This is a genomic window from Serratia sp. EWG9, from assembly GCF_019913725.1.
Lineage (GTDB): Bacteria > Pseudomonadota > Gammaproteobacteria > Enterobacterales > Enterobacteriaceae > Serratia > Serratia ureilytica.
The window spans coordinates 1-54,325 of record NZ_JADNRO010000003.1 but is presented as its reverse complement, the minus strand read 5'-3'; the positions used below and the strand labels follow the sequence as shown (position 1 = coordinate 54,325).

Here is a 54,325-nt window from a genome sequence, read left to right as displayed (position 1 = left end):
CCGATAACGAACAGCATCGGGTGGCGGGCGATCAGCCTTCTGGCGCGCGCGATGCGTTTTTCCTGTCCCTTGAGCCGCGAGATGACGCGGCCTTCAAACCGGCGGCCGGCGAAGTACAGCAGCTGGTCTCCCATCATGCCGCCCAGCGCCACCACTGCGATCACCCACGGCCAGTGCAACAGCCCTTCATGAGCGGCGATGCCGCCCAGCAGCGTGATGGTTTCCCCTTCCGCCAGGCAGCCGATAAACAACGCCCAGTAACCGTAGTCCGTAATATAGTGGGCTAAATCGGTCATTCCTTACTCCTTATGTGGCTGACGCATAAGGGCAAGTATACGCCCGATTGCTAACCTTGGGCGATCTGGGCCACCAACGCTCTGCGCCGCTGCAGGCTCTCCGCCATCTGCGCCTGTACCCTGGCGTAAATGTGCGGCGGGGCCAATTCCGGCGTGCCGCCCTCGAACGGCGGCGCCGGGGCGTATTCCAGATAGAGCTGGATCATTTGGGCGGTCTCTTCGCCGTGCAGTTCGGCGATCAGCGCCAGTGCGAAATCGATGCCGGCGGTGACGCCGCCGCCGCTGATCACATTGCCGTCGCGCTCCACGCGCGCTGAGCTCGGCACGGCGCCGAACAGCTTCAGGCTGTCGCGCATCGACCAGTGGCAGGCGGCGCGTTTGCCTTGCAGCAGACCGGCGGCGGCCAGGATCAGCGAACCGGTGCACACCGAGGTCAGGTAGCGGGCATCGGCGCCCAGCCGACGGATCTGCTGCATGAAGGCCTCATCTTGCAGCGCCTGGGTGCAGCCGCTGCCGCCCGGTACGCACAGCACGTCGCAGCGCGCGATCTCCGGCAGCGGGCGCAGCTGGGTGAAGTGCAAGCCTTCCGACTCGACATCCGCGCCGTCTACCGAGGCGACGACGATTTCCGCGCCCGGCATGCGGCGCAGGAACTGCAAGGGGCCCGTGAAGTCGAGCTGGGTGACGCCTTGATAGATGGGAAATACAATCACGAGTGATTCAGACATGATATTCGCCTCATTTTTATCGTTGGACCTGGGTCATAATAGCCGCCCTGTTTTTGGCTGATATGACAGATAACCCTCAAAAAGCGCCATCATGAAAACGATCGGTTTTGTGGTTTTTCCCGGTTTTAACCTGCTGGACTTTGCCGGGCCGCTGGCGGCGTTCGATAACGTCAGCCAGTTCACCGACCCGCCGGCCTACCGTTGTGTGGCGATCTCGCCGCAGGGCGGCATGGTCGCCAGCTCGGCCGGGGTGGAAATCGCCACGCAGCCGTGCGGCGACGAGCGTTTCGATACGTTGGTGGTGGCCGGCGGCAGCGGCAACGTGATGGCGGCGCAATCACCGGCGCTGGCGGCGTTCCTGGCCAACCAAAGCCGACGAGCGCGGCGCATCGCCAGCGTATGTACCGGCGCGTTTATTCTGGCGGCCTGCGGGCTGCTGGACGGCAAGCGCGCCACCACTCACTGGTATCACGCGGCGCGGCTGCAGCAGAACTACCCGCGCATTCGCGTCGACAGCAACCGCATCTTCATTCGCGACGGGGATATCTGGACCTCGGCCGGCATCAGCGCCGGCATCGATCTGGCGTTGGCGCTGATCGAAGACGATCTGGGCGCCACCCTGGCGGCGGCCGTGGCGCGGCAGCTGGTGGTCTATCACCGCCGCCCCGGCGGGCAGTCGCAGTACTCGCTGCTGCTGGCGCTGAATCCGTCGTCGGATCGCATGCGCACCGCGCTGTCGTACGCGCGCGAGCATTTGCATCTGCCGCTGTCGGTGGCGGATCTGGCCGACGCCGCCTGCCTGAGCGAGCGGCAATTCGGCCGGCTGTTCCGCGCCGAAACCGGGCAGACGCCGGCCAAGGTGATCGAGCAGCTGCGGGTAGAGGCGGCCAGAGGGCGTATTGAAGAGAGCGCCGAACCGCTGGAGGCGATCGCCCGCTCGGTGGGGTTCAGCGATCCGGAGCGTATGAGGCGGGCGTTTATCCGCGTATTTGGCCTGTCTCCGCAGGCGATCCGCCGGCTTGGCCGCGCGGGATAACTTTTTTGCCACGCCTGGCGGCGGGGCGCATCAGAGGAGCAACGGATGTATCAGGATTTTGAGAGCGAATTGAGCTGGGCGATGCGTCATATGCCGCGCACCCGGGCGGCGGTGGCGGCGTTGCCGGACCTGCACGGGGTGCGGTTGGCGTGCAATATGCACCTGGATCTGAAAATGGCGCCGCTGGTGGCCGGCCTGCTGGACAAGGGCGCGGCGATCTTTCTGACCACCTGCAATCCCACCACGGTACAGAACGACGTGGTGGCCTGGTTGGAACGGCGGGGCGCGCAGGCTTACGCCTGGCGCGATATGAACGCCGGCGAATGGTCGGAATCTTTCGATCGCGCGCTGGCCTGGCGGCCGACTCACCTGTGCGAAATGGGAGCGGATCTGACCACCCGTCTGCACCAATCGCCGAACGGCCCGCAGATCGTCGCCGGGCTGGAGGCCACCGGATCAGGCATCAGCCGGTTGAACGGCGTGGCGCCGCGCTACCCGATCTTCAACTGGGACGATCTGCCGGTGAAAGAAGGGCTGCATAACCGGCACATGGTTGGGCTGACCGCCTGGCATACCTTCTTCCAGACCACCCATTTGACGCTGCACGAGAAGCGCGTGCTGGTGATCGGTTACGGCCTGGTCGGGCAGGGCACGGCGGCCGCGGCCAGAGCCTACGGCGGCCAGGTGATGGTGGCGGAAATCGATCCGGCGCGCGCGCTGCAGGCGCGTTATGACGGCTGGCAGGTGGTGGATCTGGCGAGCGCGGTCGCGCAGGCGGACGTTATCGCCACCGCGACCGGCGCGAAAAACGTGCTCTCGGCGCAGCATCTGCAACAGGCGCAGGACGGCGTATTTATCCTCAACGTCGGCCACGTGGCCGAAGAGATCGACGTCGGCTTCCTCAAGAGCCTGCCGCACCACGAGCCGATGCCTTATGTGAATGCTTACCAACTGAATGAAAAGACGGTCTATTTGCTGGCCAACGGCTCGATGTTCAACCTGACCGCCGGCTATGGCGACAGCCTTAACGCCTTCGACGTCACGCTGGCGGTGATGGCGGCCGGCATCGGCCATATCGTTGGCGCGGGAGCGCGGCAAACGCCGGGGCTGTACCTGTTGCCGCAGTCGGCGTGGCAGCCGGCACTGTAACTTTTTCCCCGCGGGCGTTCATCCCAGAGCGCCCGCGGGCTGTACCGATTTTCGGCCGACAGAATTTGTCACAAATCCGCCATACAATCCCAGTGCCAAGCGCTGAACCCTCACATATAATTCGCTGAGTTCAAGCCCCCATTTCAGAGTAATGCCTGTGAAAATACGTGTTTTGGTTCTGACTCTGCTCGCTTTACAGACGGGCGCGGGCTTTGCGCCGCGCGCGCTGGCCAGCGATAACGCCGCCGCCCTGCACGCCGCCCAGCCGGAGCTGGCTTCCGGCAGCGCGATGGTCGTCGATATGCAAACCCATAAGGTGATGTACGCGCGCAACCCGGATGAGGTGGTGCCGATCGCCTCGATCACCAAGCTGATGACCGCCATGGTCACGCTGGACGCGCACCTGCCGCTCGACGAGATGCTGTCGGTGGACATCCACCAGACGCCGGAGATGAAAGGGGTGTATTCGCGGGTGCGGCTGAACAGCGAAATCAGCCGCAAGGATATGCTGCTGCTCGCGCTGATGTCGTCGGAAAACCGCGCGGCCGCCAGCCTGGCGCACCACTATCCGGGCGGCTACAGCGCCTTCATTAAAGCGATGAACGCCAAGGCCAGGGCGCTCGGCATGACCAATACCCATTATGTGGAACCGACCGGGCTCTCTATTCATAACGTGTCGACGGCGCGCGATTTGACCAAACTGCTGATCGCCACCAAGCAATATCCGTTGATCGGCCAGCTCAGCACCACCACCGAACGCATGGCCAGCTTCAAGGATCCCAACTACACGTTGCCGTTCCGCAACACCAACCACCTGGTGTACAACCCGAAATGGAACATTCAGCTGACCAAGACCGGCTTCACCAACCAGGCGGGGCACTGCCTGGCGATGCGCACCGTGATCGGCAACCGCTCGGTGTCGCTGGTGGTGCTGGACGCCTTCGGCAAATACACCCACTTTGCCGACGCCAACCGTCTGCGCAGCTGGATTGAAACCGGCAAGGTGACGCCGATCCCGGCTGCCGCGCGTGACTATCGCCGCCAAAAAGACGCCCGTCTGGCGAAGAACGACAGCGAATAACCCGCCTGGCGGTCCGCCCGTTTGCGGCGGGCCGCTATCGGCCCTCGGGCCGTCTGATGACAAATCCCCGCTCGCGATCGCCGTCGAAGCCCGCTTTCAGGTAGAGCTGGTGCGCGCCGGTGCGTTGCTGCCCCGACAACAGCATCACCTTGTAACAGCCTTTGCGCCAGGCCAGCTGCAGCGCGTATTCGATCATGGCGAGCGCCACGCCGTGGCCGCGGTAGGGCTCCGCCGTCACCACGTGTTCGATGACGCCGAACGGCTGCGCCTGATGCGCCAGCCCCGGGATCAGCGCCAGCATGCAGGTGGCGATCGGGTGATCTTCTTTCGCCGCCACCACCAGACGGATCGCCGGATCGTCCAACAGGCGTTGCAGGGTACGGCGCGCATCGTCGGCGCGCAGCGGCGCGTCCTGCGGGCGCAGCTCGCGATACAAGGCTAACAGGCCGTTGAGATCGTCCGGCTGCGCCAGGCGATGAATGATGCTCATGGTTGCTCCTTTCCGCCGCTTCAACGGTAATCCGCTATCCTCCATTAATACCACAACGTTTGCCGGAGGGGATGTTATGAGTCAGGTTTCGACCTTTGTCATGTTCCAGGGAGAGGCGCAGCGGGCGATCGATCTCTACAGCCAGGTGTTCGAGCGTTTTCGGCTCATGCAGGTGCAGCATTACGATCCGACGCCGGACGGCCGGCGGTTGATCAAGCATGCGTCCATCGATTTTGATCGGCAGAACCTGGTGTTTACCGATAGCCCGATCAGCCATGACTTCAGCTTTACCCCGGCGGTGTCGCTGTTTATCAACCTGCCTAATGAAGAAGCGTTGGAGCGGGCGTTCCACCGGCTGGCGGAGGGTGGCAAGGTGCTGATGCCGCTCGATGACTACGGCTTCAGCGCCCGTTTCGGCTGGCTCAACGATCGTTTCGGCCTTTCCTGGCAGCTCAATGTGCCGGCGGGCGATCTGCCCTGAGCTCAGCGCGCGGCGTGCAAAAGGGATGGTAGTGCCTACTGTTGTTTCATATGCTTATCGGCATGGCGGCAGGGCTCTCTGCCGTAGGAAATACCGACAACATCATGGAAAGGTGCGCTTTGATTGATTTTGACCGCTATGTTGAGCAAGCGAAGTCTTACGGCGAGTGGCCGGGCGGGCATGTGGACATGTCGTCCGGTTGCGTCGAGGGGTTGAGCTATCGCCTGTATCGGCACGCTGCCGAGAGTGAAGACGCGATCGTGGTTTATCACGGCGGCAGGGTGAACAGCGCCGCCGGGTATGACGTTCTTGCGCGCCAGCTGGTCGCCGAGCCAACGCTCGCGGTGTGTCTGGTGGATATCCGCGGACATGGCGATTCCACGGGAGAGCGGGGGACGGTTGAGCGGCCTGAGCGTATTTGGCGCGATGTCGATGTCATCCTGGCGGAAATGCGCCGCCGGTTTCCGTTGGCGCGCAGGCACCTGCTGGGCCATTCGAGCGGCGCCGGCATGTTGCTCAACTACCTGACCCGTTACCCTGGCGAACAGCAGGCGGACAGCCTGATCATGCTGGCGCCCGAGCTGGGGCCATTTTCCGGGATGGCCCGCGATCTGGCGGCGACGGCCCGTTTTGCGCAGGTGCGACAATGGCCGTTTGTCGCCAATGCGCTCAGCGGCGGGCGCTGGTTTGGGCACGTTCGGGCGGTCAGCCTGAATTTTCCCCCGGCTGTGCTGGCCGCCGCCCCCGATTTTGTCTGCCAATACAGCGTCAATATGGCTAACGCGTTGACGCCTCGCACCCCGACCAGGCAACTGGCGGCGCTGCGATTACCGACCTTGCTGCTGGCGGCAGCGCAGGATGAGTTGTTCAATGCGCAAGCGATGCAGCGCTTCGTCGAGCAACATGGCAACGCCCAAACCGCCTTTGGTTTGCTTGAAGGCAGCACGCATTTATCGTGCGTATTTGATGCCCATCGCCTTGTCCTTCAACATATCTCGCGTGCGGCCGCTACCGGATCCGATGAGGGGCCGGCGGGCGAGGGGGCTTAACGTCGGCGCGGGGCGGCCATTGCTGGCCTGGCGTTTTCCTCTCTCATCCTATATCCCTGCATGGCGCTTAACCGCTATGCTAAACAAATAATAAATGTGAATGTAAAAGGATGAATCATTTTGGCAGGAAGTAGCTTACTCACTCTCATCGACGACATCGCCTCATTGCTGGACGATGTCTCTTTAATGAGCAAGATGGCGGCGAAAAAAACCGCCGGGGTGCTGGGGGACGATCTGGCGCTCAACGCGCAGCAGGTCACCGGCGTTAAAGCCGACCGCGAGCTGCCGGTGGTGTGGAGCGTCGCCAAAGGCTCGCTGATCAACAAGGCGATCCTGGTGCCGTTGGCGCTGCTGATCAGCGCCTTCGCGCCCTGGGCGATTACGCCGCTGCTGATGGTGGGCGGCGCCTACCTGTGTTACGAAGGGTTCGAAAAGGTGTTCCATAGCCTGAGCCCCGGCAAGGCGGCGCAGGAGGAGACATCCGACGGGCCCGGCGCCAATGAGGACGCCGCGGCCTATGAAAAACGCAAGGTCAAGGGGGCGATACGCACCGATTTTGTGCTGTCCGCCGAGATTATCGCCATCACCTTGGGCACGGTCGCCGGCGCCACCTTCAGCCAGCAGGTGATCGTCTTGTGCGGCATCGCCGTCGTGATGACGCTCGGTGTGTACGGCATTGTCGCCGGCATCGTCCGCCTGGACGATCTGGGGCTGTATCTGAGCCGCAAACGCAGCGCGGTGGCGCGCTCCCTCGGCGGCGGCATCGTGCGCGCCGCGCCTTATTTGATGAAAACGCTGTCGATCGTCGGCACTGTCGCCATGTTTATGGTCGGTGGCGGTATTCTGACCCACGGTTTGCCGCCGGTGCATCATCTGTTCGAAGACTGGGCCTCGTACACCACTGTGGTGCCGACGTTTGGCCATCTTTTGCAGGGGGTGATCCCGGCGCTGTTGAACGTGGCGTTCGGGCTGGTGGCCGGCGGTGTCGTGCTGGCGGTGGTGTCGGCGCTGGGCGCCGTGCGCGCGCGTTTCAAGGCTTGATGAAAAGTCTCGCCCCGGGAGGGGCGGGACGTATCAGACGAATTAAAAGATCAGTTTGAGAACGCCGGTAATCGTCAACAAACCCACGATGAAGATGATGGCGACAATCCACAGAATAATTTTCATTGGCTTCTTCCTTACCGGTTAAAGGTGGGGCGCGATTGGCGCTAACTTAATGAAATCATTCTTCACTATAGACGCTATCTCTCTATCGTGCGTCGTCATGCCTTCACGGGCGCCGCTTGTCGCCCGCGCCCAGCGCGCGCTGCATAATCTGCGTGTCGCGCCATTCCCCCAGCTTGAACCCCACCGCTTTTAACGTTCCTGCACTGGTGAAGCCGAGTGACTGATGCAAGGCCAATGAGCCACGGTTGGCGGCGGAATCGCCGACGATCGCCAGCATCTGGCGCCAGGGGCCTTGTTCGCAGCGGGCGATCAAGGCGCTCAGAAGCGCTCTGCCGATGCCTTTACCCTGTTGCCCTTCGGCGATGTACACCGAGTCTTCCACGGTAAAGCGGTAAGCCGGCCGGGGGCGATAAGGCGTGGCATAACAGTAACCCACAATGACGCCTGCGCTTTTCGCCACCAGCCAGGGCAGGCCGGCCTCCCGCACCTTGCTCAGGCGCAACTGCATTTCCGCCAGCGTCGGCGGCTGCTCTTCAAATGAGGCCGCGCCGTACAGCACGTGCTGGGTGTAAATACGCAGCACGGCGGCCATATCGTCCGGTGTGGCGTCAAGAAGGCTGAGTACGGGGGCGGAGAGCGTTGTCACGTGTCTGTTTACCTTGAAAATCAGCGGATAAACGCCATTATGCGCGCTGCTCGTCGCCGGGATAAATCGGGTTTTCTTATGGTGAGATAAGAAAACCCTATGGGGTCGTCAGCCGCGCATCAGCCGGGTGAGAAAGGCAGGGTTGCCGGCGATATCGCGTTCCCTTATCCAGCGGCTAACCAGTTAGCAAACTTGTAATAATGTACGTAACTTCTACCGTGTGTGTACGGGGATTCTAAAGCCCGATGCCATGTGAGGGGTAGAGCGGAAGTAGGCTCATTTCCATATGTTTGCCATCTGCATATGATCAACATATATGTAGACTCCGCATCTACCCAGTCTGTATTTTACCGATGGTCTATGCCTGCTCCCTTGCCAGCAAGAAGAGCAAAAAACGTAAGTCAGCGGGCAAAAGTTCCTTCGGGATCTTTGATCGTAATAGTGTAGGTTTTATCAAAGCGGCCACCTGTTGCTACATTAGTACCAAATAATCTGCCTGATACTCGTATGTTAACAACGGTAGGTTTAACCGGTATGCCCTTAATCCTGACGCAATTGTGAGCCGGAGAGTCATTGCAATATTCTAAACTTAATCCCGTATCGGAAGGAATAATTTCACCCACAAATTTCTCTTTTCCATTATTATCCAAAGAAAACACGGCTCCGCCGTTTATATTTATCTCACTGGAATACGGCGCTCCGACTAATGCATCGCTCAGAGAGTTACCATCAGGGGTCACATCGGCATGTAAAGTGCATCCCGATAATATAAATGAAAAAGCAGCAACTGAGAATCTCTTCATGGTCATTTCAATGGTTTAAAAACCATCCCCCCGAAGAACCTATTGATAAAAAATTGTAAGTCTTTTTTCTGTTTAATCCAGTTGGTTGAACGCCCCCAAGAGAATAACTTTAAATTAACATGTCCATTGGCATCCTGTGTTACGGGACTATCCCAAACAACCCAGTGTGTAGGTAGGGTTGTGTTGTCTTTACTACCTTCAAGAAGTCCATCATTTATTAATGCTATGACTTTATATCCTTGAGCAATATAATTATTAAACTCTCTAATTCCCTGGACACCAGCCTGAGTAATTCCTGCATTGCTGAATGTTTTTTCATATCCTGCTTTTTCAAACCATTCCGTTAGTGTTTGCCACATAGTGACTCCGGCGGTAGGGGAATCAAGGGTATCAAAACTAAATATCGCATTTTCTGAATCCCTTAGCCCTGCCAGAGTCATCCAGTCAAGGCCAGAGATGTCATCATAAAAATGGCCCGCAGGATGTTTACATCCTTCTCCTGGAGATATCTTAAGCTCACCGACTTTAGTTTTCCATATCGCCAAAGCTCCCTTGCAGCCTGAGCATACACATCAGGACGATCTTTTTGCAGGCAATAAAAAAATGCAGCGGGACCGCATACGCTGGCACTTGCCTGAGATGGATAAGACTGGTGATAAAATCGATCGTTGATATCAGAATCAACTTTATTCTTTTCAAACGGATCGTGTGGAGTTCCAATAGGATATTCTTTCGCAATAAATGGACGCTCCGGGATAGTGATTCTAATATGTCTTGTTTCGACCCCTTGGCCCTCAGACTTCGCTGTGCCTTTTGACTCAAAATAACATGGATTCTCTCTCTTAACCGGAGACCAAGCTTTGCCCGATGAAAACTCTTCAAGCGTGTACATTTTAGTGAAAGGAACCGGTGTCATACGGTGCGTATGTAGCAGGGTTTTCCGGTAGAGTATGACTTCCATAATATAAATGGTGGAGAGATAGTCATTTATATCTCCTGTCATGTGACTCTGCGTTTCATAGTTATCCTGAAAAGGCTGTTTTTTTACATCAATCAGGGGGTGTTTATTCCTGTCTGCGTCCATGCGATAAATACACAGATCATACAGCAAAAAATCAGCTGGGACATTAGAGTTAATACGAGTACTGAGGTGGTAAACAGTCATAATTAATCCATTAATATATGTAGGTTAACATTTTCAGCGGATTCAACATAATGCTATGCCGCTATCCCTTAGTTATCGGTGCTCCGTGAGAGTGTTCGGGAACAGCAAAGGCTATCATCGGCGCGCTGAAAATGGAGGGGCTGTCTGTCCCTATGGGCTGGTCTATTGGAGAACGCCGGAAATAAATATACCATACCGAACATATTTTGGGCAAAGTGGTGTTTTATCACCCACATGGCGCTTTAGCGCCATTCATTGATGAGTATTGGAGCAATACGCGTAACGAACGCGATTCCTTCACGGCTGAATGGAGACGGCATTGGCCATCGGTGGTTGATGAGTAGAAGTGGCAACTATCATCGTTTATCTGAAAAACGCATTTGAAAGGTTCCCCTAATGCTGAAATTTTCCTCGATCACGTAACAACAGCGCCATCCGTAGCCCGCTGGTATTGCGGGCACCGGATGAGCCTGAGGTGGCCGAATTTACCAGCCTTTCACCGCGCCGCCGTTGAAGATTTTTTCGGCGGCTTTGGCCACTTCGTCCGACTCATAGGCCTTGATGAAGTTCTGCACGTTCGGCGCGTCCTTGTTGTCTTCGCGAGTGACGATGATGTTGGTGTACGGCGAGTCTTTATCTTCGATGAAGATGCCGTCTTTGGTCGGCGACAGGCCGGTTTGGTTGATGTAGGTGGTGCTGATGACGGCGACGGTGACCTTCGGATCGTCCAGCACATGCGGCAACTGCGCGCCTTCCAGCTCCATGATCTGGTAATGATGCGGGTTGGCGCTGATATCCAGCGCGGTAGGCAGCAACCCTTTGCCAGGCTTCAGGCTAATCAGCCCGGTTTTTTCCAGCAGCAGCAGGGCGCGTCCCAGGTTGGTCGGATCGAGCGGAATGGCGATCACCGCCCCGTCCGGCAACTCTCTCAGCGATTTTATCTTTTTGGAGTAGCCGGCCATCGGGAAGACGAAGGTATTGCCGACCGCCACCAGCTTATAGCCGTGATCTTTGTTTTGCTGTTCGAGGAACGGGCGGTGCTGGAACACATTGGCGTCCAGTTCGCCTTTGTCGGTGGCGTCGTTCGGCAGCAGCGAGCCGCTGAAACCGACCAGTTCGACGTCCAGCCCGTATTTCTCTTTCGCCACCTGCCTGGCGACTTCCGCCACGTCCTGTTCCGCGCCGTTGATGACGCCGACTTTGATATGGTTTTGGTCGGTTTTTTGATCGCAGCCCTGAAGCGCCAAGACGGCGGCGAAGGCCGCCGCCAGAGGGGTGATACGCCAGCGTAAGGTCATCGAACTCTCCCTGAAAAGAACAATAAAATCAGTTGGTTTTTGTTCTTACAGCTAAGCCTGAACCGCCGATGAAGTCAAACGCTCGTTCAGCATAAACGGCTATAGCTTATAGCCGTTATGCGATGGGGGATTATCGGCTGAGCGAACGCAGCACCACGATGCCCGGCGTGGCCATCACATAATCCATAAAGGGCGAATCGACGACCTGCATGTTGGCCTTGCGCGATGAGGCGTTGCGCAGCACCGGGCCGTTGTCGGTCATGACGAAGATGCCGGTATGGGTCACGTCCAGCCCGGCGAGGTTGGTGTAAATGCCGATGTAGTCGCCGGTGCGCAGCTGGGCCAGCACCTTGTCGTCGACGCGGTCGCTGGGAATGTAGGTCACGCTGCGCTGCACGACGGGCAAGCCGGGCAGGTAACTGCCGCCGTCGGCTTTCTGATTGAGGTTTTTCACGAGGCTGACGGCGTGCGGGCTGAGCTGGGCGGTGATGTCTTCGGCCACTTTTTTCGGCCGCTGCGCCCAGTCGGTGAAGAAGTGTTTGCGCTGCGGGAAGGCGATTTTGCCGTCGACATAGCGGATGTCCACCAGGCGCTGAACGAACTCGGCTTCGCTGCGGGCGGTGCTGAGCGCTTCGACATAATCGATGTAGGTGAAGCAATCCAGCCCGCGGAAGTCGATCACCAACTGCTCGGGCGTGCTCTGCGAACCGATCAGGCGGTTGGCGAGATAGGGCGTGCCGAGGAATTCGCGCGAAATCAAATCGACGGTGCGGCCATGCGGCTGCGCGGCGGGCCAACCGGCGCGCAGCGCGAGGATCTCACGCAGCTTGCTGCGGGTGCTGTCATCCATCTGCGGTTGCAGGTTCGGCGGCGAAACGGCGGCGTCGGTCGGCGGCGTTGCGGGGGTGACGGCGGTGGGGCGATCGGCGCATCCGCTCATGGCGATAGCTAACATCAGTAAAACAGCCTTGTTCTTGTTCATACGGCCCTCCATGGGTGTCGCTGGCTTATCAGAGTAAGTGATAACAGTTCTCATCCGATGGTAGGGGTTAAAAAGTAAACATAACCTCAATGGCAATCGATAAATCAGTAACCGATTTCGCTATTGAACGGCAAATACCAGAACAGCGCGATTTCGTGATCGGCGATCTCCGGTTCGGCGCGGTACAGCAAGCGGTCGATGCCGCCGAGGATAAACCCATAGTGCTGGTAGCAGCGGCAGGCCGCCAGATTGTTGTTCTGCGTTTCGAGCATCATACCTGAGGTTTCCTGCTGCCGCGCCCACTGTTTGGCGCAGTCCAGCAGCGCCCCGGCGATGCCTTGGCGGCGCGCGTCAGCGCTGACGGCGATCTCGTCGATCAGGGTGTAGCCGTTCCAGTTTTTGCTCAGCGTGATGTGGCCAACGGCATCGTTCTGGCGATAAGCCAGGAAGGTCACGCTGTCTTCGTTGGCGAACGGCGCCAGGGGATAGCGTTTGCGAAACGGCGCCACCGGGCGGGTTGGCCAGCTGTCCACCGGGCTGTCGAACTGCGGCAGGGCGTAACAGGCGATGGTGAAGCTGAAATCGCCGCGGGCCAGATAATCGTCGGGCAACGTCTCAATGGCAGCGATGCGGATGGCCGGGTTCATTACGGCAGCTCCCGCAGCAGACGCGCCGGGTTGCCGGCGTAGATCCCCTTGCGGGTGATGTCGCGGGTCACGACCGCCCCGGCGCCGATCACCGTGTCGCTGCAGATCGTCACCGCCAGGATCGTGGCGCCGGAACCGATGGACACCCGATCGCCGATGCAGGTGCGCCCCCAGCTGGCCGGATCGGCGTTGGGCGCGCCGTCTTTGAACAGATCGTTGGCGAAGGTGACGCCGTGGCCGACAAAGCACGCTTCGCCGAGGGTAACGTATTCGCAGATAAAGCTGTGCGACTGAATTTTACTGCGCGCGCCGATGCTGACGTGGCGCTGGATCTCGACGAACGGGCCGACGAAGACATCGTCGCCGAGCCGGCAGCCGTAAAGATTGCAGGGTTCTACCACGGTGACGTTGCGCCCGGCGTCGACGTCGACGATCCCCGCCTGGCGGGTGATGATAGCGGATGACATAACCTTCCTCACAGCCTGGGTTTAATGGGGGGAGTATAAGACAAAGCGCCGCGCCTTTCGCTTTCCGCACGTTTTTTCGCCAAAAGACTATAATTAGTACAGGGGAGAGAGCCCCGTGGCCGCAATCCTCGCACGGGTAGCTGTCCGTCAGAGGTGTGAAATTCGTTCGCCGATCGCGGCCTACGGCGAGATAGGAGGTGTCTCATGGTCAGTCATGTTTGGGGACTTCTGGCGCATCCCAGCGCCGAGTTCGAACAGATCAAAAGCGAGAATGAAAGCGTCTCGCACCTATACACCCATCACGTGTTGCTCTTGGCAGCAATCCCGGTGGTCTGCGCCTTTATCGGCACCACCCAGTTGGGCTGGCTCTCCGGCGAGGGACATGCCATCAGGCTCGACATGTTTACCGCGTTTTATACCGCCGTGGCGTTCTACCTGCTGATGCTGGCAGGCGTAGCAGCCATGGGGAAAGTCATTCACTGGATGGCGCGGCGTTATGAATCGCGCCCAAGCCTGCACCGCTGCATGGTGTTCGCCGGCTACGTGGCGACCCCGATGTTCCTCAGCGGGGTAGTGGCGCTTTATCCGGTCGTCTGGCTGTGTCTGTTTGTCGGCATTATCGGCCTGTGCTATTCGGGCTATCTGCTGAATCTGGGGATCCCGCACTTCCTGAATATCGACAGTAAGGAAGGGTTCATCTTCTCCAGCTCGACCTTCGCCATCGGCATTCTGTTGCTCGAGCTGCTGCTTGGGGTGACGGTGCTGCTGTGGGGGTACGGTTCCTGGTTGTTCTGAGTTAACGGTTGTTGTTATCGCCCCCGCGCCGGTGGAACGGCGCGGGGGCTTTTGTTTTTAGGCTATGCGCGGCGGAAAACCAGCATCACGCCGAGCACGATGCCCGCCATGCCCAGCAGGCTCAGCGCGGCCAGCGCGTGGCCGAGCAGCAGATAATCCAGCAGGGCGGTGACCGCCGGGATCAGGTAGAACAGGCTGGTCACCTGCACCAGGTTGCCGCGCTGGATCAGCCGATACAGCAAGAACGTCGCCAGCACCGAGATCACCACCGCCATCCACAGCAGCGGCAGCACGAACTCAGGCCGCCATTCGACCCGCAGCGGCTCAAACGGCAGCGCCAACGCACACATCAACAGCCCGACGGCATACTGCAGCGGCAACACCGCCAGCGGCGGCTGCGTCATGCCCTTTTGCAGCAGGGTGCCGGCGGTCATGCAGCCCAAGGCGATAAAGGCGAACAGCATGCCGCTCAGCGAGAAATGGGCCACCATCAGGCTTTGGTACACCACCAGCGTCAGCCCCGCCAACGCCAGCGCCAACCCGAGCGCGCGCAGCCCGGCGCAGCGCCGTTCGGTAATGAACTGGGTCAGGATCGGCTGTACGCCAAGCAGCGTGGCCAGCACACCGGGGGTAATGCCCCGTTCGAGGGCCAGCAGATAGCAGATCTGATAGCTGCCGATCATCAGCACGCCGATCAACGCGACGCGCCGGCGGGTGCCGGCGGCGGGCAGGCACTGGCGCTGCCACAGGCCGATGGCCAACAGCACCGCCAGCGCGATGGCGCAGCGGAAAAACAGAAAAGCGAAGGCGGAGGCGTGCTCCAACCCCCAACGGGAGAAGATCGCGCCGCTGCTCCAAAGCAGGACGAACAACGCAGCCAGGCCGGCATTGGCCCAGAGAGAAGGTAATCGCATATCAATTTCACCTGTCGTGAAAATTACAGGCTCCGGCGCGCGCGGCGGTCTACGCCTGAACGCAACAAATCAACATAAGCCGGAGGTAAAAAGTCGGTGTGGCTTAGCGCACGACCACAATGCGTGGCGGGTAAGCGGCAACCGCGGAAACGACAGAGAAAACGGCGGGTGGAGCGGAGGAAGCACACAGCAAAACGACGGCCGGAACGGTCGCATTTGTCGGATCTGTGCTGTGCGCCAGGTAGGTCATGTGAGTTCCAGAAAACCGTGAATGAAACCAATCGCTTCAAACATAGCCAAGTTCAGCGTGGCGTGCAACCGAAAATCACAGAATCATAAATGATAATGAAAATCATTATCATTAAATTAAAGGTGTGCTATGTTGCTGCAAAAACGCAGTTTTAGCGCCAGCGCGAGGTGCAAGGGGGTAGGCTCCCCGCCGCCGTTTCCCGTCATGCGTGCGGCAAGAGACTTTACGATTCGTTTTTGCAGAGGGCGCGCAATCGTGATAAAAATATTGATATGTTATAATATAACAATTAACGCATGATGAATTCAGCTCACGACATCCTCCATGTTGATGGGGTTAGCCTGACCGGCCACGGCGGGGCCTCGATACTCGACAACATCCATTTCACGCTGCGCGCCGGTGAGAAGCTGGCGGTGATCGGCCCTAACGGCAGCGGCAAATCCAGCCTGTTGCGCACGCTGATCGGCGAAACGCGGCCGGACAGCGGCGAGATTTACTGGCGAGGGCGCGCTTTGTCCGGCTTGTCGGCGGCGGAACGCGCCAGAAGCATCGCCTTTCTGGCGCAAAACGATCTGCCGGATTTGCGGCTGTCGCTGGAGGACTATGTGGCGTTAGGGCGTTTGCCGCATGGCGAACGGCCCGCGGCGGGAAAACGCATCGTTGACGAGATCATCGGGGAAACCGGCCTGGCGCCGCTCAGGCACCACCCGTTGGGGCGGCTCTCGGGCGGCCAGCGTCAACGCGCTGCGTTGGCCCGGGCGTTGGCGCAGTCTCCCGACCTGTTGTTGTTGGATGAGCCGACCAATCACCTCGATCCCCCCGGGCGTTCGGCGCTGCTGTCGTTAGTAAAACATAAAGCCATCGCCGTGATTGCGGTGCTGCATGACCTGCCCGTGGCGGAGGCGTTCGCCGATCGGATCCTAGTGCTCAACGAAAGCCGCCAGGTGGCCTGCGGCTCGCCCGCGGCGGTGTTGCAAACCCCGGTAATTCTGCCGGTGTTCGGCATGCACAGTTTCAGCGTGGCGCATCCCGTCAGCGGGAAAACGCTGCGTATTTTTGAAGTTCCCCATTGCGCTTGATAAACCAGAGAGAAACATGAACATACGCGTATTCCCCTTGCTCCTGCTGTTGGCCGGCGGAGCGGCAGCGGCCGAAAAATTTCCCGTCACCGTAGAAAGCTGCGGGAAGCCGATCACCTTCAATCAGGCGCCGCAGCGCGCCGTCATCAACGACATCAATATGGCCGAGATGGCCTTTGCGCTTCATCTGCAGGATCGGATCGTCGGGCTGACCGGCATCACCGGCTGGTACAAATTGACGCCTGATTTCAAGGCGGCGATGGGCGCCATTCCCGAACTGGCGCCGAAGTATCCCGCTCTGGAAACGTTGCTGGCGGCGCAGCCGGACTTTTTCTTCGCCGGCTGGAATTACGGCATGAAGATCGGCGGCGACGTCACGCCGGAGACGCTCGCGCCGTTCGGCATCAAAACGCTGGTGCTGAGCGAGAGCTGCGTACAGGCCGGCGGCCGGCCGCAGAAGGCCGATATGAACCTGCTGTATGACGATGAGCTGAAGCTCGGCAAGATTTTCGGCAAGCAGCGAGAGGCCGCCGCGCTGGTTGAGGGCTGGCGCCGCCGGTTAGCCGCGCTGCCCGCCAGACCGGCGGGTCAGGCGCCGCTCAAGGTGTTCGTGTATGACTCGGGAGAAGAGAAGCCTTTTACCAGCGGTAAATACGCCATGCCGACGGCGATTGTCGAAGCGGCGGGCGGCCGCAACGTGATGGACGGTTTGGCGGCGAGCTGGACGACGGCATCCTGGGAGGCGGTGGCGGCGGCGGAACCCGACTTCATCATTCTGCTGGATTACCAGACCGGGTCAGGCGCCGAGGCGCTGCGGCGTTTCCTCGAGTCTCATCCGTTGATGAAGTTGACGCCTGCGGTACGGCACCATCGTTATCTGAAACTGCAGTATGCGGAGCTGACGCCGGGGCCGGCCAACATCGGCGCGGTGGAAAAGCTGGCGCGGGCGCTGTACGCGCCGGAGGCTGAATGAACTCGCCGACACGGCGGTTTATGGTGCTCGCGCCGCTGGCGCTGTTGACGTTGTGCGGATTAATGGTCTGGAGCCTGCAATTGGGCAGCGTCGCGCTGTCATGGCGGCAGGCGTTGGCGGCGTTAGGGATAGGTTCGGCGCCGCTTTCCGGCATGTTGGACACTATCGTCGTGCAACTGCGCGTGCCTCGGGCCTTGTTGGCGGCGTTGACCGGCGCCGGGCTGGCGATGACCGGCGCGCTGCTGCAGACCACCACCCGCAATGAGCTGGCCGATCCTTTTTTGTTTGGGCTCTCCTCCGGCGCCGCCGCCGGCGCGGTGCTGGTCATCACGCGCTTCGGCGATGCGCTGGGGGCGCTGACGTTGCCGCTGTCCGCTTTCGTCGGCGGCATTCTGTCCGCGTTGGCGGTGATGATCCTGTTTCGCGTCAGCCGGGTCAGGCGCGCCGAGCAGCTTATCGTCTGCGGCCTGGCGGTCTCATTTTTGTTCAGCGCGCTCACCAGCTATCTGGTCTTTTCCGGCGATCAGCGGGCGGCCGGTTCAGTGTTGTTCTGGTCGCTGGGCGGCTTGGGGTTGGCGCGTTGGGATAATCTGTTCATTCCGCTGGTGAGTTTCGCGCTGCTGGTCGGGTTTACGGCGCTGCGTTGGCGGGCGCTGGATGCGCTGCTGGCGGGCGAGCAAACCGCCCATTCGATGGGCGTCAACGTGGCGCGCCTGCGCACCGAGACCTTTCTGTGCTGCGCATTGTCTACGGCGTTTCTCGTTTCGCTGACGGGCGTGATCGGTTTTGTCGGGCTGATGGTGCCTTATCTGGCCCGGCGCCTGGTAGGTGTGCGCCACCGCTTGTCCGTGCCGATGTGCGGCCTGCTGGGGGCGATGCTGCTGACCGGCGGCGACATGCTCAGCCGCAGCCTGATCCCCAATCAGGAGCTGCCCATCGGCATCATTACGGCGGGGCTGGGGGGCGCGTTCATCGTCTCCTTGCTGTTGCGCGCGGAGCGGTGAACGCCGCCCTGTCTCAATAGAGTTCCAGGTGCAGCCGCTGCTGCTCAATCAGCGTCTGCCACAGGTTTTCCGCCCCGCAGGCTTGCTCCAGCGCCGTCGCCACGGCATGTTCCAGATACTGACGATTGCCGCACAGGTAGACATGCGCGCCCCGTTGCAGCAGGCCGCTGACGGCATCGGCGTGATCGTCGATGGCGTGTTGCACGTAATACTTGTCGGCGGCGTCGCGCGAGAATGCCGTGATGAGCCGTGTGAGTACGCCCGTCGCGTTCAGCGTGACCAACTCCTCGCCATACAGGAAGTCTTCATCGCGCCTTTTCTCACCGAAGATCAGGACGGTTTCACGCCGTTCGCCTTGGGCGGCCATTTCGCGCAGTAAGCCAATCAACGGTGCGATGCCGGTACCGGTACCGATAAGCAGCACCGGCAAGGCGGTGTCGCGCGGCAGGTAAAAGCCGGGGTTGGCGCGGCAGAAGAGGCGGAAAGGGCCGGGGTGCTTGAGCAGCCAGCCGGTCGCCGTGCCGCGCCGCGTGCGGCCGCCGCGTTCATAACGCACGTCGCGCACGCACAGATCAAGGCTCTCTTCCCGCGTTGCCGAAGCGATGGAGTAGGCGCGCGGCAGGCAAATGGGCAGCAGCGCCAACAGGTTCTCCAGCGTGATCGCGTGCGGCGGGCAAAAATCGTGCAGCACGTCCAGCAGATCGGCGCCGTACAGATAACTCTCCAGGGATTTGCGCTGACGGATCTTGAGCAGGCTTTTGAGCTCTTCGCTGTCGGCCAACTGCGCCAGTTCGCGCAGCGTCGTTTTGCTGATCTGGCGCAGCTCCCGGCGCCGCAGCGCGTCGATGGCCTCCGGCCTGCCGAGCCACTCTGCCAGCCGGATCAATAATCCTTCGTCGTTCTCCGGCAACAGATAGACGGTATCCCCTGCCCGGTAAACGATGCCGCTGCCGGCGATATTCAGCCGCAGATGCCAGGCTTGCGGCGTGCGTGCGCTAAGCGGCCGCCGTTCGAGGAGGGCGGCGTTGAACGCATGGTCTTCACCGTAGGCGGTCACGCGCAGATGCAAATCGCGGCCCGCCTGGGCATCGCCGGCCAGCACCTTATCCAGCGTCGTTAGCCAAGTGGTGAAGAACCGTTCGACGTTAACGTCGGCGTCAACGCGATTGATGATGGCACGGGCGCCGTATTGCGTCAGGCGCGCATCCAGCGCCTGGGTAAACCCGCAGAAATGCGGGTAAGCGGTGTCGCCGAGACCGAAGATGGCATAGCGCAACCGGTGGCGATCCGGCCATTGCGCCAGCGCGTCGGGAAAACGTTCGGCGTTGGCGGGCGGTTCGCCGTCGCCAAATGAGCTCGAGACAATCAACAGGGCGTCGCGTTCGCCCACATCGGCGGGCTGGATGGCGTTGAGTTCTTTAACGACGGGGCGGTAGGGTTGCAGGCTGCTTTGCTCGCCCAGGCGCATCGCCAGCGCCCGGGCGTTGCCCGACTCCGAACCGTAACCAATCAGGATGCGTTCGATGATGTCGGCCATGGCGGTTACTTGTCGTAGTGGTTGTCGAACTGTTCTTTGGCGAATTCCACCGATTCGAAGTCGGTCATCAGATCGTTAATTACGCGGCGGATGCTGATATAAGCCTCGATATTGCCTTGGGCGTCATACAGCGGTTGCACCGTGGTGTCGACCACGTACAGCACGCCGCCCTTGCCGACGTTCGGGATGATGCCGGTCCAGATGCCGCCCGCCTTGATGGTGTCCCACATTGCTTTGTAAACGGCTTTCGGCACGGAAGGGTGACGCACGATGCTGTGGGGCTGGCCCACCAGCTCTTCCCGGGAAAAGCCGGTCAGTTGGCAGAACAGGTCGTTGACGTAGGTGATGGTGCCCTGCAGATCGGTGGTGGAGATCACCATCACTTTATCGAGCGCGGCCAACAGCTGGGCGGAATCGAGGGTCTGACTCATGGTAGGTTCCTTCTCATTAAGTTCGCGGTGAATGCCACGGCGGATGTCATGTATCCGTCACGACAGCTTTGTAATTAATTCTCATTTGCGATGAATGGTAATCGGGAATTTTATAAGTTGCAATAAAAATGCATCTTTATGGGCGCAAAGATCTCGACGAGGCGGGCAGGGGCGGTGAGGCCCGCGCCGGGTGGGCGGCGGGCCGATCGTGCGGCGTTTAGCGGGGGGCTTCGGCCCAGCCTTTGCGTTTGCTGGTTTTGCCGATGCCGGGGTTGAAGCTGTTGGTCGGATCGGCGGTGCGGTAGAACGCTTGCAGATCCGGTTTGGCGTGGTACAGGTGGCCGACGTTATGCTCCGCCGGGTACTCGGCGCCGCGCCGGTTGAGGATCTCGAGCATCTTTTCTTTCAGTGCATGGCTGTCCACGCCTTTTTTCACCACGTAGTCCTGGTGGAAGACGTGGCACATAAAGTGGCCGTAGTACAGCTTATGCACCAACTGACTGTCGATTTCCGGCGGCAGCGTTTCGAACCAGTCGGTGTCGTTGCGGCGCAGGGCGATGTCTAGCGCCAGAATATCCTCCACCTTGTCGGCGTGCACCGCGTGGTAGCGCACGGCGGCGCCGGCGGCGGCGAAGCGGTGCAGGAAAGCCTTTTTGCCCTCGTCAGGCGTGCAGGCGAAGAAGGCACCTTCGGCCTGGGCGAAATAGTCGGTCAGGTAGCGCTGGGCCTCTTCCACGCCGGGGCCGGCCATCTTCAGCAGCAGATGGTGTTCGAAACGTTCGCGGTATTCCTTCATGCGTTTCGGCAGGTGGCTCGGCGCCAGATGGCTCAGGCCCTGCATCAGCCGATCGGTCAGGTTGTGCGGCAGCAGCGGCAGCTTGTTGAGGCTGGCGTCCATGCGGCCCTTCAGGGTGAAGAAGCGCGGCATCTGATCGGTGCCGAGCTTGTCGATCATCATGAAGGTGTCTTTGCCGTACACCTCGGCGATGTCGAAGATATCGCGGTGCATGTATTCACCGGCCACCGGCAGGTTTTCGAACTGGCTCAGCATGTGGCGGCGCAGTTCGGTCAGCACCGCGGTGTCGTTGGTGCCGATATAGAACACCTGCTCTTTGCCCTCTTTCTCGAAGGTGTCGAGCCGCACCGCGAACACCGCCAGTTTGCCGGCGCAGCCGGAGGCTTCGTACAGGCGGCGTTTGTCGGCGTTGAAGCGGGAAGGGGTGTCGGCGTCGACGTCGCGCACCCGGCTGGCGTACTCGTTATCCGAGGCGCGCAGCTCGCCGTATTCGACGTCGCTCGGGCGATAGTCGCCTTTTTCCAGCCGGGTGAGGATCTCTTCCGGCGTGTCGCCAAGCCGGATGCCCAGATGGTTCACCAGGCGCAGCTGGCCGTCTTCCCCTAACTGGGCGTACAGCGCCATTTCGGTATAGGCCGGGCCGCGTTTCACCAGCGAGCCGCCGGAGTTGTTGCACACGCCGCCGATAACAGAGGCGCCGATGCAGGAAGAGCCGATCACCGAATGCGGTTCACGGCCGTAGGGCTTGAGCAATTTCTCGAGGTGGTGCAGGGTGCTGCCGGGGAAGCCGACCACCTGCTTGCCGTTGTCCAGCACCTGAATATGGTCGAGGCGCAGGGTGCTGACGATGACGATATCGCGATCATAGTCGTTGCCGCTGGGGGTTGAGCCCTCGGTCAGGCCGGTGTTGGCGGCCTGCATGATGACGATTTTATCGGCGGCCACGCAGGCCTGCAGAATGCGCCACAGCTGCAGCAGGCTAGTGGGAAACACCACCGCCAGCGCCTGGCCTTCGCCGGAGCGGAACCCTTTGCGATACCGTTCGGTGTTGCGATCGCCGGTCAACAACTGCGGGCCGCCGACGATGTCCTTAAGCTGGTTGAGAAACGCCTGATTGCCTGACTGCATGCTGCCTGTCTCCCTGTCATCCCCGTCGCTTTAACCGCGGCGCCGGAGTGCCGCGTAGTCAGCTAAGAGGCTATCAATTAAATAACTTATCAAGCCATTAGCTTATTAAGCTAATGGCTTGCGGATTTAGTAGCGTTCGGCGTAACCGGCCCGACGCTCTTCGTCGCGCAGCGTCAGGATTTCCACGCCGTCGGCGGTGACCGCTACGGTGTGTTCCCACTGCGCCGACAGTTTTTTGTCGCGCGTCACCACCGTCCAGCCGTCCTTCTTCTGCTTGATGCGGCGGTCGCCCTGGTTAATCATCGGCTCGATGGTGAACACCATGCCTTCCTGCAGCGCCATGCCGCTGCCGGGTTGGCCGTAGTGCAGTACCGCCGGCTCTTCGTGCATGTCGCGGCCGATGCCGTGGCCGCAATACTCCCTCACAATGCTGTAGCCGGCCTGCTCGGCGTGCCGCTGGATGGCGTGGCCGATATCGCCCAGGGTCGCGCCCGGTTTCACCGCGCGAATGCCCTGCCACATCGATTCATAGACGTTGTTCACCAGCCGTTTAGCCAGCGGCGTCACCTGGCCGATGCAGTACATCTTGCTGGAGTCGGCGATGTAGCCGCCGTTTTCCAGCGTGATGTCTACGTTGACAATCATGCCGGAACGCAGAATTTTGCTGGCCGACGGCACCCCGTGGCATACCACGTCGTCTACGGAGGTGTTGAGCACATAGGGGAAATCATACTGCCCCTTGCTGGCCGGGCGCGACTTCAGTTCTTCGACGATAAACGCCTCGGCGCGGTCGTTGATCTCCATGGTGGAGATACCTTCGACGATGACCTCATCGAGCATAGCAAACACTTTAGCCAGCAGAGCGCCGGAATGGCGCATTTTGGCAATCTCTTCCGGCGTTTTAATCACAATCTGTTTCACCCGACAATCTCCTTCAGCGTCAGCGCATTATCTTTCATCATTTTTTTTACCAGCTGCGGGTAGGTCAGTTCCGGATGGAACTCCGCCAGCATGCCGATCTTGATCCAATACTCGGCCTGCGCGTTGATCGAACGCGTCATGGTCAGGCTGGCGAGGCGCAGATCGTCATGCAGCGCGTCCGAAATTTTTACGATGCCCATCGGCGTCTCCATAAATGAACGATGTACGAAGTGTATACGTTTTGGATGGTCGCGATGTGGCATTCTGTGGCGTAAGAAGATTCTGGTAACAATGATTGCCGCCGCCAGGCAATGCGTTTATTGTGATGAACGACTTTTTTGCCATGATTTTTCAGAAGGATTTAAGGCGTGACTAAACTACGTGTTGGGGTGATTTTTGGCGGTAAATCGGCAGAGCATGAGGTGTCGCTGCAGTCGGCCAAAAACATTGTGGATGCAATCGACAAAGAGAAGTTTGACGTCACGCTGCTGGGGATCGACAAACAGGGGCAGTGGCACATCAACGACGCCTCCAACTACCTGCTCAACGCCGAGAACCCGGCGCTGATCGCGCTGAACCGCTCGAACAAGAACGTGGCGCTGATCCCGGGCCAGGAAAAACAGCAGCTGATCGAAGCGGGCAGCGCCGGCGCGCTGGGCCAGCTCGACGTCATCTTCCCGATCGTGCACGGCACGCTGGGGGAAGACGGCTCGCTGCAGGGGCTGCTGCGCATGGCCAATATGCCGTTCGTCGGCGCCGGCGTGCTCGGCTCGGCGGTCAGCATGGATAAAGACGTGACCAAGCGCCTGCTGCGCGACGCCGGGCTGGCGGTGGCGCCGTTCGTCACCCTGACGCGCGCCAACCGCGCCGGGTTCACGTTTGAGCAACTGAGCGAGCGCCTCGGCCTGCCGCTGTTCGTCAAGCCGGCCAACCAGGGCTCGTCGGTCGGGGTCAGCAAGGTGGAGAACCGCGCCGAGTTTGACGCGGCGGTGGCACTGGCCTTCAGTTTCGATCATAAAGTGCTGGTGGAGTCGGCGATCGTCGGCCGCGAGATCGAGTGCGCGGTGCTGGGGAACGACGATCCGCAGGCCAGCGTGTGCGGCGAGATCGTGCTGAGCGACGCTTTCTACTCCTACGACACCAAATACATCAATGAGCAGGGCGCTCAGGTGGTGGTGCCGGCGGCGATCGCGCCGGAAGTGAGCGACCACATCCGTGAGGTGGCGCTGAAGGCGTTCCGCTCGCTGGAGTGCTTCGGGTTGGCGCGGGTGGATGTGTTCCTGACGCCGGATAACCAGGTGGTGATCAACGAGATCAACACGCTGCCGGGCTTCACCAACATCAGCATGTATCCCAAGCTGTGGGCCGCCAGCGGCGTCAGCTACCAGGCGCTGATCACGCGCCTGATCGAATTGGCGCTGGAGCGCCACCAGCAGGATCGCGCGCTGAACAGTTCGGTGTTCGATCGCTAAACGCGGCAGGGGGCGGCGGTGCCGCCCCCGTCCATCACTTCACCGTCACGTCGATATCGCCGAAATACTTCTTCGACAGCGCCGTCACCGTGCCTTGTTGTTTCACTTTGGCGATGGCGGCATCCAGTTTCTTCTTCAGCGCCTCATCCCCTTTGCGCAGGCCGAAGGCGATGCCTTCACCGAGGATCTTGTCGTCGCGCACCGCCTCGCCGACGAAGGCGAAGCCTTTGCCGTCCGGCTGTGACAGGAAGCCGCTTTGCCCCGAGGGCGCCATCACCAGCGTGGCGTCGAGCCGACCGGCCGCCAGATCGAGATACACCTGATTCTGATCCTGGTAAGACACCACATCCACGCCCGCCGGCGCCCAATGGGTTTTGGCGTAAATCTCCTGAATTGAGCCTTGCAGCACGCCCACGTGTTTGCCCGCCAGCGCTTTGGCGTCCGGCAGCAGGCCGCTGTCGGCCTTGGCGATCAGGCGGTTCGGCACCTGATAGATGGCGTCGGTAAAGGCGATCGCCTGGCGCCGCTGTTCGGTCACGTTCATCGCCGAGTTGATGGCGTCGAACTTGCGCGCCTGCAGCGCCGGGATCAGGCTGTCGAACGAGGTTTCCACCCAGCTGCATTGCAACTGCGCGGCGGCGCACACCGCGTCGCCCAGTTCAATGTCGAACCCTTCCAGTTTGCCGCTGGCGGATTTGGATTCGAACGGCGGATACAGCGCTTCCAGACCGAAGCGCAGGCTGTTTTCCGCCGCCAAAGAAGAGCCGGCGGCCAGCAGGCATCCGGCGGCGAACAGCGTTTTCAAAGCTTTCATAGGCAGTGCCCCTTTCCCATGGTCGGACAAAAAATTACACCTGGCTCAGGCGGCGCGCGCCTTCCAGCAGGGTCTCGTTATCTTTGGAAAAACTCAGCCGAATAAGGCCGGTATCGGTGCCGTCGCTGTAGAACGCCGACAGCGGGATCGTCGCCACCTTCGCTTCGCGGATCAAGCGCACGGCGAAATCATTGTCGCTTTCGTGACTGAAGCCGCTAAAACGGGCCAGCATGAAGAAGCTGCCGCGGCTGGGCAGCAGCTCAAAGCGCGAATCCTGCAGGGCGCTGGCCAGCAGATCGCGCTTTTGTTGGTAAAACGCCGCCAGCCCCAGGTAACTCTGCGGGTTGGCGAGCGCGGCGGCGAAGGCGTGCTGCATTGGCGTATCGGCGGAGAACACCATGAACTGGTGCACCTTGCGGATCTCGTCCATCAACGCCGCCGGCGCCAGGCAGTAACCGACGCGCCAGCCGGTGACGTGGTAGGTTTTACCGAACGACGACACGATCACGCTGCGTTCCGCCAACTGCGGGTAGCGCGCCATGCTGTGGTGAATATCGCCGTCGAACACCACGTGCTCGTAGACCTCGTCGGACAGGATCACGATGTCGGTGTCGCGGGTCAGGGCGGCCAGGCGGTCGATATCCTGCGCGTCGAACACCGCGCCGGTCGGGTTGTGCGGCGTGTTGACGATGATCATGCGCGTTTTGCCGTTGATGGCGGCGGCCACTTCGTCCCAGTCGACGCGAAAGTCCTGCAGCGACAGTTTGATCGCCACCGGCGTGGCGCCCTGCAGGCGCACGATCGGCGCATAGCTGTCGAACGCCGGTTCGAAATAGATCACCTCGTCGCCGGGATGCACCAGTGCGCTGATCGCCGAGTACAGCCCTTCGCTGGCGCTGGCGATCACCGTGATTTCTTCGTCGGCGTCATAGTGCGCGCCATACAATCGTTCAGCTTTTTCCGCCAGAGCAGCACGTAACGCCGCCACGCCGCTCATCGGCGCGTATTGGTTATGACCTGCGCGCATGGCTTGCGCCGTTGCCTCGATCAGCTGCGGGTCACCTGCGAAGTTGGGCGCGCCCTGCGACAGGTTGAGGGCCTGATGTTCGGCGCTGAGTTGGCCAATAACGGTGAAGATGGTGGTGCCGACGTCCGGCAGCTTCGAGCGGGATGAGCAGGCGCTCTGCATGATGGGCTCCAGGCAAACAGGGAAGTGTTGAGCGATTAAGCATCAGGCGGCGTAGGCGGACAAGGGAAAGTTTGTCATACTTGCCATGCACTACGATCATACCTAATCGAGGCACGCTATGCCGATATCCCTGCCGTCGCTCGACGTATTGAAAACCTTTGTGGTGGTGGCGCAACGCCTCAACTTTACCCATGCCGCCCGGCAGCTGCACCTGACGCAGGGGGCGGTCAGCCGGCAAATTCTCGGGCTGGAACAGCGTCTGGGCTATCCGCTGTTCAGCCGTCAGGCGCGCGGTTTGGCGCTGACGCCGCAGGGCGCGCAGCTGCTGGCGCCGGTACAGCAAGCGCTGGGGCAGTTGGATGAAGCCCTGACGCGGGCCGCCGCTCCGCCGGGGGCGCTGCGCATCAAATGCCCGACCTGCGCCATGCGCTGGGTGCTGCCGCGCATCATTCGCCTGCAAAATGAACGGCCGGACATGCATATCGAGCTGACCGCCTCGGTGTCGCACGGCCTGGATTTCAGTACCGAGCAGTTTGACGCCGCGGTGGTATTCGGCCGGCCGCCGGGTAAAAAGCTGACCGCGCACTTGCTGTTCGACGAAATCCTCACGCCGGTCTGCACGCCGACGTTCCTGCCGCCGGCAGCCCGGTTGACGGACTTGACGGACAAAACCCTGCTGCACCCGACGCGCGATCGGCGCGACTGGCTGCGCTGGCTGAAGGCGGCGGGCGCCGATGCGTTGCCGTCCGGCAAGGCCCAGCATTTCGATACCCTCGATCTGGCGATGAGCGCGGCGCTGCAAGGGTTTGGCATCGCCATCGGCGATCTGTGCCTGCTGGAGGAGGATATTCAGGCGCAGCGCGTCGTAACGCCGTTCCCGCTCTGCGTCAGCAGCGGCGCGGCCTATTATTTGGTCTATCCTGAACGCACGGTGGCGCCGCCGACGTTAACCGCGCTGGTCGATTTTCTGGCGGCGGAGGCCGCCGACAGCCGCGCCCGGCTGCAGAATTACCTGCCGATAACCTGTAATGCTTTGTAAACATTAGCGATGCGAATTCCCTTGGCGATGAAACAGAGTGTGGCAAACTGTTTCTTCACTCCGATTAAACTCCGCGGCGTTGGCGGCGGAAACACGCCTGAGATAAAACAAGATGAAATGGCTTTGTGTGGTGAGTATGTTGTCCGGTCTGGCCCTCAGCCCGGTTTTTGCGCAGGAAACGCCGATAACGCAGGGCATTCACGCCCAGCAGCGCGACGCCTTCGTGTCCAATTTGATGAAGCAGATGACGCTGGAAGAGAAGATTGGCCAGCTGCGGCTGATCAGCGTCGGGCCGGATAACCCGAAAGAAGCGATCCGCGAGGGGATCCGCAAAGGGCAGATCGGCGCCATCTTCAATACCGTCACCCGGCCGGATATCCGGGTGATGCAAGATCAGGCGATGCAGCTCAGCCGCCTGAAAATCCCATTGTTCTTCGCCTATGACGTGGTGCACGGCCAGCGCACCGTGTTCCCGATCAGCCTGGGGCTGGCGGCCAGCTTCGATCTGGAAGCCATCGCGCTCAGCGCCCGGGTCGCGGCGCAAGAGGCCAGCGACGACGGCCTGAACATGACCTTCGCGCCGATGGTCGATATCACCCGCGATCCGCGCTGGGGCCGGGTCTCCGAAGGCTTCGGCGAAGACACTTGGCTGGTCTCGAAAATCGCCAAGGTGATGGTCGACGGTTTCCAGAACGGCGATCCGGCCAAACCCGGTTCGGTGATGGCCAGCGTCAAGCACTTTGCATTGTACGGCGCCGTCGAAGGCGGCCGCGATTACAACACCGTCGACATGAGCCCGCTGCGCATGCATCAGGACTATCTGCCGCCTTACAAAGCGGCGGTGGACGCCGGCAGCGGCGGAGTGATGGTGTCGCTCAACTCGGTGAACGGCGTGCCGGCCACCGCCAACCCGTGGCTGCTGAAAGATCTGCTGCGCGAGCAGTGGGGCTTTAAAGGCATCACCATCAGCGACCACGGCGCGATTAAGGAACTGATTAAGCACGGCGTGGCCGCCGACGCGCGCGACGCGGTGCGCCTGGCGATCACCTCCGGCGTCGACATGAGCATGAGCGACGAGTTCTACGACAAATACCTGCCGGGTCTGGTGAAGGACGGACTGGTGTCTGAAAGCGATATCGACCGCGCCTGCCGCGACGTGCTGAACACCAAATACGACATGGGGTTGTTCACCAATCCTTACGTGCATCTGGGCCCGGCGGGTTCCGATCCGCAGGACACCAACGCCGAAAGCCGTCTGCACCGCGCCGAAGCGCGGGTGGTGGCGCGCAAGACGATGGTGCTGCTGAAGAACGATAAGCAGACGCTGCCGCTGAGCAAGCAGGCGACCATCGCGCTGGTCGGGCCGATGGCCGACAGCCAGCGCGACGTGATGGGCAGTTGGTCGGCCGCCGGGGTGGTCAAGCAGTCTGTCACCCTGCGCGAGGGGCTGGAGCGGGCGGTGGGCGACAAGGCGCGCATTCTGTACGCCAAGGGCGCCAACGTCACGCAGGATAAAGGCATCATCGATTATCTGAACGAGTATGAGCCGGCGGTGGCGTTCGATACCCGTTCGCCGCAGCAGATGATCGACGAAGCGGTGCAGGCGGCGAACAAGGCCGACGTGGTGGTGGCGGTGGTGGGGGAATCGCAGGGCATGGCACACGAGGCCTCCAGCCGCGCCGACATCACGATCCCGCAGAGCCAACGCGATCTGATCGCCGCGCTGAAAGCCACCGGCAAGCCGCTGGTGCTGGTGCTGATGAACGGCCGCCCGCTGGCATTGAGCTGGGAGAGCGAGCAGGCGGACGCGATGCTGGAAACCTGGTACAGCGGCACCGAGGGCGGCAACGCGGTGGCGGACGTGCTGTTCGGCGATTACAACCCGTCGGGCAAGCTGCCGATGACCTTCCCGCGCTCGGTCGGCCAGATCCCGATGTACTACAACCACCTGAACACCGGCCGGCCGTTCGGCAAGGAGAACCCGGGCAAGTACACCTCGCGCTACTTCGATTCGCCGAACGGCCCGCTGTATCCGTTTGGTTACGGCTTGAGCTACACCTCCTTCAGCCTGTCGGATCTGAAGTTATCCAGCCCGACGATGGCGCGCAACGGCAAGTTAACCGCCAGCGTCACGCTGAAGAATACCGGCAAGTACGACGGCGCCACGGTGGTGCAGCTGTATCTGCAGGACGTCACCGCGTCGGTCAGCCGCCCGGTGAAAGAGCTGCGCAACTTCAAGAAAGTGACGCTGAAGGCCGGCCAGTCGCAGCAGGTTGAGCTGCCGATTAGCGAAGACGATCTGAAGTTCTACAACGCCAGCCTGAAGTGGGGGGCGGAGCCGGGCAAATTCAACGTGTTCGTCGGCCTGGATTCCGACAACGTGCAGGCGCAAAGCTTTACGCTGAAGTAACCTTTTCCCCCTCTTTCACGGCGGTGGGAGAGGGGGCATCCATCCCTTTCCGCTAACGTCACCGGAGCTTGCCTCATGAAACGCTATCTGGACTGCAGCGCCAGCGATCTGGCCGATATCGGCAAAGCCGATCTGCTCTACGCCATCCGCGCCAGCGAAGGGCGCATCTTGGTCAGCGAAACCATCGCGGTCACTCAGCCGCTGCTCAATAACGTCACCAACGCCGAACTGGCGGCCAGCCAGGGCGCCGACCTGCTGTTGTTGAACCTGTTCGACGTCGATCGTCCGCATATCGCGGGCCTGCCCGCCGACGTGCCGCCGCAGGAGGCGCTGCGCACGCTGCAGCGTCTGACCGGGCGGGTGATCGGGGTGAACCTGGAGGCCGTCGATCCGGCTTTCGCCAGCGAACATAACGACTTTTGGCAGATGACGGCGGGCCGCGCCGCCACCGCCGAGAATGCGCGCAAGCTGTATCAGCTTGGCGCGCGCATGCTGGTGTTGACCGGCAACCCGAACAACGGCGTCAGCAATCAGGCGATCGCCGCCGCGCTGAAAGCGATACGCGATGAAGTGGGCGACGAGATGGTGCTGGTGACCGGCAAAATGCACGGCGCCGGCATTGTGCGCGAAAGCGGCAGCCAACTGATCGGCGAGCAGGACATCGCGCTGTTCGTGGAGAACGGTGCGGACATCGTGCTGCTGCCTGCTCCGGGCACCATTCCCGGCATGTCGCAGGAGAAAGTGGCGGCGCTGATCGCCTTTACCCAGCGGCAGGGGGCGCTGGCGATGACGGCGATCGGCACCTCGCAAGAGGGGGCCGACGTGCAGACCGTGCGGCAGATTGCGCTGATGAGCAAAATGGCCGGCGCGGATCTGCACCATATCGGCGATACCGGCTATTTGGGGCTGGCGCTGCCGGAAAACATCTTCGCCTACAGCGTGGCGATTCGCGGCGTGCGCCACACCTACAGCCGCATGGCGCGTTCAATTAACCGCTGAAATGGCTGCCGCTTGCGGGCTTTTCTTCCGATAGGCAACACTCGCAACGCATAGCCTAATAACGCCGGCAGACAAAGGTCGGGCTTTGAAGCGTACTGACCACATACAGGTTGCCGAGTACGTGTTCGATGGCGACATGGTAGGAGATTCGGGGATCTTCCGACTGCAAAAAGGTCGCCCAAAGGGGGGCGGGAACCGTATCTCCGGCATGTTTACGGTCGGCGGCGAATCGCAGCGTGTACCCATCGCCGCCGCCATCCTCTTCAGCCGCCTCATCGCCGGGGGTGTCATACACATAGTGAAGTTCGCGGTTCAGCACATAGGTCTTTTCTTGTCGCTCGATAAAGCCATTGAGCCTGATAAAGCCAGTGCCGTTGTGGTAGAGGAAAAAATACATCTTTGCTTTTAAAACCGCGGCGGGCTCCATGGCTGGGCCATAGCGGTTGCGCGCGGTGATCTCCGCTTCGCAACGCAGTAAGGTTTTAGGATGGTGCGACAGCTGGGCGACCTGGCTTGCCAGGGGTGCCATCAGCAATAACAAGCCGACGATAAAGCGTGTTTTTTTGTTCATGGCGTCATACCGTCGGTGTTTTTGATCGTGCGGCACCGGCCATATTGACCGGGTTGCGCCAGATTGCAGATGGCGATGAAGGTGACCTGAAAAGGAAGATTGGGGTTGGCGATTTTGGTGTAGAACAGATCGGCGGGCGTTGTGCCGCAGTCGGTCGCTTCAGCTTTCAATGCAGCGGCAATTTGCGCTTGCGTTTCACGCCGGTCGTTCAGCGCGGCGGTTTCCAACGTAAAAACGTTGCACTGCTCATGGCGATAAAAAAAATCGACCCTGGCGTTTTTGAACGCGTGAACCGGCCGGTTGAACCACAATAAAGCGCAGACGAGGCTAAAGCACGCAATCATCATCAATGCTGCGGCAAGGGGCGCTTTATTTGCCTGGCAGATATTCCCACGCCGTTTTAACAGTGCGCCGGCCCGGGTCAACAGGGTGGGAATAACCGCTTTTTGGTTGTCCGGTGAGCGCATGTTTTCGCATGAGGTAATTTCCGCTTCAAGAATGAACCCCAGTTTGGGGATGGTAATAATGATTTGCGGATCCAGCGCCAGCGACTCAAGCGCTTTTCTTATCTCACTGATGCAACCATTCAGATTATTGTTTGAACCCACAAAACCATTATCTTCCCAGACCCGCTGCATCAAATGCCTGCGGGTGAGCATCTCTTTATGATGGGTAACCAACTCTAACAACAAGCGGGTGGCAGGGTTAGATAATGGCATAAAAGATTCCCGTTCATTGATGATGAACAATGCGCGTTCGGCAGGTGAGAAAATAATCATCTGATTAATGACGTATTCCATAATGTGCTGCTTGCCCTTATAGCGACGGCGAAATTTAGCGAGGACAGAGTCATCTATTATTTTTCACCCGTCAAGATGATGGCGATTTTTTCATGTTGTGAAATTTTTGGCGAAAGTTCAAACGTACGGGGGGCGCCAGTTTTATAATATTAGGTTTTCTTTGTTTTGGTTTTTAATTCCTTATTTTTATTGTTTTTAGGAATTAAAAACTGTTTTTATGGTTAAATTTAATACATGTATCTTGATTTTGGCTGCGACGATACGATGGAACTCGCTGGGGAATGCGACAGGATTTTGCCGGTAATCCACGTTTAAATTGCGGGCTTTCTTTGCTTGAAGCCTGAATGGCCAAGAGGAAAAGGTATGTTTAAAAGAAACTGGACGCTTTTACGCTACAGGCGAAAGCTTTTTGAAGCTATTCAATCTGTCGGGATTGTGATGGCGATAGTTACCGGGCTGGTGTTGCTGACAGGCATTTCTTTTATTGCAATTGAAAAATGGCTTAGCCTTTTCTGATGGTTTTTTAGATAGATATTTTGGGATGAAATTATTATGTCTATTCCATGTTTAAAGTTCATGGTGATGGTCTATGTCAGCGTATTGCTTTTGTTGGGTGGCTATATTTATCACTATGATATGAACTATTTCTCGCTGACGTTTCCATATTCTCTTGTGATTGGGGTTGTCCTGTTTGCTTTATTGGGCGTCGGCGGCGCGCTCCTTTTTTTGCGAAAAGCGTGGGGGATGACCCCCGCGTGTTTTTTCTTTGCGCTGGGCGCGGTGATATTGCTGCTGCCCCTTTTTTATTCTCGTGCCGAGTGGGGCGTGCTTACCGTCGGGCGAATGGCCTGCCTGTTTGGCAGTTGGATTATTTACTTTATCCTATTGCAATATCGGGTCATGCAGCACGTGCGTATTGCGTTTATCTATACGCTGGTATTAGCCGCTGCCGTGGGAGGCATTTGGCTTTTTTCCTTCCCGGCCGAGGCGGCGGCGGGCTATGCCGGCAGCGGGGGGCGTTGGCCGGATGCCGCGAGCAGTTTATTGGCGAGCGGATTATTGGCGGGATGGGGTCTGACGGTGTTGCCTCGGTTCCGCATGTTGCGCCGAGATAACGAGCGATGGCGTATTTTACTCTTGCTGCCGCTCTTGATCGGTTTATCCGCCGCGCTGGGCTGGGGGGCATCGCAGACCGTTTGTCTCAGCGTGCTATTGGGTGCCGCGCTGTTGACCCTGATGTTTGTGCGCAGATACCCGCTGCATTGCGTGCTCGCGCTGCTGATGACGGCATTGGGATTCTGCCTGGCGATATTGGCGGATGAATTGAACGCCGGCGTTCGTTTGTCGAATGCCGCGCCGTGCTGCGATACGCTGCTTGACTCGTTGGCGCTGGTGGTAGAGCGGCCCTGGTTGGGATGGGGCTATGGCCGATTCGAGCATGGCTTTGAGCATTTACAGGCCCATGCGCTGCCCGCGGTGGCGCGGGCAGGCGCAGCGCGGCAACCCTATAATGAGCTCCTGCTGTGGTGGATAGAAGGCGGCGTCGTTGCGTTGGCGGGCATGCTGTGCCTGCTGGCGGGCGTTGCGGCGCTGGTGCGCCAAACATGGCGACGGGAGCGCATCGCCGCCCGCTTGCACAGCCCGGCCGCCGGGGAAGAGGCCGCGTTGGCGGCGAGCGGCATTCCCTTGCTGCTGTGCGCGCAGTTTTCCTACCCGTTCGGGCTGTCGCTCATCCAATGGGCGGTTTTGACGCTGCTGCTCGTTACGTTGGATGGGCGCAGCAGGCTCAATGCCGGCCGGTTTTGCCGGTTTGTTTTCGCGCGGAGGGAAACGGCGTGAACACGGTCATCAATATCGCCTTCCTGGATATCGACCGCTTTTTTGTCGCCGGGGCGTATCGGGCGTTGAGCGACTATTTTAGTGAACGTGGCATCGAGGCGCGCTGCAGCGAGCCGATGAATGCCGACCTTGTGTTCCAGGCGATCGCCAAAGGCGACATGGCGCGTTTTTGCCATCCTCCCCATGCTCCTCACGCCCTTTATCTCGCCGTTTACGATCTCAGAGAAGCCCGCATTCGCGCCATTTCGGGGTGCCTGAGGGAAGCGGGCAGGGTGTACCGCAATGAAGGCGTCGCAAAGCTGTTGCACACGGTAGCGCGGGTGATAAAAGGCCGAACCGGCGGCGCCTGCGGTTTTTCTTGTTGCGCCTGGTGCCAGCCGTTGCCATTGACGCCGCAGGAAAAACAAGTGATGCGTTACCTGAGTTGGGAAATGACGCCGACCGCCATTGCCCGTCGGCTTCGGGTCAGCATCAAGACGGTGAGCACGCATAAACGGGCGGTGATGAGAAAGATGCATTTTCAGCGCGATGCGGAGCTTTACCGCTGGTTGCGTCTGGGGGAGTTCGGTCAGGGAAATGGCGATAGCCACGTCGTCTGAGCGATGGCATGGCAGGTCCGGGCCTGGCGGCCCGGAGCGACTTACCAAAACAGCGGCGTGGTGCTTTCGGCCAGAAACGCCAGCAGCGTTTCATTGACCGCCGCCGGATTTTCCTTGTTGCTGATATGCCCGGCGTTGGGGATCAGCACATGTCGGCAGCCGAGAAGATCCGCCATGCGCTGGCCTTCCGCCGGCGGGCGCGGCTTATCCTGCGCGCCGGTGATGACGATGCTGGCGGCGGTGATGTGTTCCAGCAGCGCCAGCTTGTCGGGGCGGCCGAAGATCATCCGGCCCAGCGGCACGATGCTTTCGCGCAGGCGCTCGGCGGGCAGGCTTTGCAGATGGGCCAGCAACGGCTGCGACAGCGCAGCGGGCACTTCGTCGGAATAGAACTGTGCGGCGATATATTCCAGCAGCGGCGGAGTGATGGCGCCGGCCTGTTCCACGGCGGCCAGCATGCCCATATAGCGCTGCCGCGCCTCTGGAGTTTCGTCGCCCAGGTAGCTGTCCAGCAGCGCCAGCACTTTCACCCGCTCCGGCGCCAGCGCCGCCAGTTCGGCGCCCCACATGCCGCCGACGGACAGGCCGACGATGCCGAACTCTTCAATATCCAAATGATCCATCAGCGCCAAATGATCGGCGGCGATATCCGACAGGCTGTTTCGCCCGGGTGGCAGCGCCGGTGAATCGCCGTGGCCCCAGAGATCCGGTACGATCAGGCGGTAGCGTTTAGCCAGCGCTTCAAACTGCGGCGCCCACATATTCAGATCGAACAGATAGCTGTGGCCCAGCAGCAATGGAAAGCCTGAACCTACGTCGAGATAATGCAGGGATTTGCCCATCGTTGGCATCTTATCGGTTCCTTATATAAAAAGAGTCCCGGCTGCTTATATCACACTCATATTCAACCCACGGTATTAATTTACCTTAAATTACTCAGGTGGAGGCTTATTTTTAATTATCCATTGCTAACAAGACGTCAATAAAAGGTGACATTAAGGATAATATTCTGGTCGATGCCGGAGCCTTGGTTTATGCTGGCGCTCCTTTCGGTATGGAATAGATAAACAGGGAGTCGCGATGAAAAGACTTTTCAGACTATTAATTATTTTGCTTGTCATTTTGCTGCTGGCGGCGGTGCTGTGGTGGTTCTTCGGGCGCGGCAATCCGAATGCGCTGTGGCAGATAGTCAGCCAACAGTGCGTGCCCAATCAGCAGCAGAACCACGATCCTGCGCCCTGCTTAAAGGTGGATTTAACCGAGGGATATGTCCTGTTTAAGGACAGCAAGGGCCCTTACCACGATCTGGTGATGCCGACCGAAAAGGTCAGCGGCATCGAGAGCCCGATATTGCAAGCGGATCGAACGCCGCCTTATTTCGCCCAGGCCTGGAATAACCGCGAACATATATCCAGCGAGCTGGGTAAACCGTTAAAAGACGCATGGGTTTCTCTGGCGGTCAATTCGAAATATGGCCGCTCTCAAAATCAGCTGCATATTCACGTTGCCTGCTTGCGCCAGGATGTCTATAACGCGCTGGGGGAACAGTCTGAGCAATTAGATCAACAGTGGCGGCCGCTGGCGGTGAAATTGGTCGGCCATCAATATCTGGCCAGAAAATTGGCGGGCACCGATTTAACCCAGGAAGATCCTTTCCGCTTGTTGCAAAACTACGTGGTCGAACAGGGCGACAGCATCGGCAATTACGGTCTGGCGCTGGCGGTCAGCCCGCAGGGCGAGATGCTGCTGTTGGCAAACCGTTTGAAGTTGACCGATCTCAACCTGGGGTCGGCCGGTGAAATTCAGGACTACCGGTGCGAGGTCGCGGGGAACTCTAGATGATAACGGCCCGCCGGCTCGATCAGCCGGCGGCTGCCGTGCGGTCAGAGTTTTTTCAGCAGCGCCAGCAGTTGCGCTTCGCTTTTCTCCGCCAATCCGTCGATCGCCAGTTTGATGATGTCGGAGCGGGTGATGCGCACGATGCCGTTGCGCGCCGCCTGCACGATCACTTCATCGATAGCCTCAATGTGGTTGTCCGTCAGGCTGACGGAGATCGCCTTATAAGTGCGCTTGCGGCCGGCCGGTTTGGTTTCCGGCGCGGGCGCCGCGACCGGCAGCGTGTGTGAGGTGGCGCTGTTGATGAATTCGTCTTCCGACATCCGGTGGGTGGGGGTGCGTTTCTTCACAGGATCACCTCTTTCACCAGGCATTCAATTTCGGTCTGCGCCTTTTCATTATTCGCCTCGTGCACGGTGATGGCTTCACCCCAGGCGTCGCGGTAAATCTTGCGGTCGCACAGGCGATTGCTCACCAGGGTGAACTCCGGGTATTCACTCAGCACCTGCGCCGCTTCGTTGGCTTCATTAATGAAGATATTGGTCGGGCACATGTTCAATACGATGTAGCCTTTGACCTTCTCGTTGTATTCCTGCGCGGTGGAGAACATCTCCGACAGATAGCCGATGGTGTCGAGATCCATCTGCGAAGGGCGCAGCGGCGATAGGAACAGATCGGCGGCCAGCAGGCCGGAGCGCAGTTCGGCGCTGTCGCGGCCGGCGGTATCGACGATCACGTAGTCGTAATGGCGATCGAGCTCCAGCAGCGTTTCCTTGATTTTACCCGACGCGGCCACCACCGGAATGTGCGGCAGCCCCTCGACGTTCTGACGGTCGTTGTACCAGGTCATGATCGATTTCTGGTCGTCGGCATCGACGATGATCGCCGTCTTGCCTTGCTTAAGAATCAGATACCCGGCGATATTCACTGCTTTCGTCGATTTGCCGACGCCGCCTTTTTGCGAGCCAATCAGAACAATCATGCTGCCATCTCTCAAGTTATTAAGCGGGTAACTTATTAAGTTAATGTGCTTATTAGGTTGATAATCAAACAGGTTAACAAGAACAACTCGCGAACAATATGCACCAACTGCGGCGGCTTGCCAAGCCAGTATGTTGTTAACTGCGCAGCTTATTTTGCGGTGAATGGACCGGATGGGTAAGTAGGAATTCTCTGGGAAGTGGCGGAACGGAAGCGCCTTTTGTTAGTTTAACAGCTTAATAAGTTAGTGGCTCATTAAGCTGTCGATGGCGTTACTTCTTCATCATCGCCTTCAGGTTGGCGAACGGGTTGTGGGTGGCGACGCCGATATCTTTTTGCGCATCTTCACCGGCCACCACCGTCGAACCGTATTGATCGGCCTCGGTGTATTTCGAGTGTTCGTGGTCGTGGCAATACAGACACAACATTTCCCAGTTGCTGCCGTCTTCCGGGTTGTTGCTGTGATCGTGATCGATGTGGTGCACCGTCAGCTCGCGCAGGTTGGAATAAACGAATTCGCGCGAGCAGCGCCCGCATACCCAGGGGAACAGTTTCAGCGCTTTTTCGCGGTAGCCGGTTTCCAGCTTCGCATAATTTTTGGGGATATAGGCCATGGTGGTCGTCCGTCGGAAATCAATATGCGGCCAATAATACCACAGTGCGTGCGGCTACAACGTGCGGCTCATCACCGTGACGGTTTCACCGGCGACCTGGCGTTGCTCCAGAGGGCGCCAGCCGAGTTTCTGATACAGCGTCTGCTGGTCGGGCGTATACAGATACAGTTCGCTGATGCCCTGGATTCGGCCGTGCTCGATGCAGCGCGCGATCAGGTTGCGGGCAATGCCTTGGCCGCGGTGCTGCGGGTGGGTAAAGACTTCGCTCAGCCAGTATTGGCGCTCCGGTTTATCTGTCAATTCATATAGCGTCAAACTGGCGGTGCCGACGATCTGTTGCTGTGGCGACAGCGCCAGCAACACGACGCCTTGGCTCTCGGGTGCGCAGCGTTCAGCCAGCCGCCGGCTGATGGTATCGCGGCTGCTCCACTGCGCAAAGGCGCCCCATTCCTGGTGCAGCAACGCGGCCAGTTCTTCAATGCGCCGGCGATGGGCGAGCAGCGGTTCGATATGCATGATGTGCCTATTTTTTTTTAAAGTCGGGAAAAAAGCCGCTCCTGCCTAAGCGGCCGGTTAATGAAACGTCTCCACCGCCCAGTCGATGAACGCCCGCAGCTTGCCGCTGAGGTGGCGATTGGACGGGTAGACCACGTACATCTGCTCCGGCGGCGGCTGCCAGTCGTGCAGCAGGCTGACCAGTTCGCCGCGCTCGAGGTGCGGCTGCGCCATAAACCGATAGATCTGGATGATGCCCAAGCCGGCCAGGCTCGCCGCCAGCAGCGCGTTGCCTTCATTGATGCTGACCGGGTAGCGCTGTTGGATGGCGATCTCTTTGCCGCGCTCGACATAGCGTTGCGGATGGATGCGGTCGTTGACCGGATGGCGGTAGTGCACCATCGGAAAGCCCTGTTCCAGATCGCACGGGTGGCGCGGGGTGCCGTGGCGCGCCAGATAGGCCGGGGTGGCGCAGCTGACCCAGTCCAGATCGAACAGACGCCGGGCGATCAGGCTGGAGTCGGCCAACGGACCGCTGCGGATCACGCAGTCGGCGCTGTCGCTGATCAAATCGATAACGCGATCGCCGATGCTGAGATCGATCTGGATTTGCGGGTAGCGTTCCAAAAAGCCGGGCAGCGCCGGCAACAGCAGTTGGCGGGCGGTGCCGCTGCCGGTATCGATGCGCAGCACGCCCTGCGGAGAATTCTGCGACTCGGTCAGACAGCCCTCCATCTGCTCCAAATCCGCCAGCCATTTCACCGTATTCTGGTAATAGCATTCGCCTTCGCGGGTGACCGACACGCTGCGGGTGGTGCGCTGGAACAGTTTGGTCTGCAGGTGATCCTCCAGATTTTGGATCAGCTTGGTGACCGTCGCTTTCGGCATGCCCAGCGAATCGGCGGCGCGGGTAAAGCCGCCGGTTTCCACGACGCGGTTAAATACCCGGATAGCGAGCAAATGATGGTCCATAGGTTCTCAACGCCATGCCCCGGCGGTGGCCGGGGCATGTTTCTGCAGATAGATAATGATTAACACTGTTTAGCGCCAATCGCGCCGGAGCGCAAGCTGAGGCCGAATACCAGCGTGGCGGAGAGGATCAGCGCGCCGCCGAACAGCATGGCGCTGCTGACGCCCTGCCAGTCCACCACCTCGCCGCCCAGCAGTGCGCCGGAGGCCAGCGCGATCTGGATGACGCACACCAACAGCGCCTGACCGGCTTCCGGCGCCTGCGGCACGGCGGCGAACATCCAGTTGGTGGCGCAGACCGGCACGGCGCCAAAGGCCAGCCCCCATACCAGCACCATCAGCGTGGCGCCGGCGAGGCCGCTGAGCAGCGGCGAAACGATCAAAATGCCCGCCAGCATGGCGGCGATCAGTATGAAGGTGGCGCGCAGGCTGTGTTCCGCCAGACGCTCGCCGAGAAAGGTGCCCAGCAGGCCGATGGCACCATAGGCCAACAGCTGCAGCGAGATCGCCGATGGGCTGAGCACGAACACCTGCTGCAGCAGGGGCCGCAGATAGGTATAGGCGGCGAAGTGGCCGATGAACAGCAGCACGATGGCGATCAGGCCGATGCGCGCCATCGGCAGGCGCAGCGGCAGCACCAGATCGCGCGGCGTGACCGGTCGGGAAGGCGGTACCGACGTGAGCAAACGCAGCTGCGCCAACAGGACGCCGACTGCCAGCGCCGCACCGCCGAAGAAGGCGGCGCGCCAGCCGAACAGATCGCCGATCAGCGCCCCGGCCGGCACGCCGCATACCGCGCCGACCGAAATGCCGCTGAGGATCAGCGCAGTGGCGCGGCCCTGGCTGGCTTCCGGCACCAGATGGCGGCCGTAGTTGGCGGCGAACGACCAGAAGCCGCCGACGCAGATGCCCAGCAGCACGCGGCCCAGCAGCATCATCGGGAAGTTGACGGCCAGCGCCGCCACCAGGTTGGACACCATCAGCAGCAACGACAGCCCCAGCATCAGCAGGCGTCTGTCCAGCCGGCCGGAAGCCAGACTCAATACCGGCGCGGCCACCGCCGCCACGATGCCGGGCATGGTCACCATCAGCCCGGCGGTGCCGGTGCTGACGCCGAGCGAAGGGGCGATGTTGGTCAGCAGGCCGATCGGCAAAAACTCGGTGGTGACCATGACAAAACAGGCGACCGTCAGCGAGAAGATCGCCGGCCACGGGGATGATGCAGGGTTATCTTTATTATTCAGCATAATGCCGCTCTTCTCAGGTGAATGCGCAGGCCGCGCTCGGGGCGCGGCGTGATCAAAGTCACAATCTACGGCAGGCTGAAGGCGCAGATAAATCCATCTGCGGTGGTTACACTGTTTCTGAGCGGGAACAATGACGGCAGCGAGTTAAAACGCGGCTTGCGCCGCGCCGAGGGGAAAGGAATAAAACGGTATAAGGTTATGACCGGGCCGCGCGCGGCGCTAGAGCCCCGGCGCTTTCCACAATGAGGTGGTCAGGCCGCTATCCACCAGCGTCAGCTGATCGGCGTAAATCCGCCGCCAGTTTTCTTTCTGTTCCTGATACCGCGCATGGTTGGTGAGATCCGGCTGATGCTCGCGCTCCCAGCGCACCAGCTGCTCGCCGGTTTCAGCCAGCGACGCGTAAAGCCCGGCGCCGACCCCGGCGGCGATCGCGCAGCCCAGCGCGGTGGCTTCTTTCACCACCGGCACCCGCACCGTCAGGCCGGTGACGTCGCTGAGGATCTGGCTCCACAGTTTGCCCTTCGCACCGCCGCCGGCGAACACCAGCGAGCGGGCCTGTACGCCGGAGAAGGCGGCGATCTGCTCCAGATTACAGGCTGAGACGATGGCGGCATTCTCCTCCAGCGCGCGGAACAGCGTCTGTTTGTTGCAGCGTTCAGGATCGATAGACATGTTGATGAACGACGGCGCCGCGTGATACCAGGTTTTGAAATGCATGGCGTCGGAAAAGATCGGCATCACGCCGTAGGCGCCCGGCGGCACCCTGGCCGCCATCTCTTCCAGCAGGCTGTAAGCGTCGATCCCCAGTCGCTCCGCCAGCAGTTTCTCTTCGGCGCAGAAAGCGTCGCGGAACCAGCGCATGGTCAGGCCGGTAAAGAAGCTGATGGATTCCGCCTGCGCCATGCCGGGAATGACATGAGGGTTAATGCGGATGTTCATTTCCGGATCGATGGCCGGTTCCGGCAGGTTGACGATTTGCTGCCAGAAGGTGCCGCCGAGCACCGCCGTCTGCCCGGCGCGCACGATGCCGAGCCCCAGGCTGCCGAGCTGCACGTCGCCGCCGCCCATCACCACCGGGGTGCCGCGCAGCAGCCCGCTCTCCTGCGCCGCCTGTTCGGTGACGCGCCCCAGCACGACGCCGGTCTCTTTCACCGGCGACAGAATATCGGCGCGCAGCCCGGCCATATCGAGCAGCGCCGGCCGCCAGTCGCGGCTGGTCAGATCCAGCATGCCGGTAGTGCCGGCGTTGGAAGGATCGACCGCCAGCTCGCCGCTCAGCATGTAGGCCAGCCAGTCGCTGATCATGGTCAGCGTCGCCGCCTGGCGATAGATGTCCGGCCGGTGGTGCGCCAGCCACAGCAGGCGCGGCATGGCGCTCAGCGCCAGCGTCTGGCCGGAGTACTGGTAGACCTCACGTTCGAAGCCGTGGTTGTGCAACTCTTTCAGTTCGCTGACTTCATGGCTGGCGCGCGCATCGACATTGGCGCAGGCCCAGATCGGCACGCCGTTGCGATCGTACAGAACGATGCCTTCACGCATCGAGCAGCAGGCTACCGCACGGATCGCCTGCGCGCTCAGCCCCGCGCGCTGCAACGCCTGGCGGATGCACTGGCAGGCCAACTGCCAGTTGCGGTTGAGATCGAATTCCATCGAGCCGGGTACGCCCGGCACCGCGAGGTGTTGCCACTCGGCCTGGCCGTGCGCGATCTGATTGCCCGCCAGATCGAAGATCACCGCGCGAATGCTGCCTGTTCCTGCGTCCAGCGCCATCAAGTAGTTATCCATAGCCTATGCTCTCAGGGGGAGGAATAGTAACTATAGATGCCGCCGTCTTCCCTCGCCGGGGGCGGGGTGGGCATCGCCGGTGCGATTTGTGAGCCAGGCGGCAAAATTGCCGTTGCGGCAGGGCAATCGACGGGAATAAACCTATGGTTGGAAAGCGCCATGCTGCGGCGCACCGTTTAAACAAGGAGCTGTCATGCACGTCACATTGGTAGAGATCAACGTTAAACAGGACAAGATCGACGAATTTATCGACGTTTTCCGCGCCAATCATCTGGGGGCGATCGAAGAGCCGGGCAACCTGCGTTTCGACGTGCTGCAGGATGAGCATATTCCGACGCGGTTTTACATCTACGAAGCCTATCGCGACGAGCAGGCGGTGGCGGCGCACAAGCAGACCCCACACTATCTGCAGTGCGTGGAGAAGCTGGAAGCGCTGATGACCGGCCCGCGCAAGAAAACCACCTTCATTGGCCTGATGCCGGAATAAACGCCGGCGTTTGCCGGTGTCCATGCGCCCGGTTTGGTTGTAACCTGCAAGGCAAAGCGAATTTTCAATGGGATAAGCGGGGCGAGGATGACATTGCGCGATCGGCTGTTGGCGCTGTTGGTGGTGGTGATCTGGGGCGTGAATTTCGTGGTAATCAAGTTCGGCCTGCAGGGGATGCCGCCGTTCCTGTTGGCCGGGATGCGTTTTTTACTGGTGGCGTTGCCGGCGATCTTCTTTATCCCGCGCCCGACCATTCCGTGGAAATGGCTGTTGCTCTACGGCATGACCATGAGTTTCGCGCAGTTTGCCTTTCTGTTTGTCGCCATCAAGGTGGGCATGCCGGCGGGGCTGGCCTCGCTGGTGTTGCAGGCGCAGGTGTTCTTCACCCTGCTGTTGGGTGTCGTGCTGATGGGCGAAAAGCTGCGCGTCAATCATTTCGTCGGCATCGCCATCGCCAGCGGCGGCATGCTGGCGCTGGCGCAGGCCAGCCTGCATAAGCCGGGCAGCGGCGCGGTCCCCCTGGCGGGCCTGTTGCTGACCCTGGCGGCGGCGTTCTCCTGGGCGCTGGGCAACCTGACCAACAAGAAGATCCTGGCCGGTTTCCCGCAGCGCAACATTTTGTCGCTGGTGGTGTGGAGCGCGCCGATCCCGGTACTGCCGTTCCTGATTTGCAGCTGGCTGTTCGACGGCCCGCAGGCGGTGCTGGCCAGCCTGAGCCATGTGCAGGTCGGCACCTGGCTGGCGGTTGCCTATCTGGCGTTCGCCGCCACGCTGTTCGGTTATTCGGTGTGGGGCAGCCTGCTGGGGCGCTACGAAACCTGGCGCGTCGCGCCGCTGACGCTGCTGGTGCCGCTGGTCGGGCTGTTCGCCGCCTGGCTGCTGCTGGACGAAGCGCTGTCGCCGGCGCAGTTCGGCGGCGCGTTGCTGGTGCTGGCCGGCATGGCGGTCAATACCTTCGGGTTGCCGCGCCGACGGGCCGTCGCGGTGCGCTAAACCTAACAGGGCAATTCTGTTCAATACGTTGTCGGCGCGGCCCGGCATTCTGGCGCCTGTGAATTTTTCCTCAGGTGCCCTCATGAATAATATCTACCTTTCCATGGCCGCATTTGCGCTGGCGGCCTCCATCACGCCCGGCCCGGTCAACATCGTCGCATTGAGCGCCGGGGCGCAGTTCGGCTTTGGCGCGACCCAGCGTCACGTGTTCGGCGCCACGCTGGGGTTTACCCTGTTGCTGGTGCTGCTGGGTTTGGGCATGCACCAACTGCTGATCCTGTGGCCGGCGTTGACCCGCTTGATCCAATGGGCCGGCGTGGCCTTCCTGCTGTTTATGGCCTACCGGCTGGCGTTTGACGACGGCAGGCTGGGCAACGGCGAGGCGCAGGCGCCTTCCTGTTGGTACGGCGCGCTGATGCAATGGCTGAACCCCAAGGCATGGCTGGCGTCGGTGGCCAGCCTCGGGGCGTTTGTCGGCGACGGTGACATCCGGCTGCTGTGGCAGTTCGCCGGGCTCTACTTCGTGATTTGCTATGCTTCGGTGGCCTGCTGGGCTTACGTTGGCGCGATGTTGCGCGGCCTGCTCAGGCAGGCGCGCAACGTACAACGCTTCAATCGCGCGATGGCGGCGTTGCTGGCGGCCAGCGCCTGCTATCTGTTGGCGGAGGGTTTTTGATACTGGCCGGGTGTCGCGGCCAGCAGCTGTTTGAAGGTGCGCTGGAAGTGCGCCTGATCGGCAAAGCCGCTTTCGCTGGCGGCCGCGGCGATCGGCAGGCCGCTTTTCAATAGCCGATGGCCGTGCTGCACGCGGCGATTGACCAGATAGGCGTGCGGCGTCATGCCGTAGCGCTGGCGGAAGGCGCGGATCAGGTAGGAGGGCGAGAGCGCGGCGGCGTGGCAAATGTCTTCCAGCGTCAGCGACTGAGTGCAGTGCGCGTCGATAAACGCCGCCGCCGCTTCCAGTCGGGGGTGCGGCGGCGTCTCCGGCTGGCGGCCGCTGCCCAGCGCGAGCTGCAGGGCGCTGAAATACTCCACCAGGGCGATCTGTTTTTCCAGCGCGCCGCACTGCGCGTTCGTCAGCAGCGCGTACAGTTGGTTCAGCCCGTTGAACAGCGCCGGATCGCGGCTGAGCGGCCGGCTGAAGGGGACAAAGCGGTCGCCGTCGCCGCCCATCATTTCCTGCTGCAGCGCGCCGAGCCAGGCGAGATCGAGATAGAACATGATGTATGACCAACGGCGGTCGGCGATCGGGTTGCAGGCATGCGCCTGCTGCGGATTGATGACAACCACATCGCCGGCGCCGACCTGCATGCGCCGCTCGCCGTTGACATAGGTGCTGACGCCGCCGGTGATGGCGCCGATGGAAAAGAATTCGTGGCTGTGCAGGCTGTAGCACACTTTGCGGCCATCATTGATGGCGCGCGCTTCGACAAAAGGCAACTGCGGGTCGCGCCAGAACTGGGGCGTTTTTTCACTCATGCGCTTTCCTTTTCACTGCGGCGGCATCACAGTGTTATAGCCTGAAAGCGACGAAAAGGGGAATGGCGGATGATGATTTTTAACGTGTTCGGCCGCCTGGTAGGCGTGAAGCGTATCGGGGACGAATGGCGGCTGTTCCGCGTGACGCTGCCGGAGCGCAAATATGCCCCCAGCTACGATATCGTGTTGCCGGCGGATCTGCGCGAAGAGGAGATCGCCGGCTATCTGGGGGATATCTATCACGAAGCCGCGACCCCGCAGCGGCCGGACGTGTTTCGCGTCGAGTAGCGCGGGCGTTACTCTTCCGCGTTGCGCGCCATGAGGCGGCGCTGATGTTCCTCGCTGGCGGCCTGGATCTCTTCCAGCACCGAGCCGACGTCGGCGCGCTTCTGAATTTCGCTGAATCGGCCGCTGAGGACGCTGTCCGGCGTCAGCGTGCCTTCCTGATACAGCGCCCAGATCTCTTTGGCATATTGGCTGTCGCGCAGCTCCGGCGCAAATTGGCCGTAATATTCCGCCAGATTGTCGATATCGCGCTCGAACATGCTTTTGGCGTGGTTGTTGGCGGCGGCGTCCACCACCTGCGGCAGATCGATGATCACCGGCCCGTCTTTATCCATCAGCACGTTGAATTCCGACAGATCGCCGTGCACCAAGCCGGCGCACAGCATGCGCACCGCGTAGTTCATCATCAGAGCATGATCGGCGCGCGCCTGTTCCGGCGTCAGGATGACATCGCTCAGACGCGGCGCCACCAGGCCTTCCTCGTCGGTGATCAGCTCCATCAGCAGCACGCCGTCCAGGCAGATGTCCGGCTGCGGCACCCGCACCCCGGCTCTGGCCAGCAGATACAGCGCGTCCACTTCGGTGTTCTGCCAGGCTTCTTCCTGTTGCTGACGGCCGAATTTGGAGCCTTTGCTCATGGCGCGCGCGTCGCGGCTGTTGCGCACCTTGCGCCCTTCCTGGTAGTGCACGGCCTGCTTGAAGTTGCGCTTCTCGGCTTCTTTGTACACTTTGGCGCAGCGGATCTCATCGCCGCAGCGCACGATAAACACGTCGGCTTCTTTGCCGCTTTTCAAACGGCGGATGACTTCGTCGATTAACCCGTCATCCACCAGCGGCTGGAGTCGTTTTGGAATTTTCATGCAGCCTTGTACCCTATTTAGGCTCCGGTGTGAATGGCTTGCGCAGTTGATAGCGTAAGTTAGACCCGAAAGGCAAACATTAGTTTTGCCGCCGCGGCATCATTGCGCGGCGGCGGGCGTTCACAGGCTGCCTGTCGGCACCCAGACGCTGACGCTGCCGGCGTTGACCGGGAAATGGGCGCTGCCCTGGTCGTCGGTGGTGATTTCCTCCTGGCGGTTACCGAGGAAATCGCGCCAGGCGGTGCGCGCCAGATCGGCGCCGAGCGCGACCGTCTTGCCGCTTTCGCCGCCGTTGGTCAACACCACCACGCAGCCGGGGGCGTCGGCGGTGCCGGCGCGGCTGAAGGCCACGCAGTGGCTGTCGTCGAAGTAGTCGGTTTGCGGGCCGTTGGCGAAGCGCTGGCGGGCGGCAATCAGCTTCTCCAGCTCTGGGATCGCCGGCATGTCAATCTGGTACTCGCCGCCGTCACGCCCTTTATCGCGGTAACTGGCGCCATAAAGGTCGGGGTAAAACACGCAGGGCACGCCCTGTTCGCGCAGCAGGATCAGCGCGTAGGCCAGCGGTTTGAACCAGGGTTCCACCGGCGCCTCCAGCGATTGCAGCGGCTGGGTATCGTGGTTGGCGACCAGCGTCACCGCGTGGGCCGGATCGACGGCGGTCAGGGTATCGGTGAAGATCTGCGCCATGTCGAAGCCGTCGCCCTGTTTTGACGCCTGATGAAACTTCAGGTGCAGCGCCACGTCGAACAGCATTACTTTGCCGTCCACCAACTCGATGTATTGTTGCAGCGCGCTGAGATCGTGCGACCAGTATTCGGCGACGATAAACAGATCGCGCTGCGCGCTGTCGCGCACGTGATCCGCCCACTCTTTGAAGAACCAGGCGGGAATGTGTTTGGCGGCGTCGAGGCGAAAGCCGTCGCACGGCAGCGTGTCCAGCAGCCAGCGCGCCCAGTATTTGAGCTCCTCCGTCACGGCGGTATTGCGGAACTCCACGTCGGCGCCCATCAGGTAGTCGTAGTTGCCTTTCTCGTCGTCGACCTGATCGTTCCAGCCGTCGTCGCCGTAGTCGTTGGCGATTTTAAACACCCCTTTATCGTCCGGCTGCTCAACGTAATCGACGCCGCTGAAGCATTTGTAATCCCAGATAAACTCGGAATGCGCGCCCTGGCGGCCGGGGAAGGTAAAGCGGGTATAGGCCAGCGCGTCGAAGCCCTGGTCGTCGATGTCGTTGCGGTTGTTGGCGTCCACCTTGAACACGTGCACCCGTTCTTTCTCGTCCGCGCCGAGCTTGTGGTTGAACACCACGTCGTAGAGCACCCCCACGCCGTGTTCGCGCAGCGCAGTGGCGGCGTGTTCGAGCGCCGCCTTGTCGCCGTATTTAGTGGCCACGCTGCCTTTCTGGTCAAACTCGCCCAGATCGAACAGATCGTAGGTGTCGTAACCGACGGAGTAGCCGCCGGAAGCGCCTTTGTAGGCGGGCGGCAGCCACAGATCGGTAATGCCCAGTTCGGCGAGGTGCGGGGCGCGTTCGGCGGCCTCCTGCCACAGTTTGCCGCCGTCGGGGTAGTACCAGTGGAAGAATTGCAGCAGGGTGGTTTTTTTCGTCATGAGCCAGCGTCCCGGTTAGCCAGAAGGAAAGGAGCAGTTAAAGCATGGGCTACTTTTGGCAAAAGGGACAATGGCGCAGGCAGGCGCGTGAAGGCAGGCGTAAATATGTAACCGACGTTGACGAGATAGCGGTTAAGTTGTTTATATCAAGTTTTCGTTTTTTTATTTTTTATTGTTTATTTTTCATGTAGATATTCTCTTTGTTTTTTTATTTATGAATTTTTGATGTTTTTGTGTTCATTTTTTCTGGGTTTTTATTTTAATTTTAAATGCTAATTTGGTTTTTAATTTTAAAAATAATTATTTAATTGGGTTTAAGTTCTTTTAACTGAAATATTTTGACATATTCAGGTGACCTGTTGGTTATTCATTCGCAATTGTTTATGCGTTATCGTTATTTTCGAAATTAGGTAACACTATCAACTAAATCTCATTTTTTATCGGTAGCTAATTGGGGATATCAATTGTGAACATCAGGGATTTCAGAGCATTGGCGCGCAATTTGGTCAGAGAATTCGGCATGTTGAACAAGCAGAGCAACGGCTCGCGCTTTTCGCCGCTGCAGATCCATCTGATGATCGAAGTCAGCGAGCAGCCGCTGGGCGTCACCGAGCTGGCGGCCCGGCTGTGCATCGACAAGGCCAGCGCCAGCCGGGCGCTGCGCAGCCTGGTGGCCGCCGGCGTGATAGAAACGGTAGATCATCCGGATGACAGGCGGCACAACCTGCATCGGCTGAGTAAACAGGGCGGCAAGGCGCTGGCCGGCATCGAGAACGACGCCGACGGCTTTATGCAGGCGGCGCTGGCGCAGTTGGATGACGATGAGCTGGCGAGCACCACTGCGGCGATGAAAAAGATGACCGCGGCGCTGCGCAGCGCGCGCAAACAGCGCGACGCCAATCTGCGGGTGCGGCCGATCGCCGAGCGCGATGATGCGGTGATGGCGGCGATCATTCGCGAGGTGTTTCGCGAGTACGGCATGGACAAGATGGAAGGCGTCAGCCTGCACGATCCCGATCTCGATCGGCTGACTGGCCTGTATCGCGACAACGGCGGCCGCTACTGGGTGCTGGAGCGGGACGGGCTGGTGGTGGGGGGCGTCGGCATGGCGCCGCTGGCCGGCGAAGAGCCCGGCTATTGCGAGCTGCAGAAACTGTTCTTCAAACCCGGCGCGCGTGGGTTGGGCATGGCGCGCTATATGGTGGTGCAGGCGCTGAAGGCGGCCCGGGCGGCAGGGTATCGCTATTGCTATCTGGAAACCACCGAACAATTGAAAGAGGCGATCGGGTTGTATTACGCGTTGGGTTTCACGCTGCTGACGGAACGGCGCGGCAATACCGGCCACCACGGCTGCAATGTGTGCATGCTGAAAAATCTGCAGAACGACGATATGTGAGCGGTTTCAAGGTTAACGCCCGCGCCTTGTGTCACCCTGTTAACCGTTTGATAACAATCACAACGTTTTATCAGGGAGAAGAACTATGTTGGGGGATCCCATGGCGCTGTCTGCGCTGGTCACGCTGGTGGTCATCGCGCTATGGGCCAGCGCCCGTTTGCCGGAGTATTTGGTCGCGTTGCTGTTCTTTGCGGCGGTGATGGTATTGCAGCTGGCGCCCGCCGCGGTGACCTTTTCCGGTTTCGCGTCTTCCGCATTCTGGCTGGTGCTCAGCGGTTTCGTGTTGGGCACCGCCATCCGCAGCACCGGCTTGGCGGATCGCCTGGCCAACCGACTCTTGCCGCATCTGGCCGGTTCCTGGCCGCGCCTGGTGGGCGGCGTGGTGGCGATAAGCTACGCGTTAGCGTTTGTCATGCCCTCCAACATGGGGCGGATTACGCTGCTGATGCCGATCGTCATGGCGTTGGCCGAGCGCGCCGGTCTGACTGAAGGCTCGCGCGGCCGCATCGGTTTGGCGCTGGCGGTGGGGTTCGGCACCTTCCAGCTTTCCGCCAGCATCCTGCCGGCCAACGTGCCTAACCTGGTGATGAGCGGCGCGGCAGAAAGCGCCTACGGCAGCCACTTCGCTTATCTCTCTTATCTGCTGTTGCACGCTCCGGTGCTCGGGGTGGCCAAAGGCGCGCTGCTGACGCTGTGCATCTGCGGCCTGTTCCGTGCCCGGCCGCAGCCGGTGGCGACCGAGGCGGGGCAAACGCCGCTCAGTGCCGCCGAGTGGCGGCTGATCGCGCTGTTGGGCATTACGGTGCTGCTGTGGATGACCGACAGCTGGCACGGCATCGCCCCGGCCTGGATAGGGTTGGCGGCGGCCTGCTTCTGCCTGTTGCCGCGCGTCGGTTTTCTCAACGGCGAGCAGTTCGCCGCCGGGGTCAACGTGCGCACCTGTATTTACGTGGCGGGGATCCTGGGGCTGACTGCATTGGTCAGCCACTCGGGGCTCGGCGATCGGTTGGGCGGCGCGCTGCTGGCGATGATGCCGGATCTGCACGGCAAGCCGTTTACCGCATTCGGTTCGCTGGTGGGGGTCACCGCGCTGTTGAATTTCGTGGTGACCGCCAACGGCGTGCCGGCGCTGTTTACCCCGCTGGCGCAGGCGTTGTCCGCAGGCAGCGGCTTGCCGCTGCTGACGGTGCTGATGACCCAGGTGATCGGTTACGCCACGCCGCTGTTGCCGTATCAGGCCTCGCCGATCGTGGTGGCGATGGGGATGGGCAAAGTGCCGGCGCGCGAAGGGCTAAAGCTGTGCCTGCTGTTGGCCGCGCTCAGCTTCGCACTGCTGGTGCCGTTGGACTATCTGTGGTTCAGGCTGCTGGGGTGGATCCCGTAAACAGCCCCGCGCCGCCGGCAAAGCAGTCTTCGTCCAGCGTCAGGGTGGCGATTTTATGCACAGGTCCGCGCATGCTGACCTGAAAATCGCCGCTGAAGGCGATCTGCAGTTCGCCGCCCGGCATCCGCACACTAACCCGATCGCCGACTCGTCCCAACTTGCGCATCACGCTGGCGGCGGCGCAGCTGCTGCTGCCGGAGGCGAGGGTAAAGCCGGCGCCGCGCTCCCAGATGCCGATGCGCAGCGTCTGGCGATCGACCACTTCCACCAGTTGTACATTGGTGCGTTTCGGGAACAGCGGATGGCGCTCAATCTGCGGTCCGAGCCGATGCACCTGCGCCAGATCCAGTTTTTCCACCGGCACCACGCAGTGCGGGTTGCCCATCGACACCAGCGAAACGCTTAACGTCTCCTCCTTCAGGGGCAGCGGATAGTTCAGCGCCTCCGGCAGATCGATCAAGGCCGGCAGCGCCGCCGGGCTGAAATTGGCGCGCCCCATCTCCACGGTTATCTGATGCGCGTCTTCCGCCACCTGGCAACGCACGTCGCCGCCGGCGGTGTGCACCAGAAACGGCTGATGCGCCACGCGCTTGCTGTCGAACAGATACCGCGCGTAGATACGCAAGCCGTTGCCGCTTTTCTCCGCTTCGGAGCCGTCCGGGTTGATGATGCGCAGGGTGGGATTGACGGCGTCGCCGCTGTCGATCAGCAGGCCGTCGGAACCGATGCCGTAATGCGGGTGGCACAGCAGGCGGATCTGTTCCAGGCTCAGGCGATCGGCGACCAAACGGTGGCATACCAGGTAGTCGTTGCCCAGACCGTGATATTTGTGAAACAGCAGGGGAGTCATGGCGTTGCTCGGCTCAGCGGGAAGAGGTCGCTACAGCTTACAACAGAACGTTGGCGTTAAAGCAAACAAAAGGCGGCCTGAGCCGCCCTTTTGCACGATTGCCGATCCGGCCATTAATTGTAGATGATCGCGGTGCCGTGCAGTTTGTTGTCACCGGTAGTGGCGATGATCTGGAAGGATTTGGCGCCCGCCGCGTCGGCTTTGGCCGCCAGTTTGTTTTCCAGGCTGCTCAGGTCGGACGCGCCGCTGACGGTAACGACGCCTGCTTTTTGCAGGTCGGCGGGTTGCGTGTTAACCAGTTCGGCGGCGAAGCTGCCGAAGGAGGCGGAAGCCAGTGCGATGGCTGCGATGGTCATTTTCAGGTTTTTCATGGTCTTATTTCCTATCAGTGTTCTTTACGATGTTTGTTTTGTAAGGTCGTTAAATTAATTAACGATCGATAATTTAATGTTAGATGCCGGTTTGACGGATTGCAAGTATTTTTTTAATGTTCGTTAATTAATTTTTTTACGCCCTGGCGTTGTGAGCAATAAGGATATGCAGTCCACAGGCTTAATACTTTGTTATTGATAGATTTCTGCAGTGCCATGCAGCTGGTTGTTGCCGCCGGCGCTGGTGATGCGGAAGGATTTGGCGCCGGCCTGATCGGCTTTGGCGGCCAGGCTGTTTTCCAGCGAGGTCAAATCGGACGCGCCGCTGACGGTGATGACGCCCACTTTTTGCTGGTCGGCCGGTTGGCTAGTGACCAAATCGGCGGCGAAGCTGCCGAAGGAAACGCTGGCCAGAGTGAGGGCGGCTAAGGTTAGTTTTAAGCTTTTCATGATGTTAATTCCTTTTCGATAACGGTCAATAGAGGGTTTTAATCCGGTTCGCTAATTTTTATTAACGATCGATAACTAAATGCTAATCGGTTCTCGACGAGGGCGCAATATTTTTTTATAATGATCGTTAAGTTATTTGTGCTAAGCCTGCTGTGGAGCGGGATAGGAGAGGAACGATGAGCATCAATGAAGCGGTCTGCGGCAAGAAAAGCCGTGGCAGACCCAAACAATTTGATCGCGACCGGGCGTTGGAAAGCGCACTCGATCTGTTCTGGCGGCACGGGTATGAAGCCACCTCGCTGGCCGATCTGGTGGAAGTGACCGGCGCCAAGGCGCCGACGCTATATGCCGAGTTCGGCAACAAAGAAGGGATGTTCCGCGCGGCGGTGGAGCGCTATCTGCAAAAATACACCACCTGCACCAACCAGCTGTTGGAACAGGATGTGCCGGTGGCCGAGATCGTCGAGGCTTACGTGCGTTCTTCGGTTCAGGTCTTCACCGATCCCGATACCCCCTCCGGTTGCTTTATGGTGTGCGCCTCCGCTGCGCTGTCGTCCGCTTCCGACGACGTCGCCCAGATGCTGCGCAAAAAGCATCATGCGCAGGAAGCTGCGCTGAAGGCCTGCTTCGATCGCAAGGTGCAACAGGGCGAGCTGCTGGCGAAAACCGATACCGCGCTGCTGGCGAAATACGTGATTTGCACCATTGAAGGCATGTCGGTGCAGGCGCGAGAAGGGGCAAGCCGGGACGATCTGTTGCGGTTGCTGGAGGCGCTGATGCTGGTGTGGCCGCGGCTCAGCCAGATTGGCAATAAGGTGTAGAAACAGGCCCGGTTTTTACCGCAATGCTGATCAGTTAGCGTTTTTCTGCAGGCGTTCGTGACATTTTCGGTCGATAAAAGTGAGATGCCCCATGTGGCTCAGGCACCTCGACCGAGCCAGGGGCCGAAGGCGCGGCCCCTGGCAACCCGCGCCTTTGCCCTATCAGACGGTTGGCTTTGCCAACGTTACTCAGCCCATCCCTGGGCCTCGCCCCTTCGGGGCCGCTGCAAGCAGCGTTCAAATCTGCTCCAGGCAGATTTGTCCTCTCTCCGCCATACCGCATTGAGGCCGGTTGCGACAGGCGTCCCTGCCTGTCTCACCTGAAACCGCCGTCCATGGCGGTTTCGCCTAATGCGCTATGCCTGC

General features: G+C 60.2%; 60 protein-coding genes (1 of these 60 cut by a window edge). 25 read left to right on the top strand and 35 right to left on the bottom strand.

Annotation, left to right across the window (positions count from 1 at the left end; genetic code table 11):
* Window positions 1-296, bottom strand: partial view of a DedA family protein gene (locus tag ITX55_RS08445; protein WP_072628135.1) — the 5' portion only. 268 nt of this gene lie to the left of the window's left edge; only the first 296 of its 564 coding nucleotides appear in the window; the start codon lies at window positions 294-296; its stop codon lies beyond the left edge, outside the window.
* Window positions 297-346: 50 nt separating this feature from the next.
* Window positions 347-1,024 (bottom strand): DJ-1/PfpI family protein, encoded by a 678-nt coding sequence (locus tag ITX55_RS08440; RefSeq protein ID WP_033642265.1) that lies wholly within the window; start codon window positions 1,022-1,024, stop codon window positions 347-349.
* Between the two features lie 91 nt (window positions 1,025-1,115).
* On the opposite strand from ITX55_RS08440, the gene ITX55_RS08435 reads away from it, so the two are divergent.
* The 3 genes from ITX55_RS08435 to pbpG all read left to right on the top strand — a co-directional run bounded on the left by ITX55_RS08435 (window position 1,116) and on the right by pbpG (window position 4,290).
* Window positions 1,116-2,060, top strand: coding sequence for a GlxA family transcriptional regulator (locus tag ITX55_RS08435; protein WP_033642266.1), 945 nt, complete (start codon window positions 1,116-1,118; stop codon window positions 2,058-2,060).
* Between the two features lie 45 nt (window positions 2,061-2,105).
* Entirely contained in the window at window positions 2,106-3,209 is a 1,104-nt protein-coding gene (locus tag ITX55_RS08430) for an adenosylhomocysteinase (protein WP_033642267.1), read from the top strand.
* Window positions 3,210-3,360: 151 nt separating this feature from the next.
* Window positions 3,361-4,290, top strand: coding sequence for a D-alanyl-D-alanine endopeptidase (pbpG, locus tag ITX55_RS08425; RefSeq protein WP_047572272.1), 930 nt, complete (start codon window positions 3,361-3,363; stop codon window positions 4,288-4,290).
* Window positions 4,291-4,324: 34 nt separating this feature from the next.
* Here the strand turns inward: pbpG and ITX55_RS08420 are convergent, their stop codons facing one another.
* Window positions 4,325-4,780, bottom strand: a complete 456-nt coding sequence (locus tag ITX55_RS08420) for a GNAT family N-acetyltransferase (protein WP_025301952.1) — start codon at window positions 4,778-4,780, stop codon at window positions 4,325-4,327.
* Between the two features lie 76 nt (window positions 4,781-4,856).
* On the opposite strand from ITX55_RS08420, the gene ITX55_RS08415 reads away from it, so the two are divergent.
* The 3 genes from ITX55_RS08415 (at window position 4,857) to ITX55_RS08405 (ending at window position 7,351) form a co-directional block, all read left to right on the top strand.
* Window positions 4,857-5,261, top strand: a complete 405-nt coding sequence (locus ITX55_RS08415; protein ID WP_033652382.1) for a VOC family protein — start codon at window positions 4,857-4,859, stop codon at window positions 5,259-5,261.
* A 119-nt stretch (window positions 5,262-5,380) separates the two neighbouring features.
* Entirely contained in the window at window positions 5,381-6,310 is a 930-nt protein-coding gene (locus ITX55_RS08410) for an alpha/beta fold hydrolase (RefSeq protein WP_255612300.1), read from the top strand.
* Between the two features lie 120 nt (window positions 6,311-6,430).
* Window positions 6,431-7,351 (top strand): DUF808 domain-containing protein, encoded by a 921-nt coding sequence (locus tag ITX55_RS08405; RefSeq protein ID WP_033642270.1) that lies wholly within the window; start codon window positions 6,431-6,433, stop codon window positions 7,349-7,351.
* A gap of 229 nt (window positions 7,352-7,580) precedes the next feature.
* Here ITX55_RS08405 and ITX55_RS08400 read toward each other — a convergent pair whose 3' ends face one another.
* From ITX55_RS08400 to ITX55_RS08370, 8 genes are all read right to left on the bottom strand, one after another.
* Complete coding sequence (locus ITX55_RS08400; RefSeq protein WP_033642271.1) at window positions 7,581-8,123, bottom strand: GNAT family N-acetyltransferase; 543 nt, start codon at window positions 8,121-8,123, stop codon at window positions 7,581-7,583.
* Window positions 8,124-8,524: 401 nt separating this feature from the next.
* Complete coding sequence (locus tag ITX55_RS08395; RefSeq protein WP_147837731.1) at window positions 8,525-8,926, bottom strand: hypothetical protein; 402 nt, start codon at window positions 8,924-8,926, stop codon at window positions 8,525-8,527.
* Window positions 8,927-8,928: 2 nt separating this feature from the next.
* The gene (locus ITX55_RS24015) at window positions 8,929-9,285 is read right to left on the bottom strand and encodes a hypothetical protein (RefSeq protein ID WP_255612299.1); all 357 of its coding nucleotides are present in this window, start codon (window positions 9,283-9,285) and stop codon (window positions 8,929-8,931) included.
* Window positions 9,286-9,362: 77 nt separating this feature from the next.
* On the bottom strand, window positions 9,363-10,091 hold the full coding sequence (locus ITX55_RS24010; RefSeq protein ID WP_255612298.1) for a hypothetical protein: 729 nt from the start codon (window positions 10,089-10,091) through the stop codon (window positions 9,363-9,365).
* A gap of 485 nt (window positions 10,092-10,576) precedes the next feature.
* Window positions 10,577-11,389 carry a MetQ/NlpA family lipoprotein gene (locus ITX55_RS08385; protein WP_072628126.1) on the bottom strand — a complete coding sequence of 271 codons (813 nt, stop codon included), beginning with the start codon at window positions 11,387-11,389 and terminating at the stop codon, window positions 10,577-10,579.
* A gap of 130 nt (window positions 11,390-11,519) precedes the next feature.
* Window positions 11,520-12,371: a DUF1460 domain-containing protein gene (locus ITX55_RS08380; protein WP_033642273.1), complete on the bottom strand. Its 852-nt coding sequence runs from the start codon at window positions 12,369-12,371 to the stop codon at window positions 11,520-11,522.
* Between the two features lie 104 nt (window positions 12,372-12,475).
* Window positions 12,476-13,018 carry a GNAT family N-acetyltransferase gene (locus tag ITX55_RS08375; protein ID WP_033652386.1) on the bottom strand — a complete coding sequence of 181 codons (543 nt, stop codon included), beginning with the start codon at window positions 13,016-13,018 and terminating at the stop codon, window positions 12,476-12,478.
* A complete protein-coding gene (locus tag ITX55_RS08370; protein ID WP_147880372.1) occupies window positions 13,018-13,485 on the bottom strand; it encodes an acyltransferase in 468 nt (155 codons plus the stop codon). Before ITX55_RS08370 ends, ITX55_RS08375 begins: the two co-directional genes overlap by 1 nt.
* A 204-nt stretch (window positions 13,486-13,689) precedes the next feature.
* Here ITX55_RS08370 and ITX55_RS08365 point away from each other — a divergent pair, with 204 nt between their 5' ends.
* Window positions 13,690-14,280, top strand: a complete 591-nt coding sequence (locus ITX55_RS08365) for a Yip1 family protein (protein WP_019453944.1) — start codon at window positions 13,690-13,692, stop codon at window positions 14,278-14,280.
* A gap of 62 nt (window positions 14,281-14,342) precedes the next feature.
* On the opposite strand, the gene ITX55_RS08360 is transcribed toward ITX55_RS08365, so the two are convergent.
* Window positions 14,343-15,194 carry a DMT family transporter gene (locus tag ITX55_RS08360; RefSeq protein WP_197749662.1) on the bottom strand — a complete coding sequence of 284 codons (852 nt, stop codon included), beginning with the start codon at window positions 15,192-15,194 and terminating at the stop codon, window positions 14,343-14,345.
* Between the two features lie 546 nt (window positions 15,195-15,740).
* Between ITX55_RS08360 and ITX55_RS08355 the strand changes: the two genes are divergently transcribed.
* The 3 genes from ITX55_RS08355 to ITX55_RS08345 are packed head-to-tail and all read left to right on the top strand — an operon-like array spanning window position 15,741 to window position 18,500.
* Window positions 15,741-16,523 carry an ABC transporter ATP-binding protein gene (locus tag ITX55_RS08355; protein ID WP_232095495.1) on the top strand — a complete coding sequence of 261 codons (783 nt, stop codon included), beginning with the start codon at window positions 15,741-15,743 and terminating at the stop codon, window positions 16,521-16,523.
* 16 nt (window positions 16,524-16,539) lie between these two features.
* Window positions 16,540-17,496 carry an ABC transporter substrate-binding protein gene (locus tag ITX55_RS08350; protein ID WP_042783910.1) on the top strand — a complete coding sequence of 319 codons (957 nt, stop codon included), beginning with the start codon at window positions 16,540-16,542 and terminating at the stop codon, window positions 17,494-17,496.
* Window positions 17,493-18,500, top strand: a complete 1,008-nt coding sequence (locus ITX55_RS08345) for an iron ABC transporter permease (protein WP_164057422.1) — start codon at window positions 17,493-17,495, stop codon at window positions 18,498-18,500. The genes ITX55_RS08350 and ITX55_RS08345 overlap by 4 nt, the downstream gene beginning before the upstream one ends.
* A 13-nt stretch (window positions 18,501-18,513) precedes the next feature.
* On the opposite strand, the gene ITX55_RS08340 is transcribed toward ITX55_RS08345, so the two are convergent.
* The 5 genes from ITX55_RS08340 to ITX55_RS08320 all read right to left on the bottom strand — a co-directional run bounded on the left by ITX55_RS08340 (window position 18,514) and on the right by ITX55_RS08320 (window position 23,513).
* The gene (locus ITX55_RS08340; protein WP_033652391.1) at window positions 18,514-20,037 is read right to left on the bottom strand and encodes a sulfite reductase flavoprotein subunit alpha; all 1,524 of its coding nucleotides are present in this window, start codon (window positions 20,035-20,037) and stop codon (window positions 18,514-18,516) included.
* A 5-nt stretch (window positions 20,038-20,042) separates the two neighbouring features.
* Entirely contained in the window at window positions 20,043-20,468 is a 426-nt protein-coding gene (locus ITX55_RS08335; protein WP_023447580.1) for a PAS domain-containing protein, read from the bottom strand.
* A 217-nt stretch (window positions 20,469-20,685) separates the two neighbouring features.
* Window positions 20,686-22,392, bottom strand: a complete 1,707-nt coding sequence (gene dld / locus ITX55_RS08330) for a D-lactate dehydrogenase (protein ID WP_033652392.1) — start codon at window positions 22,390-22,392, stop codon at window positions 20,686-20,688.
* A 126-nt stretch (window positions 22,393-22,518) separates the two neighbouring features.
* Complete coding sequence (gene map, locus ITX55_RS08325) at window positions 22,519-23,313, bottom strand: type I methionyl aminopeptidase (protein ID WP_033642282.1); 795 nt, start codon at window positions 23,311-23,313, stop codon at window positions 22,519-22,521.
* Entirely contained in the window at window positions 23,310-23,513 is a 204-nt protein-coding gene (locus tag ITX55_RS08320) for a ParD-like family protein (RefSeq protein ID WP_006324220.1), read from the bottom strand. Before ITX55_RS08320 ends, map begins: the two co-directional genes overlap by 4 nt.
* Window positions 23,514-23,681: 168 nt before the next feature.
* On the opposite strand from ITX55_RS08320, the gene ddlA reads away from it, so the two are divergent.
* Entirely contained in the window at window positions 23,682-24,785 is a 1,104-nt protein-coding gene (ddlA, locus tag ITX55_RS08315) for a D-alanine--D-alanine ligase (protein WP_108680310.1), read from the top strand.
* A 34-nt stretch (window positions 24,786-24,819) separates the two neighbouring features.
* On the opposite strand, the gene ITX55_RS08310 is transcribed toward ddlA, so the two are convergent.
* Both ITX55_RS08310 and ITX55_RS08305 read right to left on the bottom strand, forming a co-directional pair.
* Window positions 24,820-25,599, bottom strand: coding sequence for an ABC transporter substrate-binding protein (locus ITX55_RS08310; RefSeq protein WP_033633826.1), 780 nt, complete (start codon window positions 25,597-25,599; stop codon window positions 24,820-24,822).
* Window positions 25,600-25,633: 34 nt separating this feature from the next.
* Complete coding sequence (locus ITX55_RS08305; protein WP_108680311.1) at window positions 25,634-26,788, bottom strand: pyridoxal phosphate-dependent aminotransferase; 1,155 nt, start codon at window positions 26,786-26,788, stop codon at window positions 25,634-25,636.
* A 118-nt stretch (window positions 26,789-26,906) separates the two neighbouring features.
* On the opposite strand from ITX55_RS08305, the gene ITX55_RS08300 reads away from it, so the two are divergent.
* From ITX55_RS08300 to ITX55_RS08290, 3 genes are all read left to right on the top strand, one after another.
* Window positions 26,907-27,827 carry a LysR substrate-binding domain-containing protein gene (locus ITX55_RS08300; protein WP_108680312.1) on the top strand — a complete coding sequence of 307 codons (921 nt, stop codon included), beginning with the start codon at window positions 26,907-26,909 and terminating at the stop codon, window positions 27,825-27,827.
* A gap of 112 nt (window positions 27,828-27,939) precedes the next feature.
* Window positions 27,940-30,237, top strand: a complete 2,298-nt coding sequence (bglX, locus tag ITX55_RS08295; protein ID WP_108680313.1) for a beta-glucosidase BglX — start codon at window positions 27,940-27,942, stop codon at window positions 30,235-30,237.
* A gap of 75 nt (window positions 30,238-30,312) precedes the next feature.
* Entirely contained in the window at window positions 30,313-31,236 is a 924-nt protein-coding gene (locus tag ITX55_RS08290; protein ID WP_047025646.1) for a PEP phosphonomutase, read from the top strand.
* 55 nt (window positions 31,237-31,291) lie between these two features.
* Here the strand turns inward: ITX55_RS08290 and ITX55_RS08285 are convergent, their stop codons facing one another.
* Together ITX55_RS08285 and ITX55_RS08280 are read right to left on the bottom strand one after the other, a co-directional pair.
* On the bottom strand, window positions 31,292-31,807 hold the full coding sequence (locus ITX55_RS08285) for a hypothetical protein (RefSeq protein WP_047025645.1): 516 nt from the start codon (window positions 31,805-31,807) through the stop codon (window positions 31,292-31,294).
* Window positions 31,804-32,607, bottom strand: a complete 804-nt coding sequence (locus ITX55_RS08280; RefSeq protein WP_089191335.1) for a winged helix-turn-helix domain-containing protein — start codon at window positions 32,605-32,607, stop codon at window positions 31,804-31,806. The genes ITX55_RS08285 and ITX55_RS08280 overlap by 4 nt, the downstream gene beginning before the upstream one ends.
* Window positions 32,608-32,970: 363 nt before the next feature.
* On the opposite strand from ITX55_RS08280, the gene ITX55_RS08275 reads away from it, so the two are divergent.
* From ITX55_RS08275 to ITX55_RS08265, 3 genes are read left to right on the top strand one after another with little or no spacing between them, the layout of a single operon-like run.
* Entirely contained in the window at window positions 32,971-33,123 is a 153-nt protein-coding gene (locus ITX55_RS08275) for a hypothetical protein (protein WP_154219866.1), read from the top strand.
* Window positions 33,124-33,159: 36 nt separating this feature from the next.
* Window positions 33,160-34,446, top strand: a complete 1,287-nt coding sequence (locus ITX55_RS08270; RefSeq protein WP_158524422.1) for an O-antigen ligase — start codon at window positions 33,160-33,162, stop codon at window positions 34,444-34,446.
* Complete coding sequence (locus ITX55_RS08265; protein WP_050440169.1) at window positions 34,443-35,045, top strand: LuxR C-terminal-related transcriptional regulator; 603 nt, start codon at window positions 34,443-34,445, stop codon at window positions 35,043-35,045. Before ITX55_RS08270 ends, ITX55_RS08265 begins: the two co-directional genes overlap by 4 nt.
* 41 nt (window positions 35,046-35,086) lie before the next feature.
* On the opposite strand, the gene ITX55_RS08260 is transcribed toward ITX55_RS08265, so the two are convergent.
* Window positions 35,087-35,887 (bottom strand): alpha/beta fold hydrolase, encoded by an 801-nt coding sequence (locus ITX55_RS08260; RefSeq protein ID WP_080280887.1) that lies wholly within the window; start codon window positions 35,885-35,887, stop codon window positions 35,087-35,089.
* Window positions 35,888-36,125: 238 nt separating this feature from the next.
* Here ITX55_RS08260 and ITX55_RS08255 point away from each other — a divergent pair, with 238 nt between their 5' ends.
* A complete protein-coding gene (locus ITX55_RS08255) occupies window positions 36,126-36,887 on the top strand; it encodes a CDP-diacylglycerol diphosphatase (protein ID WP_196018830.1) in 762 nt (253 codons plus the stop codon).
* Window positions 36,888-36,928: 41 nt separating this feature from the next.
* Here the strand turns inward: ITX55_RS08255 and ITX55_RS08250 are convergent, their stop codons facing one another.
* From ITX55_RS08250 to lsrK, 7 genes are all read right to left on the bottom strand, one after another.
* Window positions 36,929-37,231, bottom strand: a complete 303-nt coding sequence (locus tag ITX55_RS08250; protein ID WP_042783920.1) for a hypothetical protein — start codon at window positions 37,229-37,231, stop codon at window positions 36,929-36,931.
* Entirely contained in the window at window positions 37,228-37,863 is a 636-nt protein-coding gene (locus ITX55_RS08245) for an AAA family ATPase (RefSeq protein WP_016928620.1), read from the bottom strand. Before ITX55_RS08245 ends, ITX55_RS08250 begins: the two co-directional genes overlap by 4 nt.
* A 271-nt stretch (window positions 37,864-38,134) precedes the next feature.
* Window positions 38,135-38,476, bottom strand: coding sequence for an HNH nuclease YajD (gene yajD / locus ITX55_RS08240; RefSeq protein ID WP_004939576.1), 342 nt, complete (start codon window positions 38,474-38,476; stop codon window positions 38,135-38,137).
* Window positions 38,477-38,530: 54 nt separating this feature from the next.
* Entirely contained in the window at window positions 38,531-38,992 is a 462-nt protein-coding gene (locus ITX55_RS08235) for a GNAT family N-acetyltransferase (protein ID WP_033652401.1), read from the bottom strand.
* 57 nt (window positions 38,993-39,049) lie between these two features.
* The gene (locus ITX55_RS08230) at window positions 39,050-39,943 is read right to left on the bottom strand and encodes a LysR family transcriptional regulator (protein ID WP_033652403.1); all 894 of its coding nucleotides are present in this window, start codon (window positions 39,941-39,943) and stop codon (window positions 39,050-39,052) included.
* 59 nt (window positions 39,944-40,002) lie between these two features.
* Window positions 40,003-41,187, bottom strand: coding sequence for an MFS transporter (locus ITX55_RS08225; protein WP_033652404.1), 1,185 nt, complete (start codon window positions 41,185-41,187; stop codon window positions 40,003-40,005).
* 219 nt (window positions 41,188-41,406) lie between these two features.
* Complete coding sequence (lsrK, locus tag ITX55_RS08220; protein ID WP_033642298.1) at window positions 41,407-42,972, bottom strand: autoinducer-2 kinase; 1,566 nt, start codon at window positions 42,970-42,972, stop codon at window positions 41,407-41,409.
* 193 nt (window positions 42,973-43,165) lie between these two features.
* Here lsrK and lsrG point away from each other — a divergent pair, with 193 nt between their 5' ends.
* The 3 genes from lsrG (at window position 43,166) to ITX55_RS08205 (ending at window position 45,128) form a co-directional block, all read left to right on the top strand.
* Window positions 43,166-43,459 carry a (4S)-4-hydroxy-5-phosphonooxypentane-2,3-dione isomerase gene (gene lsrG, locus ITX55_RS08215; protein ID WP_033642299.1) on the top strand — a complete coding sequence of 98 codons (294 nt, stop codon included), beginning with the start codon at window positions 43,166-43,168 and terminating at the stop codon, window positions 43,457-43,459.
* An 87-nt stretch (window positions 43,460-43,546) separates the two neighbouring features.
* Entirely contained in the window at window positions 43,547-44,452 is a 906-nt protein-coding gene (locus tag ITX55_RS08210) for an EamA family transporter (RefSeq protein WP_033642300.1), read from the top strand.
* 82 nt (window positions 44,453-44,534) lie between these two features.
* Entirely contained in the window at window positions 44,535-45,128 is a 594-nt protein-coding gene (locus tag ITX55_RS08205) for a LysE family translocator (protein ID WP_033642301.1), read from the top strand.
* Here ITX55_RS08205 and ITX55_RS08200 read toward each other — a convergent pair.
* The gene (locus tag ITX55_RS08200) at window positions 45,104-45,931 is read right to left on the bottom strand and encodes an AraC family transcriptional regulator (protein WP_060659791.1); all 828 of its coding nucleotides are present in this window, start codon (window positions 45,929-45,931) and stop codon (window positions 45,104-45,106) included. The two genes, ITX55_RS08205 and ITX55_RS08200, sit on opposite strands and share 25 nt — an antisense overlap.
* Window positions 45,932-46,000: 69 nt before the next feature.
* On the opposite strand from ITX55_RS08200, the gene ITX55_RS08195 reads away from it, so the two are divergent.
* On the top strand, window positions 46,001-46,219 hold the full coding sequence (locus ITX55_RS08195) for a hypothetical protein (RefSeq protein WP_033642303.1): 219 nt from the start codon (window positions 46,001-46,003) through the stop codon (window positions 46,217-46,219).
* 8 nt (window positions 46,220-46,227) lie between these two features.
* Here the strand turns inward: ITX55_RS08195 and ITX55_RS08190 are convergent, their stop codons facing one another.
* Window positions 46,228-47,076 (bottom strand): PA4780 family RIO1-like protein kinase, encoded by an 849-nt coding sequence (locus ITX55_RS08190; RefSeq protein ID WP_033642304.1) that lies wholly within the window; start codon window positions 47,074-47,076, stop codon window positions 46,228-46,230.
* Window positions 47,077-47,196: 120 nt separating this feature from the next.
* Window positions 47,197-48,687, bottom strand: a complete 1,491-nt coding sequence (amyA, locus tag ITX55_RS08185; protein ID WP_042783924.1) for an alpha-amylase — start codon at window positions 48,685-48,687, stop codon at window positions 47,197-47,199.
* 490 nt (window positions 48,688-49,177) lie between these two features.
* Between amyA and ITX55_RS08180 the strand changes: the two genes are divergently transcribed.
* Window positions 49,178-50,083, top strand: coding sequence for a GNAT family N-acetyltransferase (locus ITX55_RS08180; RefSeq protein WP_197822238.1), 906 nt, complete (start codon window positions 49,178-49,180; stop codon window positions 50,081-50,083).
* Window positions 50,084-50,168: 85 nt separating this feature from the next.
* Complete coding sequence (locus ITX55_RS08175) at window positions 50,169-51,467, top strand: SLC13 family permease (RefSeq protein WP_223084994.1); 1,299 nt, start codon at window positions 50,169-50,171, stop codon at window positions 51,465-51,467.
* On the opposite strand, the gene dapF is transcribed toward ITX55_RS08175, so the two are convergent.
* From dapF to ITX55_RS08160, 3 genes are all read right to left on the bottom strand, one after another.
* Window positions 51,442-52,317, bottom strand: a complete 876-nt coding sequence (gene dapF, locus ITX55_RS08170; protein ID WP_223084993.1) for a diaminopimelate epimerase — start codon at window positions 52,315-52,317, stop codon at window positions 51,442-51,444. The genes ITX55_RS08175 and dapF overlap by 26 nt on opposite strands.
* A gap of 113 nt (window positions 52,318-52,430) precedes the next feature.
* Window positions 52,431-52,688 (bottom strand): YdgH/BhsA/McbA-like domain containing protein, encoded by a 258-nt coding sequence (locus tag ITX55_RS08165; RefSeq protein WP_033642311.1) that lies wholly within the window; start codon window positions 52,686-52,688, stop codon window positions 52,431-52,433.
* A gap of 192 nt (window positions 52,689-52,880) precedes the next feature.
* Window positions 52,881-53,138 (bottom strand): DUF1471 domain-containing protein, encoded by a 258-nt coding sequence (locus ITX55_RS08160; protein WP_033642312.1) that lies wholly within the window; start codon window positions 53,136-53,138, stop codon window positions 52,881-52,883.
* Window positions 53,139-53,314: 176 nt separating this feature from the next.
* On the opposite strand from ITX55_RS08160, the gene ITX55_RS08155 reads away from it, so the two are divergent.
* Complete coding sequence (locus tag ITX55_RS08155) at window positions 53,315-53,959, top strand: TetR/AcrR family transcriptional regulator (RefSeq protein WP_033642313.1); 645 nt, start codon at window positions 53,315-53,317, stop codon at window positions 53,957-53,959.
* Window positions 53,960-54,325: the final 366 nt, after the last annotated feature.

Excerpts from the sequence above, each read along its gene's own strand:
- ITX55_RS08350 (WP_042783910.1), top strand. The coding sequence starts at position 16,540 with ATGAACATACGCGTATTCCCCTTGCTCCTGCTGTTGGCCGGCGGAGCG.
- ITX55_RS08335 (WP_023447580.1), bottom strand. The coding sequence starts at position 20,468 with ATGAGTCAGACCCTCGATTCCGCCCAGCTGTTGGCCGCGCTCGATAAA.
- ITX55_RS08415 (WP_033652382.1), top strand. The coding sequence starts at position 4,857 with ATGAGTCAGGTTTCGACCTTTGTCATGTTCCAGGGAGAGGCGCAGCGG.
- dld (WP_033652392.1), bottom strand. The coding sequence starts at position 22,392 with ATGCAGTCAGGCAATCAGGCGTTTCTCAACCAGCTTAAGGACATCGTC.
- lsrG (WP_033642299.1), top strand. The coding sequence starts at position 43,166 with ATGCACGTCACATTGGTAGAGATCAACGTTAAACAGGACAAGATCGAC.
- ITX55_RS08310 (WP_033633826.1), bottom strand. The coding sequence starts at position 25,599 with ATGAAAGCTTTGAAAACGCTGTTCGCCGCCGGATGCCTGCTGGCCGCC.
- ITX55_RS08245 (WP_016928620.1), bottom strand. The coding sequence starts at position 37,863 with ATGATTGTTCTGATTGGCTCGCAAAAAGGCGGCGTCGGCAAATCGACG.
- ITX55_RS08365 (WP_019453944.1), top strand. The coding sequence starts at position 13,690 with ATGGTCAGTCATGTTTGGGGACTTCTGGCGCATCCCAGCGCCGAGTTC.
- ITX55_RS08395 (WP_147837731.1), bottom strand. The coding sequence starts at position 8,926 with ATGAAGAGATTCTCAGTTGCTGCTTTTTCATTTATATTATCGGGATGC.
- ITX55_RS08285 (WP_047025645.1), bottom strand. The coding sequence starts at position 31,807 with ATGAACAAAAAAACACGCTTTATCGTCGGCTTGTTATTGCTGATGGCA.
- ITX55_RS08320 (WP_006324220.1), bottom strand. The coding sequence starts at position 23,513 with ATGGGCATCGTAAAAATTTCGGACGCGCTGCATGACGATCTGCGCCTC.
- ITX55_RS08375 (WP_033652386.1), bottom strand. The coding sequence starts at position 13,018 with ATGAACCCGGCCATCCGCATCGCTGCCATTGAGACGTTGCCCGACGAT.
- ITX55_RS08385 (WP_072628126.1), bottom strand. The coding sequence starts at position 11,389 with ATGACCTTACGCTGGCGTATCACCCCTCTGGCGGCGGCCTTCGCCGCC.
- ITX55_RS08380 (WP_033642273.1), bottom strand. The coding sequence starts at position 12,371 with ATGAACAAGAACAAGGCTGTTTTACTGATGTTAGCTATCGCCATGAGC.
- ITX55_RS08275 (WP_154219866.1), top strand. The coding sequence starts at position 32,971 with ATGTTTAAAAGAAACTGGACGCTTTTACGCTACAGGCGAAAGCTTTTT.
- ITX55_RS08290 (WP_047025646.1), top strand. The coding sequence starts at position 30,313 with ATGAAACGCTATCTGGACTGCAGCGCCAGCGATCTGGCCGATATCGGC.
- ITX55_RS08360 (WP_197749662.1), bottom strand. The coding sequence starts at position 15,194 with ATGCGATTACCTTCTCTCTGGGCCAATGCCGGCCTGGCTGCGTTGTTC.
- ITX55_RS08370 (WP_147880372.1), bottom strand. The coding sequence starts at position 13,485 with ATGTCATCCGCTATCATCACCCGCCAGGCGGGGATCGTCGACGTCGAC.
- ITX55_RS08270 (WP_158524422.1), top strand. The coding sequence starts at position 33,160 with ATGTCTATTCCATGTTTAAAGTTCATGGTGATGGTCTATGTCAGCGTA.
- ITX55_RS08230 (WP_033652403.1), bottom strand. The coding sequence starts at position 39,943 with ATGGACCATCATTTGCTCGCTATCCGGGTATTTAACCGCGTCGTGGAA.
- ITX55_RS08175 (WP_223084994.1), top strand. The coding sequence starts at position 50,169 with ATGTTGGGGGATCCCATGGCGCTGTCTGCGCTGGTCACGCTGGTGGTC.
- lsrK (WP_033642298.1), bottom strand. The coding sequence starts at position 42,972 with ATGGATAACTACTTGATGGCGCTGGACGCAGGAACAGGCAGCATTCGC.
- ITX55_RS08225 (WP_033652404.1), bottom strand. The coding sequence starts at position 41,187 with ATGCTGAATAATAAAGATAACCCTGCATCATCCCCGTGGCCGGCGATC.
- ITX55_RS24010 (WP_255612298.1), bottom strand. The coding sequence starts at position 10,091 with ATGACTGTTTACCACCTCAGTACTCGTATTAACTCTAATGTCCCAGCT.
- amyA (WP_042783924.1), bottom strand. The coding sequence starts at position 48,687 with ATGACGAAAAAAACCACCCTGCTGCAATTCTTCCACTGGTACTACCCC.
- ITX55_RS08195 (WP_033642303.1), top strand. The coding sequence starts at position 46,001 with ATGATGATTTTTAACGTGTTCGGCCGCCTGGTAGGCGTGAAGCGTATC.
- ITX55_RS08345 (WP_164057422.1), top strand. The coding sequence starts at position 17,493 with ATGAACTCGCCGACACGGCGGTTTATGGTGCTCGCGCCGCTGGCGCTG.
- ITX55_RS08280 (WP_089191335.1), bottom strand. The coding sequence starts at position 32,607 with ATGGAATACGTCATTAATCAGATGATTATTTTCTCACCTGCCGAACGC.
- ITX55_RS08440 (WP_033642265.1), bottom strand. The coding sequence starts at position 1,024 with ATGTCTGAATCACTCGTGATTGTATTTCCCATCTATCAAGGCGTCACC.
- pbpG (WP_047572272.1), top strand. The coding sequence starts at position 3,361 with ATGCCTGTGAAAATACGTGTTTTGGTTCTGACTCTGCTCGCTTTACAG.
- ITX55_RS08340 (WP_033652391.1), bottom strand. The coding sequence starts at position 20,037 with ATGGCCGACATCATCGAACGCATCCTGATTGGTTACGGTTCGGAGTCG.
- ITX55_RS08420 (WP_025301952.1), bottom strand. The coding sequence starts at position 4,780 with ATGAGCATCATTCATCGCCTGGCGCAGCCGGACGATCTCAACGGCCTG.
- dapF (WP_223084993.1), bottom strand. The coding sequence starts at position 52,317 with ATGACTCCCCTGCTGTTTCACAAATATCACGGTCTGGGCAACGACTAC.
- ITX55_RS08255 (WP_196018830.1), top strand. The coding sequence starts at position 36,126 with ATGAAAAGACTTTTCAGACTATTAATTATTTTGCTTGTCATTTTGCTG.
- bglX (WP_108680313.1), top strand. The coding sequence starts at position 27,940 with ATGAAATGGCTTTGTGTGGTGAGTATGTTGTCCGGTCTGGCCCTCAGC.
- ITX55_RS24015 (WP_255612299.1), bottom strand. The coding sequence starts at position 9,285 with ATGTGGCAAACACTAACGGAATGGTTTGAAAAAGCAGGATATGAAAAA.
- yajD (WP_004939576.1), bottom strand. The coding sequence starts at position 38,476 with ATGGCCTATATCCCCAAAAATTATGCGAAGCTGGAAACCGGCTACCGC.
- ITX55_RS08355 (WP_232095495.1), top strand. The coding sequence starts at position 15,741 with ATGATGAATTCAGCTCACGACATCCTCCATGTTGATGGGGTTAGCCTG.
- ITX55_RS08165 (WP_033642311.1), bottom strand. The coding sequence starts at position 52,688 with ATGAAAAACCTGAAAATGACCATCGCAGCCATCGCACTGGCTTCCGCC.
- ITX55_RS08155 (WP_033642313.1), top strand. The coding sequence starts at position 53,315 with ATGAGCATCAATGAAGCGGTCTGCGGCAAGAAAAGCCGTGGCAGACCC.
- ITX55_RS08435 (WP_033642266.1), top strand. The coding sequence starts at position 1,116 with ATGAAAACGATCGGTTTTGTGGTTTTTCCCGGTTTTAACCTGCTGGAC.
- ITX55_RS08200 (WP_060659791.1), bottom strand. The coding sequence starts at position 45,931 with ATGAGTGAAAAAACGCCCCAGTTCTGGCGCGACCCGCAGTTGCCTTTT.
- ITX55_RS08430 (WP_033642267.1), top strand. The coding sequence starts at position 2,106 with ATGTATCAGGATTTTGAGAGCGAATTGAGCTGGGCGATGCGTCATATG.
- ITX55_RS08305 (WP_108680311.1), bottom strand. The coding sequence starts at position 26,788 with ATGCAGAGCGCCTGCTCATCCCGCTCGAAGCTGCCGGACGTCGGCACC.
- ITX55_RS08300 (WP_108680312.1), top strand. The coding sequence starts at position 26,907 with ATGCCGATATCCCTGCCGTCGCTCGACGTATTGAAAACCTTTGTGGTG.
- ITX55_RS08260 (WP_080280887.1), bottom strand. The coding sequence starts at position 35,887 with ATGGGCAAATCCCTGCATTATCTCGACGTAGGTTCAGGCTTTCCATTG.
- ITX55_RS08160 (WP_033642312.1), bottom strand. The coding sequence starts at position 53,138 with ATGAAAAGCTTAAAACTAACCTTAGCCGCCCTCACTCTGGCCAGCGTT.
- ITX55_RS08210 (WP_033642300.1), top strand. The coding sequence starts at position 43,547 with ATGACATTGCGCGATCGGCTGTTGGCGCTGTTGGTGGTGGTGATCTGG.
- ITX55_RS08190 (WP_033642304.1), bottom strand. The coding sequence starts at position 47,076 with ATGAAAATTCCAAAACGACTCCAGCCGCTGGTGGATGACGGGTTAATC.
- ITX55_RS08235 (WP_033652401.1), bottom strand. The coding sequence starts at position 38,992 with ATGCATATCGAACCGCTGCTCGCCCATCGCCGGCGCATTGAAGAACTG.
- ITX55_RS08205 (WP_033642301.1), top strand. The coding sequence starts at position 44,535 with ATGAATAATATCTACCTTTCCATGGCCGCATTTGCGCTGGCGGCCTCC.